The organism is Nocardia arthritidis NBRC 100137 (assembly GCF_001612765.1).
GTDB lineage: Bacteria > Actinomycetota > Actinomycetes > Mycobacteriales > Mycobacteriaceae > Nocardia > Nocardia arthritidis.
In genome coordinates, this window is sequence record NZ_BDBB01000006.1 from 111,839 (window position 1) to 166,697 (window position 54,859).

The window sequence follows — 54,859 nt, forward strand, 5'->3', positions numbered from 1 at the left end:
AACGACAAGATGCTCTCCTTCTACATGAAGACGCCGGGCGGCTTCGACGTCGAATTCGGCTGCGAGGGCCTGGAAGTGGACGACCACGACTGGATCGCGCGGGAATCCACCGCGGTGAGCCTGTGGGGCCACGACTTCACCGTCGGACAGCGGCAGCAGTGACCGAGAGGGCGAGCGAAACGATGACCGCGGACGGATCCGGGATCGATCCACGGCAGTTCCGGAATGTGCTGGGGCAGTTCTGCACCGGGATCACCGTGATCACCACCTTCGACGATGACGGGGTGCCGGTCGGCTTCGCCTGCCAATCGTTCGCCGCCCTTTCCCTCGAACCGCCCCTGGTGCTGTTCTGCCCCACCAAAGCGTCCCGGTCCTGGGCGGCGATCGAGAAGACCGGGCGTTTCTGCGTGAACGTCCTCGCCGAACAGCAGCGCGAGCTGTGCGCGCGCTTCGGCTCCCGCGAACCCGACAAGTTCGCCGGCGCGGCGTGGCACAGCTCCGAGCTGGAAGTTCCAGTTCTGGACGAGGCGCTGGCCGCCATCCAGTGCACAGTCGACAGCGTGGTCGATGGCGGCGACCACTACATCGTGATCGGCCGGGTCCAGGCCCTCACCGAAACGACCACCACCGGCCGCCCCTTGCTGTTCTACCGGGGGCAGTACACGGCTATCGAACCCGAGAAAACCACCCCGGCCCCATGGCGCGCGGACCTGGAGCACTTCCTCACGACGACCACCCTGGACACCTGGTTGTAGTGCCCTGACGAGGGGGGGCTGTAGCCCCCAATGCTACAGCGGGCTACACTCGGATCATGAAGGTGATCACGCAGCGGGAGTTCCGCAACAACTCAGCGGCGGTCATGAACGCGGTCGAGGCCGGGGAAACGTTCCGCGTAACCCGCAACGGAGTCGAGGTCGCCGAGGTCCGACCTGTTGGCCGCAAGCGCCGCCGTACCGCCGAAGAACTCGTTGAACGGCATCGCAAGCTTCCACATGTCGACTACGCCCGCATGCGGCAAGAGGCGGACGAGTTCTTCGGAACGGAGGATCGAGTCGGCGACGACGACGCTTGGGGATCCCGCGCATGACCGAGCGACACGCGTCGGGCGTATTGGACACCTGCACTTACATCGACCTGTACGTGCTCGATCCCGCGTCTTTGCCAGAAATACCCGAGATCACGGCGATCACAATGGCCGAATTGCACCAAGGGGTTGCCATGGCGAAAGACACCGCCACACGGGCCGCACGATCTGAGCAACTGGGCGCTGCCATCGTGGATTTCGATCCACTGCCGTTCGACGAGGACGCCGCGACACGCTATGGCACGCTGGTAGCGCTCACCTTGGCCGCGAAGCGCGACCCGCGGCCCCGCCGGATGGATTTGCTCATCGCGGCAATCGCGTCAGCGCGCGGGTTACCGCTGTATACCCGCAACAGCGCAGATTTCCGCGGGCTGGAAAGCATGCTCGAGATCGTCGCGGTCTAGCGCATAAGGCGGTGCATGTCGCCCTCGCCAGTCAGTACTTGTAGAAGCCCTCGCCGGTGGCGATGCCGAGCTTGCCCTTATCGATGTAGTTCTCCTTCAACCACTGGGCCAGCCGCTGAGAGTCCTCGTCCTCGTTGTTGACCAGGATGTTGTAAGGCGTGGTCAGACCGATGATGTCGAGGATGCGGAACGGCCCCGCCGGTGCGCCGGTGCCGATCTGCCAAGTCTTGTCCACCGCTTCGGGATCGGCATAGCCGCCCGCCGCCAGGCTCATGCCCGCGTTGAGCAGCGGCACCAGCAGCGAGTTGAGGACGTAACCGGCCTTCTCCTTGTGGATTTCGATCGGCACCATGCCGATCTTCGAGGCGAAGTCGACCACGGCTTGGTACACCTTCGGGTCGGTGTCGGTCGTGCCCATGATTTCGGCCGTGTTGAAGTGCCACACCTGATTCGCGAAGTGCAGCGCGAGGAACCGGTCCGGGCGTCCGGTGAAGTCTTTCATGGCGCTGGGCAGCAATGTGGAGGAGTTGGTGGCGAAGATGGTGCGCTCCGGCGCGACCCGGCCGAGCTCCTCATACGTCTGCTGCTTGATGCTCAGCACCTCGGGAATGGCCTCGATGACCAGGTCCGCATCCTGCACCGCCCGAGCCAGATCGGAACTCAGCGTGATGTCCCCCGCCGACTGCTCCGCCTTGCCGTCCCCGCCGCCGGGTACCTGCTCGCGGTAGAGCGCCGCGAGCTTGTCGAGTCGCTCCCTGGCCGCTGCCAGCGCCTTGTCGTCGATGTCGTATGCCGTCACCTCGAAACCGCGGAAGGCGGTCTGAAAGGCGATCTGGGAGCCCAGTACCCCGGTGCCGAGCACGGTCACCTTGCGAATATCGATGGTCATTCGTTTCTCCTCTCGACTGTCGCGAAGAAGCCCGCGACGATCTGGGCAACCTCACGATCACCGCCACCACAGGTTCAACGTACCGGCGGTGATCTCGGCGTGATCGGAGACTTGCTGCGGCGCGACGCCTTCGCAACCGTTCACCCCGGCCTGGTTATGGGAGAAGTGCTCAATTGATGAGCACTTTGGGTTGGAGGATGAGGTACGAAGACAGCACCGCATCTCGGGAGATAGCCATGGGTCGGATCGATGGAACAGAAATCCTCACTTGTGCCGACGTCGCACAGTGGGAGGGGTGGCTCGCAGCCAATCACGACGAGGCCGCCGACGTCTGGCTGAAGATCGCCAAGAAAGGGGCGGCCGGGAGGACGATCAGCAACGGCGAGGCGCTCGACGGCGCGCTGTGCTTCGGCTGGATCGATAGTCACCGCCGCGGCTTCGACGCCGACCACTACCTTCAGCGATACTCGCCGCGGCGTTCCAAGAGTCCTTGGTCGCAAGTCAACGTCGCCAAAGCCGAAGCGCTGATCACCGCCGGACGCATGCGGTCACCCGGGTTGGCCGCCATCGCCGCCGCCCGGTCCGATGGCCGCTGGCAGGCCGCCTACGCGCCCCAGCGCACCGCCACCTGCCCCGGCGATCTGACCGCAGCTCTCATCGAAAACACCCGCGCGCGCGCCTGTTTCGACCAGCTCGACCGCACTGCTCGGTACGCGGTGTTCCTGCGGCTGATGAAGGCGCGGACGTCCGCCGAGCGCGCCGCCCGGCTGCGCCGGATCCTCACGGAGTTGAGCGGATAACCGCACTCGCCGCGACGCGCGGGCCACACTGCGTTCCGCGCTCCCGCCGTTGCCGTACGCGCGGGGTTGTGCACAGCCGTCCACAACCGCGGATGTGAGCAACGTCGGCTCCTGCGCATCGGCGAACTCGAGAAAGTGGGGCGGCATCGAGCGCGCCCGCTTTCTCGAGTACGTCACCGAGGGCCCGACGGGAGCACCGACGACGGCGACCGGGGTGCTCGCGACACCGGACGGGCCCGCACCGGTGGACGGCTGGCCCATTGTCGCCTGGGAACACGGGACCAGCGGCCTCGGCCCGGCTTGCGGGATCAGCACGAATCCGCGATACGACGCGCCCAGCGCACCAGACACCACGGGCCGCGAACGGTAATTCCGTTCGCGGCCCGGGTCGTCCGACAGGTCAGGCGGTGACGGTCGCCTTCTCTCGCTGCAATTCCAGCGCGATGTCGATGAGCTGATCCTCCTGGCCGCCGACGAGCTTGCGCTTGCCCGCGCGCACGAGCATTTCGGCGGCCGAGACGCCGTAGCGCTCGGCTTGGCGCTCGGCGTGCTTGAGGAAGCTGGAGTAGACGCCCGCGTAGCCCATCATCAGGGCCTGGCGGTCGAGCAGGCACTCCTGGGGCATCGCCGGGCGGACGACGTCTTCGGCGGCGTCGGCTATGGCGAAGAAATCGATGCCGGTCTTGACGCCCAGCTTGTCGCACACCCCGACCAGCGCCTCGACCGGCGTGTTGCCCGCACCCGCGCCGAAACGCCGGGCGCTGCCGTCGATCTGGGTGGCGCCCGCGCGAATGGCGTAGACCGAGTTGGCGACGGCGAGATCGAGGTTCTCGTGGCCGTGGAAGCCGACCTGGGCGTCATCACCGAGTTCGGCGACCACCGCCGCGACCCGGTCCGAAACCTGTTCCAGCACAAGAGCCCCGGCGGAATCGACGATATAGACGCACTGGCATCCGGCGTCGGCCATGATGCGTGCCTGCTTGGCCAGCACCTCCGGCGGCTGGGTGTGCGACATCATCAGGAACCCGACGGTCTCCAGCCCGAGTTCGCGCGCCAGGCCGAAGTGCTGGATCGACACATCGGCCTCGGTGCAGTGGGTGGCGATGCGGCAGATGGACGCGCCGTTGTCTTGGGAGATCTTGATGTCTTCCTTCACCCCGACGCCGGGCAGCATCAGCACGGCGATCTTCGCCCGCTTCGCCGTCTCGGCCGCGATGGTGACCAGTTCCTGCTCCGGCGTCTTGGAGAAGCCGTAGTTGAACGACGAGCCGCCGAGGCCGTCGCCGTGCGTCACCTCGATGACCGGGACGCCCGCGCCGTCGAGCGCGGCCACGATGTCGCGGACCTCGGTAGCGGTGAACTGGTGGCGCTTGTGGTGGGATCCGTCGCGCAGCGAGGTGTCGGTGACGCGGATGTCGAGTTCTGCTGAGTAGGCCATGTCGAAAGCTCCTTACACCCGGGCCGTGACGATCTGTTCGGCGATGACCTCGCCGACCTGCGTCGCGGCGGCGGTCATGATGTCGAGGTTGCCCGCGTACGGGGGCAGGAAGTCGCCCGCGCCCTCCACCTCGACGAACACCGACACCTTGGCCATCCCGCCGGAGACCACCGAGGGTTCGTCGAACTGCGGTTCGTTGAGCAGTCGGTAGCCGGGGACGTACTGCTGGATGTCGGCGACCATCCGGTGGATCGAGTCGGCGACCGCGTCGGTGTCGACGTCGTCGGGGATGGCGCAGAAGATGGTGTCGCGCATGATCATCGGCGGCTCGGCCGGATTCAGGATGATGATGGCCTTGCCGCGCTGCGCTCCGCCGATGGTCTCGACGCCGCGGCTGGTGGTCTTGGTGAACTCATCGATGTTCGCCCGCGTGCCGGGGCCCGCCGAGACCGACGACACCGACGCGACGATCTCCGCGTATGGCACCGGGACGACGCGCGACACCGCGGCGACGATCGGGATCGTCGCCTGGCCGCCGCAGGTGATCATGTTGACGTTCGGCGCGTCGAGATTCGCGCCCAGGTTCACCGGCGGCACGACGGCGGGGCCGACGGCCGCGGGGGTGAGGTCGACGGCGCGGATCCCGGCTTCGGCGTAGCGAGGCGCGGCGGCGCGATGCACATACGCCGAAGTCGCCTCGAAGATCAGATCCGGCATCTCGGATTGCCCGAGCAGCCAGTCCACGCCCTCGTGCGAGGTTTCCAGTCCGAGCCCGCGCGCCCGCTTCAGGCCCTCGCTGTCCGGGTCGATCCCGATCATCCAGCGCGGCTGGATCTTCTCCGAGCGCAGCAGTTTGTAGAGCAGATCGGTGCTGATATTGCCGGACCCGACGATCGCGGCGGTGACGGTCCCCTTGGACACGACAGCCTCCCTAGGTGAATTGCAGACGGACAGAGCCGAGTCCGGCGAACTCGGCGTGGAACGCATCGCCCGGACGGGCGTCGATCGCGCGGGTGCACGAGCCGGGCAGCACGATGTCACCGGCCTTCAACCGGACGCCGAAGCTCGCGACCTTGCGCGCCAGCCAGGCCACCGCGATCACCGGGTCGCCGAGCACGGCGTCGCTGCGGCCCTCGGCGACCACCTCACCGTTGCGGGTGAGCACCGCGTCGATGGCCTTGATGTCGATGTCCTCCGGCGCGACGCGCTCGGCGCCGAGCACGAATCCGGCGGAGGACGCGTTGTCGGAGATGGTGTCGGCCAAGCCGATATTCCAGTCCTTGATGCGCGAATCGATCAGTTCGATCGCGGGTGCGAAGGCGACCGTGGCCGCGAGCACGTCCGCTTCGGTGCATTCCGCGCCGGGCAGGTCGGCACCGAGCACGAACCCGACCTCCACCTCCACGCGGGGAAACAGGTAGCGACCCGCCTCGACCGGAACGTCTTCGTAGACTTCCATTTCCGCGAGCAGGTGCCCGTAATCGGGTTCGTCCACACCCATCATCTGCTGCATGGCCTTTGAGGACAGGCCCACTTTGTGCCCGACCACGCGCGCGCCCGCGTCGAGCCTGCGCCGGATGTTGATCAGCTGGATCTCGTAGGCGTCGACCACGTCGATGTCGGGGTGGCGGGCGATCAGCGGATCGATCGCCACCCGTTCGCGCTCGGCGCGCTCGAGTTCGTCGGCCAGTTCGGTTCGTACCGCGTCGGACAGCACGCTAGTTCCCTTCCGTTGCTTTTTCCAGCGCCGAGACCTGCTCGCCCGCGGCGGACCGGCCTGCCCTGCGGCCGGAGAAGATGCAGTCCGACAGCGACAGCCCGCTGACGTAGGACCGGGAGCAGACACCGATCGCGGTGCGTCCGGCCGCGAAGAGGCCGGGGATGTCGTCGCCCACGGCCGTCTTGACCGCTCCGGTGCGCTCATCCACGACGACACCGCCGAGGGTGAGCATGGGGCACGGGTTGGTCAGGCTCGGTTTGATGCCCACATCCAACAACCAGAAGGGGCCGGTGCGGACCGGATTGGTGAACTCCGAGGGCTTGCCGACCGGATCGGGGGCTCCGGTCTCGATCGCGGTGTTGTGCGCCTCGACCGTGGCGCGCAGCCCTGCGGGGTCGATGCCCGCCTTCGCGGCGGCCTCTTCCAAGGTGGCGCCGCGAATCGCGGTGCGCCGCATCGTTTCGAACTGCCCGCGCTGGAACCAGGCGCCCTGTTTGCCGATCTGCCCGATCGCGGTGCGCATCAGCGGGTCGTCGGCCAGCAGCCAGCCCTTGCCGTCGTGCTCGGTGATCAGCGCGTTACCCACCGCGGCGCCGTAGCGCGTCTCGTCGATCACCCGGCGGCCGGCGGCGTCCACCAGCAGCGCGCCGGTGAAGGCACTGGGTGGCAGCAGGAAGCGCCAGGCGGAGACGTTGTCCATGTGGTCCACCGCCGCGCCGGCCTGCTGGGCCATCAGGATGCCGCTGCCGTCGTCGGCGGTGGTGCCCAGGGCGAGACCACCGTGGAACGCGGGCGCGTGCTGCCGCACCATGTCGCGATTGGCGATGAACCCGCCCGCGCTGAGCACCACCCCGCGCCGCGCGAGGACGCGAATCGTGCTGCCGTATCGGCGTTCGAGCCGGTCCAGCCGCCGTTCCAGCGCCCGCCGCAGCGGCGGGTAGTAGATGCCCGGCTTGGCGGCGACCTTGGCCATGCGGGTATAGCGGTCGCGGACCCGGCCGGGCGCGTCACGCAGCGTGCTGCACTCGACGCCGACGACCGCGCCCGCCGCGTCGGTGATCAGCCGGGTAACCCGGGTGAGGGTTTCCACCCGGACGCCGGCGCGGGACGCCGCGGCGGCGAGCGGTCCGGTGAGCTTCTTGCCGGAAGTGCCCCTGCCCTTCACCCGATGGCCGCGCTGGGCGGCCGGGATGTCACGGAACGCGCCGGAGATCTCGCTGCCGGAGTAGTAGAGGTAGTAGCGGTCGTTGGGGTAGGAGGTCTTGTACGGGCACAGCGAGGCTTCGAACGGGACACCGTGCGCCTTCAGCCACTCGATCAGCTGCGGACTCTCGTCGACGAACTTGCGCAGCGTCTCCGGAGTGACCGCGTCGCCGACCTCGCGCTCGAGGTAGGCGTACATCGCCTCCGGGGTGTCTTCGACCCCGGCCTCCCGCTGCACCGAAGTGCCGCCGCCCGCGTAGATGATGCCGCCGGACAGCGCCGACGTCCCGCCTCCGGCGAACCGCTCGAGCACCAGTACCTGCGCGCCCGCCGCGGTCGCTTCCAGCGCGGCCGCCGCACCCGCGGCGCCGTATCCGACCACGACAACGTCGGTGGCCAGGTCCCATTCGAGGCCCATGTCTTTAACTCCGGTCTGAAACTGAAACAAGTTTCCTCGACAAACGGAACGTCGAGCAAGTCTTCTGCCACACAACATAGACCAATGGCGCGTCCATTCTATAACGTGTTCTACATGACTGATCGGGAATACGACGTGGTGGTGGTCGGCAGCGGCGCCGCCGGCATGACCGCCGCCCTCACCGCGGCCCAGCACGGGCTGAGCGTGGTGGTCATCGAAAAGGCCGCGCACTACGGCGGGTCGACCGCGCGCTCCGGCGGCGGCGTGTGGATCCCGGGCAACAAGGCGCTGCGCGCGTCCGGTCGGCCCGACGACCGCGAGGACGCACGCACCTACCTGCACAGCATCATCGGCGACGTCGTGCCCTCCGAGCGGATCGACACCTACATCGATCGCGGCGCCGAAGCGATGGACTTCGTGCTCGATCACTCGCCGCTGAAGATGACGTGGGTGCCGGGCTACTCCGACTACCATCCGGAGGCGCCGGGCGGGCGGCCGGAGGGGCGCTCGTGTGAGCCCAAGCCGTTCGACACGAAGATCCTCGGCGACGAGCGGTTCAACCTGGAGCCGCCGTACGCGAAGGCTCCGCTGAACGTGGTGGTCATGCAGGCCGACTTCGTCCGGCTCAATCTGATTCGGCGTCATCCGAAGGGCATGCTCCGGGCGATGCGCGTCGGCGCGCGTACCTACTGGGCCAAGTTCACCCGCAAACACATCGTCGGCATGGGGCAGGCCATCATCGCGGGCATGCGCAAGGGGCTCATGGACGCGAACGTGCCGTTGTTGCTGAACACTCCGATGACCGACCTCGTCGTGACGAACGGCGTCGTCACCGGCGTCCATGCGCTGCACGAGGGCGAACCGGTCACCTTCACCGCCCGCTACGGCGTCGTTCTCGGCAGCGGCGGTTTCGAGCACAACGCGGAAATGCGCACCAAATACCAGCGCCAGCCCATCACCACGGAGTGGACCACCGGCGCGGCCGCCAACACCGGCGACGGCATCCAAGCGGGCATGGGTGCGGGCGCGGCCATCGGTTTCATGGAGGACGCCTGGTGGGGGCCGACCATCTTCAAGGGCGGCAAACCGTGGTTCGCGCTGGCCGAACGGAACCTGCCCGGCAGCATCATGGTGAACGCCGACGGCAAGCGATTCGGAAATGAGTCCGCTCCTTATGTCGAGGCCGTGCACACCATGTACGGCGGCGAGTACGGGCAGGGTGAGGGACCGGGCGAGAACATCCCCGCGTGGCTGGTGTTCGACCAGCGCTACCGGAACCGCTACATCTTCGCCGGGCTACAGCCCGGGCAGCGTTTCCCGTCCCGGTGGATGGAAAACGACTTCATCGTCAAGGCCGAGAGCATCGAGGAATTGGCAGGCAAGATCGGTGTGCCCGCCGAGGAGCTGGCCGCGACCGTCACCCGGTTCAACGGCTTCGCCGAAACCGGCAAGGACGAGGACTTCGGCCGCGGCGACAGCCACTACGACCGGTACTACGGCGATCCGACCGTGCGGCCCAACCCGTGCCTGGCCGCGCTGGTGCAGGGCCCGTACTACGCCGCCAAGATCGTGCCGGGCGATCTGGGCACCAAGGGCGGGCTGGTGGCCGACACCGCCGGGCGGGTGCTGCGCGAGGACGGCAGCGTCATCGAGGGGTTGTACGCCTCCGGCAACTGCTCCACACCGGTGATGGGTCATACCTACGCCGGGCCCGGAGCCACCATCGGCCCCGCGATCACGTTCGGGTACCTCGCGGTGCTGGACATCGCCGAGCGCAAGAAGGAGCAGGCCACCGCCGCCATCGCGGAGGCGTGAGACGAGATAGCGGTGCGGGCCGCGAGTACCGGCCGGGCCGCGCCGACCCGCACCGCGGATTCGTCCCCAGGCCGATGAGCAGCCGCGGAACGATCTCGCGGAGCGAGACGAAACACTGGCGAGCCGGTGTCCGGACGCGCAGGATCGAACGCGGCGCTGTCGAATTGCGTCACGGTCTCGCACGCGGCGCGCCCGGCCCGGATCGATCCACAATCATGCACAAGGAGAACTGATGCCCATCGACCCGAAGATCGCGCTCGGCGCGCAACTGCCGAGCCGGGAGTTCGCCTGGACCCCCTCGGACGTGCAGCTCTACCAGCTGGGCCTGGGCGCGGGGGCGCGCTGGACCGACCCCGCCGAGCTGCGCTATCTCGACGATCGGGAACCGCAGGTGCTGCCGACCTTCGCCACCGTGGCGGCGACGCTGCACGAGACCGAGCCGCCGCGGGTGAGCTTCCCCGGCATCGAGATCGACCTGGCGAAGGTGGTGCACGGTCATCAGGAGGTCGAGGTGCACCGGCCGATCCCGGCCGCGGGCAAGGCGACCAAGGTCAGCCGGATCGCCGAGGTCTGGGACAAGGGCTCGGCAGCCGTCATCGTCCAGGAGCACACGGTCACCGGCTCCGACGGAGCGCCGCTGTGGACCGAGCGCTCCTCGATCTTCGCCAAGGGTGAAGGTGGTTTCGGCGGCGAGCGCGGCCCCAGCACCAAGTCGGAATTGCCCGACCGGGCACCGGATTTCGACGTCACCACGCCGACGCTGCCGCAGCAGGCGCTGCTCTACCGGATGTGCGGCGACCGCAACCCGCTGCACTCCGACCCTGAATTCGCCCGCGCGGCCGGGTTTCCCGCGCCCATCCTGCACGGTTTGTGCAGCTACGGGATCGTCTGCAAGACCGCGACCGACACCGTGCTCGACTCCGACGCCGGCCGCGTCATCGGGTTCCGCGCCCGCTTCGCGGGCGTGCTCTACCCGGGCGAGACGATCCGCACCCGGATCTGGCGGCAGGACGACGAATTGACGATCGCCGCGACCGTGGTCGAACGTGACGACGCCCCGGTGCTCGGTGACGTCGAGCTGCGGTTCCGGCCCGCCTGACGCGGGTTCCGCCGGAACCTCCGAACCCGATCACGCCGGGTTACGGCCTGGCGAGAGATCGCGGTCGGTTCGGTGCCCCCACGTCTGGGGACGCTCTGCCGCGTCTGCGCCTTCGAACTCGTGAAAGAGTCCGGAGAGCGGCGCGAGAGCCGCCGGTCACGAAAGGATGCCGTTTTGCTGATCGACTTTTTGATGGGTCTTCTGCACAATCTTCTGACTACCGGTAAGCCGTTCCTGGGATCCTGACTTCGCAATTCGCCGGCCTTTCGCGCCGGGAATCAGCACTTCAGCCATAGGCTCCTCGGTGCCCCATCCGGATAGCGGATCGGTTGGCATCCTCACCCGCGGGGCGTAACCGGCGGGGCCGCGGTGTGTCGGCGCCGCAAGGACAACCGCACGGCCGACGGCGAGTCGGGCCCAGCGCGGTCGGTGGGCGCGTCAGAGTTCGCCCGAGGCCGGAAGTTCCCGGTCGCCGCGCCCCCGCCGGGCCGCGACGCCCTGGATCACCAGGGCGTACAGCACCAGCACGAGCACCGGTGCGGCCAGCGGGGCCCAGGCCAGGCGCAAGGGGACGAGGGCGGCGAGAACGGCAGCCGCCGTGAAGCCGACCGCCCCGGCCACCGACGGGATCGTGGTGGGCACCACGCCGTGCGGCGCGGTCACCGTCGCGGCGTTGAGCAGGTAGGTCGTGGCAACCAATCCCGTTGCGGCGGAGGCGAGCACACCCGCGTCGGCGATGACCAGCACGCCGAGCGCGAGCAGCACCGCGCAGACCGCCAGCGGCCGCAGCCGCCAGCCGAGCCCGACGAGGACGAGGGCGGGAATGCCGACCCACGGCTCCAGCAGCGCCACCGACGTCGCCAGCAGCACGCCGGAGAGAACGGCGAGGAATTTGGTCATCGGCGCACCCGCACGGTCCTGCGGTGTTCGGGAAGCGCCCGCATGATCTGGTCCAGGCGCGCGTCTTCCGGCCACGCCACGATGTCGACGCCGACCGTGCCCATGTCCCGGTACATGGCCGCGCGCTCGAGCTGCCACATCTTGGCCAGGATCGGGTCGAGGTCGTCCCGGAACGGCGTGCCGCGCAGCACGTCCACCACGACCACCACGTGTCCGCGCTTGCGCAGGTCGATCAGCGCGAGCGCGAACTGGGTGTCCAGCAGCGTGGAGAAGGCCACCACGATCGCACCGAGCGGCACGGCCGCGTGCGGCGCGAGGGTGCCCGTGGTCGGAATGTGCTCGTCGCCGACGTCGAGCACGGTGTCGACGATGCGGTAGAACTGGCGGCGTCCGATGTCCGGCCGCAGCCAGCGCGGCGCCTGTCCGAGGCAGACCACCGCGGTCCGGTCGCCCGCCTGCAAGGTCGACTGCACCACCTGCGCCGCGCCGCGCACCGACAGCTCCAGCGAGTCGGTGGCCGGTCCCGGCGCCTGCTGTGAGGTGTCCACCAGCACCACGACCTCCGCGGAACGGTTGGTCAGCCGCTGGGTGACATACAGCCGCCCGCGCCGCGCGCTCACCGGCCAGTTCACGATGCGCAACTGGTCGCCGGGCGCGTAGGCGCGGATGTCGGCGTACTCGACGCCGGGCCCGTGCCTGCGGGTCAGGTGGGTGCCGAGACGCTCGGGAAGTTCGGTGCGCGGCAAACGCATCCGCTGCGGATCGGTGATCGGATACACGAACAGCTCGCCGGCGGGCAGTACCACGGTGGCCACCGCGAGCCCGGCCGGGCTCAGCGCCGAGACCCGCACCGACACCGGGTAGCGCCCCCATCTGCTCGCCGAGAGCGCGAGCCGCAACCCGGCGGGGGCGATTCCGGAATCGCTGGCCTCCTCGACCTGCATCGCCAGCCCGGTGCAGCTCTGCGGTTTCAGGCGCAGCAGCGCGTGCCCCTTCTCGACGAAGGCGGCGACGGTGAGCAGCACTTCCTCGGTCTCGAAACAGCGCAGCGTGCCGCCGCCGTCGACCTGGATCCTCGTCGAGGACTGCTGAAACCGCGCGGTGGCCAGCACGCCGAGCAGCGGCGCGGCGAACACGAGCAGCTGCCATCTGCCGAGGACCACCGCGAGCACCAGGGCCACCGCCGCGCACCCGGCGAGCATGAAGACCAGCGGCGCCGGCCGCCACCGCAATTCGGCGTCGACCGCGGAGCTGGCGTCGCGGTGCCTCATGTCACGGTGGCGCGCGGGACCGGCAGACGGCGCAGCAGTTCGGTGATCACGTCCTCGCCGCGGATGCGGCGCACCCACATCTCCGGCCGCAGCGTGATCCGGTGCGCCATGGCCGGTATCGCCAGCGCCTTCACGTCCTCGGGGATCACGTAGTCGCGGCCGAGCAGCAATGCCCGCGCCCGGGACATCTGCACCAGATCGAGTTCCGCGCGCGGGCTCGCGCCGACCTCGACCTGAGGGTGCCCCCTGGTGGCGGACGCGAGCGCGACGACATAGCTCACCACGTCGGGGTGCACGGTCACATATTCGACCGATTGCCGCATCTCCAGCAGTCCGTTCGCGTCCACGACCTGGTTGACCTGCGGTTGCTGCGAGCCGCGCTCCAGCCTGCGGCGGATCATCTGGGTCTCGTCGTGCTCGGACAGGTATCCCAGCCGCAGCTGGATGGCGAACCGGTCGAGCTGGGCTTCCGGCAGCGGATAGGTGCCCTCGTACTCGATCGGGTTGTCGGTGGCCAGCACGACGAACGGTTGCGGCAGCAGGAACGTCTCGCCGTCGATGCTGACCTGTCCCTCCGCCATCGCCTCCAGCAGCGCGGCCTGCGTCTTGGGCGGGGTGCGGTTCACCTCGTCGGCCAGCAGCAGGTTGGTGAACACCGGCCCGCGGCGGAAGGTGAACCGGCCGGTGGACATGTCGTAGATCGTCGACCCCAGCAGGTCGGCGGGCAGCAGGTCGGGGGTGAACTGCACGCGGTTGAACTGCAGCCCGAGCGCGGCCGCGAACGATCTCGCGATGAGCGTCTTACCGAGGCCGGGTAAGTCCTCGATCAGCACGTGCCCACCGGACAGCACGGCGATCATGATCAACTGCAACTCGTCCTGCTTGCCGACCACAACCCGGGACAGTTCCCGGAGCACGGCCTCGCTGCGCTGGATGGTCGCGTCCATCGGCATGGTCATTTGTGTACCCGCACTTGCCTCAACCCATTTCACATTCTCTGCAGGCGGCTCAGGATCTCGTCCAGCGCCGCACGTCCCGGTGCCCTGCTGGTCTGATCACGAAGGGCCGAATTGGCCGGATCCACCCAGCGCCACAATTCGGGCCCGAATTGGTGGATTCCCGCGGCTTCGACCGCTCGGCGGTTCTTCGCCACTCGCTGGCCGCTGGAGAGTTCGAACTCCTTGGCCAGCAGCGGACGCAGGTGCCGGTCCCAATCGGCACGGCTGCCGTCCGCGCGGTCCGCGAGCATCTGTGCCCTGGCGTGCCAGCGTTGCAGCATCTCCGCCGGACCGTTCTCCATGTCCTCGACCTCGTCGTCCCCGGCCTCGGAGCGCTCGAACAGCGACCAGACCAGCCAGCCCAGCGCCACCGCCACCGGGATCCCGGCGACGATCAGCAGCAGCCCGCGGGCGCGCTCGACGGCGACCAGCTCGATCACCGCGACGACGATCACGCCGGTGATCACCACCCCCATCCGATTCACAGGACGTCCTTCCTCGCCCGGCCGGTCACGCGGGCACCTCCCCTTGCAGGTCGGCGAGCACGATGCGCAGCAACTGCTCGGCCCGCATGCGCTGCCATTCGAGCATGGCGTGCGGGCTGAACCTGGCCTCCTCGAACAGGGCGACCAGCTCGCGGGCGGACGCGTCGTGCAGCGCGCCGCGTTCGAACGCGCGGGCGAGCACTTCCATCGGGGTATCCGAGGCGAGCGGAGCAGCCGAGCGGTCGGAGGCGAGGCCGCGCTCCATCGCGACGTAACAAGCGATGATCGCGGTGCGCGGGTCCTGGCCCGGGGCGTTCATCGCGGCCAAGCCCATCTCCGCCGCACGGGCCAGCGAGTCCGCCACGGTGGGCGCCGCCGGAGCCACGGTCGCGACCGTGGGCGCGGGCTTGCGCCGCGACGACACCGCGACCACGACCAAACCGCTCATGGCCACCGTCACCAAGCCCGCCGCCGCGATTCCGGCCAGCACCAGCGCCGTCCCGGTCAGCTCCGCCGATCTCGGGTCGTATTCGGTGGGCGGCGCCGATGTCCCCGGCTCCGGGGCGGCCCCCGTGGTGGTGGCGGGCGCCGCCGGGCGCGCGGGCTCACTCGGCCTGCTCGCGCCGATGAAGTAGATCGCCGACGCCGCCGCGAGCAGCACCCCGAGCAGAGCGAGCGCGCCGAGCACCGCCAGGCCGGCCCGCCCGAGACGCCACTGCCTGCGCTCGTCCTCCCGTTCCGGCTCGGGCATGGCCAGCGGCAACCGGTGCTGACTGGCGATCACCCCCGCCAGCAGGATCACGATCGACACGCTGAGCAGCACCGGCATGAGCGCGACCGACAAAGCGGACGGTACGTGCCTGCGTGGCTCGGTTTCGGCAATTCCTGGGATGTATCCGTGCAGAGCGATGGCAGCAAAAGCCAGCAGCGTGATCAGGACGATCACGCGCGATATCGGCGCTCGCGCCCGGGCCACTGGCTACCACCAAATCTGAGTACTGCACAAAACAGCCACATAGTTACATGCCGGGCGGTCCGCTCGGGATGGAATGGAATACTTCGGAGTCCCTCCTCTTAAACCGCACCTGCGCGGGGAGTCGGCAGGCCCTCCGGAGCGGCGGCGACTACCGGGCGATATCGGTCGAGGACTGGGACAATTCACAAAGTCGGCTCGCCAAACGTGAGATATCCGGCACTTCCCGGACGCCCCGCACCAGCTCATCGAGCACCGAAGACGCGACGACAACGAGTTCACAATCGGTGTCGTAGAGAACGTCGACCACGTTGACGAAACGCATCGACCAGGCGGGCGGAACTTCGCGCAGCGGTGGTAGGTCTCGTATTTCCCAGCGCGGAAATCGTTGGGCCAGCGCAACATAATCCGCCGCGGATGTTGGGACACCGCACAATTCGGCGAAGTCGATGACGAGAGCGCCGCCGTCTACGGCAATGGCGCGCAATCTCCGTGTGCCGATGGAAATCTCGACCGGTGATTCATCGACGCGTAGTGCCGCATCGCGTTTCCAGACGCCAGTGGTCGTCGTCGACAGCGTCTTCCGAGCCGCCGGATCCACGAGGTATCGACCGGCGGCGAATCCGGTGCGGGAGCCACGGGAGCCCGAGGAGCGATAGTCGATCGCGCCGTCGACGGCCACCACGTCCATGCTCGCGATAATCCGCTCGATCGTCGGCACGAACCGGTTGTGGAACAGCGGATTCGGCAACAGCTCACCCGGCGGATAGTTCGAGGTCACCACCAGTGCGATACGGCGGGCGAACAGCGCGTCGAGCAGTCGCGCGATCAGCATCGCGTCGCCGATGTCATGCACGTGGAATTCGTCGAAGCAGACCAGCAAGGCATCGCCGAGCAGCGCGTCCACCCCGGCGTCGATCGAGCCGGACGCGTGCGCCGCGGCGTGCAGACCGGCGAAGAACTGGTGAAAGTGGTAGCGCCGCTTGCGTGCTGAGGCGACCTCGGCGAAGAACCGATTCATGAGCATGGTCTTGCCGCGACCGGGTCTGCCGTGGAGATAGACGCCGCGGCGCCGCCGGACCGGCCTGCCGCGCCGATCCACCAGTTCGCGCAATCGCGCCGCCGCCCGCGCCTGATCGGAATCCCACTGGATGATCTCGGGTTCCATGACACCTCCTGGTCCTCTACATTTGTAGAGGACCAGGCTGCGCCGCGGCAGGAAGGGTGATCATGTCCACAGGCGACCGGCGCGCGCTCCTCCTCGACACGGCTATCGAACTGATCGCGGCAAGGGGCCTGCGCGCGCTCACGCACCGCGCACTGGACGCGGAGCTGGGCCTGCCCACCGGATCGGCTTCCTACTACTTCCGCAGCAAACGCGCGCTCATCGAGGCCATCGTGGACCGGATCACCACCCGATCCCGCGACGATTTCGCCGCCGCCGCGCTCGCGCCGACCGGCGCTATGGCGCCGGAATCGATCGCCGTGGCCATCGCCGCCTGGCTGGACCGGCTACTGGCCCAGCGGCGCGCACACCTGATCGCCCGTCACGCTCTGCTCATCGATCTGCTGGACGATCGCGACCTGCATCCCCGGCTCGTGCGCAGCCTGTTCTCCACCGACCGTGCCCGAGACCTCTTCCGCGCGATGGGTGCGCCGGACCCTGACACCCGGGCGGACGACTTCGTCGCCGCCGTCGAGGGAGCCGTCTTCGACCGCTTCGCGGGCAACCGCACCGCCCTGCGCCCGAACACACCGGAAAGCGTGCGGCAGCTCGCCCGCATCCTCGCCGCACACCTGAGCGCGTGACCGCCGCCGCTCAGCGCGGCCAGCCCCGCTGACTGTAGGTCTCGCCGGTGAGGTAGCCGCGGATACCGGCGGCCGGATACGGGATGAGATCTTCCGGCAGCTTCGCGAGCGGAAACCACCGCAGTTCGTAGGACTTGCCGGGCTCGCGGTTGACCGGCTCTCCCACCCAGCGACGAGTCTCGAAGAACAACCCGATCCGGGCTTCTCGCCCGATATCGACGACATGCGCGGAATGGACGTGCCGCAGATCCGCCGGGTCGATCAGCACGCCGACCTCCTCGCCCGCCTCGCGGACCGCCGCGGCGAGCGCCGACTCCCCCGACTCGAGCTTCCCGGCGGGTAGGTGCCACAACCCGTCGAACTCGTCCGCGCTGCGCCGCCTGCTCAGCAACAACTCCGCGCCGCGCAGCAACAGCACATGCACGTCCACTACATGCCGGACCACCACCGGCCCCAACCTACGCGCCACCGCGATTCACCCGAGCGGTACCGACACTCGGTCAGCACTTCGCACCCGCCGGAGCGGGCGCGAAGCAAGACCCGAGTACGCGAAGCCGAGGATCAGCCGGTGGTGAGGACCAGGCCGGAGGTGGGGACGCCGGTCCCCGCGGTAACCACGATGTTGGTCAGATCGCACACCTGGTTGACCGAGGCGCCGCGAATCTGGCGCACGGCCTCGGCGATGCCGTTCATACCGTGGATGTACGCCTCACCGAGCTGGCCACCGTGGGTGTTGAGCGGCAGGCGGCCGCCGGCCTCGATGGCGCCGCCCGCGATGAAGTCCTTCGCCTCGCCCCGTCCGCAGAACCCGAGCTCCTCCAGTTGCATGAGGACGAACGGGGTGAAGTGGTCGTAGAGGATCGCGGCCTGCATGTCCTCCGGGCGCAGTCCGCTCTGCGCCCACAGCTGGTCACCGACCAGGCCCATCTCCGGAAGACCGGTCATGGCGTCGCGGTAGTAGCTGGTCATCACGTATTGGTCGGCTCCCGAGCCCTGGGCGGCAGCGGCGATCACAGCCGGAGGCTGCGGCAGATCGCGGGCCCGCTCGGCGCTGGTGACCACGATCGCGACGCCGCCGTCGGACTCCTGACAGCAGTCCAGCAGATGCAGCGGCTCGGCGATCCAGCGGGAATTCTGGTGCTCCTCCAGCGTGATCGGCTTGCCGTAGAAGAAGGCGGCCGGGTTCACCGCGGCATGCTTGCGGTCGGCCACGGCCACTCGGCCGAAGTCCTCGCTGGTGGCCCCGTAGACATGCATGTAGCGCCGGGCGACCATCGCGACCTGCGCGGCCGGCGTGCCGAGCCCCTGCGGGTAGGACCACCCCGCGTCGATCCCCGACGAGGTGGGCGCGGTGGCCAGCGCCGTGGAGAATTGCCCGAACCGCGACACCGACCGCTCGTTGAACGCCCGATAGGCCACCACCACATCGGCGATTCCGGTGGCCACCGCCATGGCGGCCTGCTGGATGGTCGCGCAGGCCGCGCCGCCGCCGTAGCCGATGTGGCTGAAGAACTTCAGCTGCGGAATGCCGACCACCCTGGCGACGGCGGCCTGGGTGTTGGTGTCCATGGTGAACGTGGTCAGGCCGTCCACGTCGGCGGGCGTCAGGCCCGCGTCGGCCAGCGCGGCGGTGACCGCCTCGGCGGCCAGGCGCAGTTCACTGCGGCCGGAGTCCTTGGAGAAGTCGGTGGCCCCGATGCCGACGATGGCGGCGCGGCCGGAAATGGTCTGTTCAGGCATCGGCCCTCCGCAACGCGATGACGGCCGTGGCCGTGATGTGGTCGCCGAGGCTGTCCTTGCCGACCACGTCGATGTGGATGTCGTCGCCCTCCAGCGCGGTCACCGTGCCGGTCAGCGTCAACGTGTCCCCGGCGTACAACGGCACGCCCAGGCGCAGCGCGATCGACTTGACGACGGCGCACGGGCCCGCCCAGTCGGTGACGAAACGCTGTACCAAACCGGTATCGGTCAGGATGTTGACGAAGATGTCCTTCGAGCCGCGGGCGACAGCCTTGTCCCGATCATGGTGCACGTCCTGGAAGTCTCTGGTGGCCAGGGCGGTGCTGATCACGAACGTGGGGTCGGCGTGGATCACCAACTCGGGCAGCACCGTGCCGACTGCCACGGCGTCCGGCTCCACGGCGGCAGTCATGAGACCACCTGCCAGACCGGCAGGCTCGCCTCGTCGTCGAGCTTCTCGAAGCCCACCTCGACCGGCAGGCCGACCCGCACCTCGGCGGGCTCGATCCCGCGCAGTTCACCGAGCATGCGCACGCCCTCCTCCAATTCGACCAGCGCCACCACGAACGGCAGCTGCCGTCCCGGCACCTTCGGCGCGTGGTGCACGACGTAACTGAACACGGTGCCGCGCCCGGAGGCGACGACGTAATCGGTCGGTTTCGACTTGTCCTGCCAGATGGCCGGAATGGGCGGATGCCGCAAGGATCCGTCCGGCAGCCGCTGGATGCGCAGCTCGCCCGCTTTCGTTCCCTCCCAGAAGAATTCGGTGTCCCAGGAGACCAGCGGCTTGACCCGCTCACCCGCGGCGGGTTTCGCCGCCGCGGTGCCGGGGGCGAATTTCAGCAACCGGAACAGCATCTCGGCGACCACCTCGTCACCGACCCGCCAACTGGTCCGGAAGGTGACGAACCATCCCTCGCCCAGCGCGGTGCGCTTCGGGCCGCGGATATCCGACAGGGTGCTGGTGACCGAGACCTGCTCGCCGACTTCGAGGTAGCGATGGTAGGTCTGCTGACAATCCGTGGCGACCACGGAGGTGTAACCCGCCGCGTCGAGCAGCTCGGTGGCCGCGCCCATCGGGTCGTCGGCGGGACGGGAACCATTGAGCCCGAACATGGTCCACACCTGGGCCATGGCGGGCGGCGCGACGATGCCGGGATGACCCGCCGCGCGCGCCGCCTGTTCGTCGACATAGATCGGATTGGCGTCGCCGAGCGCCTCGACCCAATTGTTGATCATCGGCTGGTTCACCGGATCACGCCCGAAACGGGGCGCGCACTCACCCGCCGCCCGAATGGCCTCGGCTGCGGCGATGATCGCTTCCGGAGTAGTGGTTTCCGGCACGCGCGGCTCCTTCACTCGTTATCGGGGTACTCGCGGCAACCGCAGTCCGGACGAGGCGACCAGCTCGCGCATCACCTCGTTGACGCCACCGCCGAAGGTGACCACGAGGTTCTGCTTGGTCCTGCGGTCCAGCCAGGTCAGCAGTTCGCCGGTGGCCGGGTCGGCCGGGTCGCCGTAGCGGCCGACGATCTCCTCGGCGAGCCTGCCCGCCTCCTGAAGCGATTCGGTGGAGTAGACCTTGGTGGCGGACGCGTCGGCGATCACCTGGGCCTGATCGCCGTCGCCGCCGGCGGGCGCGCCGGGGCCGGAGGCGGTAGCGGAGCGTGACCACGCAGGCCCCCGCGAACGCCGCCCATCAGACGCAGCGGCCACCTGCCAATTCAAGAGTTCGTTCAGCCGCACCATGGCGTGGATACGGCCCAGCACGCGCCGCACGTCCGGTTCGGCGAGCACACCGCGCGGTTGCGCCCAGTCGCGCACCCGGTCGTAGAGCTGCTCGATCTTGCCGGACGGACCCAGGCTCACCCGCTCGTGGTTGAGCTGCGTCGTGATCAGCTTCCAGCCTCGGTTCTCCTCGCCGACCAGCATGTTCGCCGGAACGCGCACATTGTCGAAATAGGTCGCGTTGGTGTGGTGCGCGCCGTCGCAGGTGATGATCGGCGTCCACGAGTAGCCGGGATCGGTGGTGTCCACGATCAGGATCGTGATGCCGCGGTGGCGTGACTCGGTCGAACCGGTGCGGCAGGCCAGCCAGACGAAGTCGGCCTCGTGCGCGCCCGTGGTGAAGATCTTCTGCCCGTTGACTATCCAGTCCCCGGACTCGTCGCGTACCGCCGACGTGCGCAGCGAGGCCAGGTCGGTGCCCGCCTCCGGCTCGGAGTAGCCGATCGCGAAATGGATGTCGCCGGAGAGGATCCCCGGCAGGAACCGCTGCTTCTGCTCGTCCGTGCCGAACTGCTGCAAGGTGGGGCCGACGGTCAGCAGCGTCACCAGCGGCAGCGGGACGTCGGCCCGGACCGCCTCGTTGAAGAAGATCTGCTGCTCGACCGGCCCGAAACCCTGGCCGCCGTATTCCTTGGGCCAGCCGACGCCGAGCCAACCGTCGCGCCCCATCCGGCGCACCACGGCGCGGTAGGCGTCGCCGTGCCGGTTCACCGCCATCTCGGCCTCCTCCTCGGGAGTCACGAGATCGGCGAAGTAGGCGCGCAGTTCGTCGCGCAGCCGGCGTTGCTCACTGGTCAGGTCGATGAACATCCGGCCCCCAATCGATCGAGCCGCAGCGACGCGCCGCCGAGCCAGCGGGCGATGTCCTTGGCTTGTGAGTAGTAGCGGTGCATCGGGTGGGTCACGTCCACGCCGAGGCCGCCGTGCAGGTGATGGCACTTCTGCATGGCCGCGGGCAGTTGTTCGGCGACGGTGTAGGCCAGCACCTCCAGGTCGTCGTCGGTGCGCTCGCGGTGCTCCTGGCTCGGGTCGTCCTGTGCGAGCGCCCAGTTCGCCGAGACCGCGGCCACGTGCAGGGTCCGCGAGACGACGTACAGGTCGGCGATCTGCTGGGCGACGGCCTGGAACTCGGCCAGCGGCCTGCCGAACTGGTGACGGGTGCGCAGATGTTCCGCGGTGAGCGTGATCGCACCCTTGAGCAACCCATCGGCTACCGATCCGATGGAAGCCAGCGCCAAACGGTGCAGCTCCGCCAGACCGTTCGACCACAACTGTTCGGCGGGTATCTCCACCTGGTCCAGCTGCACGGTGCATTCGGGGATGCCGCCGGAGACGGGCGTGGGCGTCAGGGTGAGCCCTTCGGCCTGCGCGTCGACGAGGGCGATCCCGGAACCGGTCGGCACAAGCAGCCAGCTCGCCTGCTCGGCGTAGGGCACGGCCACCTTGCGCCCGCTGATGCGCACGGTGTTCCCGCTGGTGACCGCGATGGTCTTCGGTTCGACGGTGAAAGGCGCCGCGGCTTCGCTCAGCGCTGCCGTGACCACCGTTCCCTTGGCGATGTCGGGCAGCACCCGCGCACCGACGCTCTCCGGCGCACTCGCCACCAGCGGCAGCACACCGAAGCCCAGCGTAGGCAGGGCCGGTACCGCGACCGCGTCCGTCGCCAGCTCGGTCAGTAGCGCCGCCACCTCGAGTAGCCCCATGCCGTCACCGCCGTGCCGCTCCGGTACCGCGACGACAAGCAGTCCGGAGTCGACCAATTTCGGCCACAGCTCGATATCGCGAGCGGTTTCCCGCTCCAGCAAACTCACGACGACTTCGGCCACCGCGTCCTGGCCCTCGTCCCTGGTGAAATCCACGTTTTCTCCCGGTTGTCGGCGACTAGCTGTTCACGTCGCGAGGCAGCCCGAGAATCCGCTCACCAGCCACGGTGAGCAAGATCTGCTCAGTTCCACCAGCGATCGATAGACAGCGCGTGAGCAGGAATTCCTTCACCACTTCGGAATCCTGCGCGCCGGAAGACCCTGCCGTCTCGACAGCGAATTCCGCGACCGCTTGGCGGTGGCGCACCCCGACCAATTTGCGCACACTACTTTGCGCCTCGGGGTCGCCCCCCACCAGCAACTTCACTGCGGCGCGTTGCTCGAGCAGAAGGCCGGCGACGGCCTCGGCGACGAATCCGCCGAGCCGGTCGTTCACCATTTCGGCACCGGGGCCGGTGGCCGGCGATTTCGCGATCAGCTCCTCGAGCACCGGACCGATCCCATTTCCGCCCATGGCGACCCGCTCGGTCGCCAGAGTGGAACGGGCGATTTTCCACCCATTGTTCAATGCGCCGACCACGCAATCGTCGGGCACGAACACGTCGTCGAGGAACACCTCACTGAAACGCGCCTCCCCGGTGATCTGCACCAGCGGCCGAACCTCGAGTCCGGCGCTGTGCATGTCGACCAAGAAGTAGGTGATGCCACGGTGTTTGGGCGCATCCGGATCTGTACGCGCCAAGCAGATCGCCCAATTCGCCTTGTCGCCCAGCGAGGTCCACACCTTCTGACCGCGCAGCACCCAGCCGCCGTCCGCCTTCTTCGCGGTGGTGCGCAACGCCGCCAGGTCGGAGCCCGCTTCGGGTTCGCTGAACAGCTGGCACCAGACCACCTCGCCGCGCAAGGTCGGCCAGGCGAAGCGCTCGATCTGCTCCGGGGTCCCGTGTTGCAACAGCGTCGGAATCGCCCAGCCGCCGATGGCCAGGTCCGGCGCGGTGAGCCCGGCGCGGCGCAGCTCCTCGGAGATCACCAGACCGGTCATCGGGTCCGCTGCGCGTCCATACGGCCGCGGCCAATGCGGCATGACCAGACCCGCCTCGACCAATGCGTCGCGCTGCCGATCGGCGGGCAGCGCGGCGATCCGCGCGACTTCCGCGGCCAGCTCATGGGCGCTGTCGCCGTCCACGGCCACGCCCTCCTCGGCGAAGACCCGGTCGGCCCCGGTAGTGCGCCGCAGGCCCTGACGGGTCAACTCGGTGACCCGGGCCCGCCAGCGCGCCGAGCCGCCGAGCAGTTGCCGCAGCGCCGTCGCCCGGCGCAGGTACAGATGCGCGTCGTGCTCCCAGGTGAAGCCGATACCGCCGAGCACCTGGATGCAGTCCTTGGCGGTCTCGACCGCGGCGTCCAGGGCGATCGCGGCCGCGATGGCGGCGGCGATCGGCAGCTCGGCGCCGCCGTCGTCCACGGCGGCCGCGGTGTCGGCCGCTACGGCGCGGATGAGCTCGGTGCGGCACAGCATCCAGGCACAGATGTGCTTGACCGCCTGGAACGAACCGATCTTGCGACCGAACTGCTCGCGCACCTTGGCGTACTCGACCGCGGTCTCCAGGCACCAGCCCGCGAGGCCGGACAGTTCGGCGGCGACCAGCGCGACCAGCAGATCCCCGGCGGCGTACGGCGCGACGAACACGTGTTCGGCGGGCACGCGCAGATCGGCGCAGTGCACCCGGGCCAGCGGCGTGCTCGGATCCAGCGGCGCGAGCGACTCCACTCGCAGGCCGACGGCGTCGGGCTGGACCAGGCACCACCGCTGCCCCTGCGGCTGATCGATCGGCAGCAGGACGGCGGTGCCGGGTGCGGCGCCGAGCACGGAATCCCAGGTACCCGTGAGCAACACGCCGTCGCTTGCCGCGGGTACGCTCACCGTCGAACCGACGACGAAGTCGAGCGCGACCCCGCAGGGCAGGTCCTCGTCGAGCCGGCCCGCGGTGATCAGATTGGCCAAAGCCGTTGCGAGCACGGGGCCGCCGACCAGGTCGTGGGCCGCCTGCTCCACCAGCACGGCCAGATCGGCGACCGACCCGCCCGCACCGCCCGCGTCCTCGGCCACCGCGACCCGGAAGATCCCGATCTCGGCCAGCGCGGGCCAGTAGGCGCGCCAGAAGTCGGCCGCGCCGGTCCGCATTGTTGCAATTGGACGGACCGACGCCGCCCATCCGCGCATCGACTCCTGAACGGCTTTATGCTCGTCAGTGGTGGCGATGGTCACACTCCATACCGCCTTTCCGGCGTGACTCCCACACCTAGAACATGTTCTAATATCCTAGCCGGGCGGAAGTCAAGAGACCATCCCGCCGCGGCGACACCGCGCACGCAGCCGACGAAACGACGTTTCCGGAAAGGACTTTCATCAATGGCCAGTCCGTCCCGATCGCAGCCAGCCGACTCGAGCGCGGCCCGGCCCGCGGCCACGGTCACCACGCTCAGCGAGGACGAGCTGAGTTCGGCGGCGCAGCGTGAACGGCGCAAGCGGATCCTGGACGCGACCCTGGCACTCGCGTCCAAAGGCGGTTACGACGCGGTCCAGATGCGCGCGGTGGCCGAGCGCGCCGACGTCGCCGTGGGCACGCTGTACCGCTACTTCCCGTCCAAGGTGCACCTGCTGGTCTCGGCGCTGTCGCGCGAATTCGAGCAGATCGAGGGCAAACGCAAGCCGCTTGCCGGGCAGTCCCCGCAGGAGCGCATGCACCTGCTGCTCACCCAGATCACCCGGATGATGCAGCGCGACCCGCTGCTCACCGAGGCCATGACCCGGGCGTTCATGTTCGCGGACGCCTCCGCCGCCGCCGAGGTGGACCGCGTGGGCAAGGTGATGGACCGCGTCTTCGCGCGGGCCATGAACGACGGCGAGCCCACCGAACGGCAGCTGGCCATCGCGCGGGTGATCAGCGATGTGTGGTTGTCGAACCTGGTCGCTTGGCTGACTCGGCGCGCCTCGGCCACCGACGTCACCGAACGTCTCGAACTGACCGTCGACCTCCTGCTCGGCGAACGCAACCAGTAAGCTCTGTCGGGATCTCTCAGCGCACATCGAGCGAATTCGGCCCCGGCCACCCGCCGGGTCCGAACACCTCCCCTGTGCTGGGACGAAGCTCACCCGCTCCGATCCCGTCGCCGTTAGCTGGGCAGATCTACCGGACACCGGTTCAGCACCTGCGTTATCGTGCGCACGCGGACCGGCGCGCTTCTGTGCGGCAAATTCAACACAGTATTGTTTTGCCCGCCCCCTGAAAAAATCCTCCGATCACTAGGTTGGATGCGTGAGCGCACAGGATCTGCCACTGGAACTTCGCCGTGCACTGTCGACGGTCGCGCGCGTGCCACGGCTGCTGGTCGCATCGGACTACGACGGGACACTCGCGCCCATCGTGTCCGACCCGACCAAAGCCTTTCCCCATCGGGAATCGGTGAGCGCGTTACGAGCCCTCGCCGGCCTGACCGGGACCACGGCCGCCGTGATCTCCGGTCGCGCGCTGCGAGATCTCGCGGCGCTGTCCCGACTGCCCGTCGAGGTGCAACTGATCGGCAGCCACGGCTCGGAATTCGACGTGGGCTTCGTGCACGCGATCGACAGCGACGCCAAGCATCTGCTCCAAGAGGTGCAGACCGCGCTGAGCCAGGTCGCCTCGGACAATCCGGGCGTCACCGTGGAGGTCAAGCCGGCCAGCGTGGCGTTGCACGTGCGCAACGCCAGCCCGGAGATCGGCCATCGCGCGCTGTCGCAGGTCCGGCTCGGTCCGGCGTGCTGGTTCGGCGTGCAGGTCACGGAGGGCAAGCAGGTCATCGAGCTGGCTGTGGTGCAGACCGACAAGGGCACCGCACTGGACACCGTCCGGCATCAGGCGGGGGCCTCGGCCGCGGTGTTCTTCGGCGACGACGTCACCGACGAGAAGGCGTTCCGGGTGCTGTCGGGTCCCGACGTCGGCATCAAGGTCGGCGAGGGCGAGAGCCTCGCCAAGTTCCGCGTGGATAGCACCGAGGCCGTCGCCTGGGCGCTGGCCTACCTGCTGGAGGAGCGCCGCACCTGGCTGGCGGGCGCGAGCGCGCCGCGCATCGAGCGGCTGACCATGCTGGCCAGTCCGCGCTCGGTCGCGCTGCTCACCCCGGACGCCACGGTCACCTGGTTCTGCCACCCGGAACCGGATTCCGCCGCGGTGTTCGCCCACTTGCTCGGCGGCCCGCAGGGCGGTCACTTCACCATCGAGCCCGAGCGCCCGGGCCTGCCGCTCTCGCAGCGCTACGTCGACGGCACGATGACCGTCGAAACCCGTTGGGCGAAATTGCAAGTCACCGACTACCTGCCGCACGACGTGGCGTCCAACCGCACCGACCTCACCCGGGTGATCACCGGCGACGCGAAGGCGGTGGTCACCTTCGCCCCCCGGCCGGAGTTCGGCCAGGTGCCGGTGAACCTCGAGGCACAGGAGGGCGGGCTGCAGGTGCACGGCACCAACGATCCGATCGTGCTGCGCTCCCCCGGCGTGCGGTGGGAGATCGTCTCGGACGGGACCCACGAGTCGGCACGGGCCGTGGTCGACCCGTCGAAGGGCCCGATCGTGCTCGAACTACGTTGTGGCACATCCGATCTCGATCCCGCCGCCGTGGGTGAGACGGAGCGGCGACGGGAGGCGGAGCGGTACTGGTCGGAGTGGGCCTCGAAACTCACGCTGCCGCCGCTGAAGCCCGACCTGATGAAGCGTTCCGCGTTGACCCTGCGCGGCCTGGTGCACGCCCCGTCCGGTTCGATCCTCGCGGCCGCGACCACCTCGCTGCCGGAGGACATCGGCGGCGTGCGCAACTGGGACTACCGCTACTGCTGGCTGCGCGACGCGGCACTCACCGCGCAGGCACTGGTCTCGCTCGGCTCGATCGCCGAGGCCGAGGACTACCTCGGCTGGGTGCACCGGGTGCTGGAGACGTTGCCCGGCCCCGAGCGCCTGCACCCGCTGTACACGCTCTACGGCGAGACGCTGCCGCCGGAGGCCTCGATCGACCAGCTGCCCGGCTACGCGGGTTCGCGCCCGGTGCGCGTCGGCAACGCGGCCAACATGCAGGTGCAGCTGGACGTCTTCGGCCCGATCGTGGACCTCATCGCCGCCCTGGCGCACGCCAGGGAGCTGCGGGGCGTCACCGCTCCGGCGGATGTGCTGCCCGACGCCGACTGGGAACTGGTGTGCGCCATGGTCGAGGCGGTGCAGCGGCGCTGGCAGGAGCCCGACCACGGCATCTGGGAGATCCGCGGCAACCCGCGCCACCACGTGTACTCGAAGGTGATGGGCTGGCTGACCGTCGATCGGGCGCTGACCCTGGCGCAGAAATTCGACCGCGAGATCGACCCGGCCTGGCCGGTGCTGCGCGACACCATCGCCGACGAGGTGAAAGCGAAGGGCTGGAACGACGAGGTGCAGTCCTACACCGCGGCCTACGACGGCACCGACCTGGACGCGGCGACCCTGCACATCGGGTTGAGCGGCCTGATCGACCCGTCCGACCCGCGCTTCGCGGCGACCGTCGTGGCGACCGAGGCCGAGCTGCGCAGCGGATCGACCGTGTACCGGTACCACCACGACGACGGCCTGCCCGGCGGCGAGGGCGGCTTCCACCTGTGCGCGGCCTGGCTGGTCGAGGCGTACCTGTTGATCGGGAAGCGCTCCGACGCCGAGGCGCTGTTCGCCCAGCTGGTCGACGTCGCGGGCCCGACGGGGCTGCTCAGCGAGGAGTACGACCCGGTGGCCGAACGCTCGCTGGGTAACCACCCGCAGGCGTACAGCCATCTCGGCCTGTTGCGCTGTGCGCAGCTGCTCGGCCAGCCGGTGGAGGCCGCGCTGGTCTGACCCGCGCATCGCGCCGAGGGCCCGCGAACGAGGAATCGTTCACGGGCCCTTCGCATTTCGCCTTTTTCGCGGGCTTCGCATCCTAGCCTGCGACGATCCCTGCTAGAGTTAAACGGGAACGATTTCCATTATGATCTAGAGCACTGCCAGGAGTACCCCCACGTGAGAACCGGATTTGCCATCACCTGCGCGGGCATCGCCGTGGGGGTCGCCTCCGCCCTGACGCTGACCGCCTGCGGCGGCTCGACCGACGACGGACGGCCGTCCGTCGTAGCCTCCACCGATGTGTGGGGCGATATCGCCGCCGCCATCGCGGGTCCCGACGCCGCCGTCCGGTCGCTGATCACCGATCCGTCCGCCGACCCGCACTCGCACGAGACCTCCGCCGTCGAGTCGGCCGAACTCAGCGATGCCGACCTCGTGGTCTACAACGGCGGCGGCTACGACGAGTTCGCCGAGAAGGCGGTGGCGGGCACGAACAAGCGCACAGTGGACGCGTTCGCCTCGCGGGTGGACCAGAGCGACGAGAACGAGCACGTCTGGTACGACGTGCGTACCGTCGGCGTGGTCGCCCACCGGATCGCCGCCCAGCTCGGCGAACTGGATCCGGACAAGGCCGCGGCCTACGCCGAGCGCGCGACGGCGTTCGAGAACAGGCTCGCGGCGGTCACCGCCATCACCGGCAAACTCGCCGCCGAGCACCCGAGAACTCCGGTGTTGCAGACCGAGCCCCTCGCGCACTACCTCGTGGCCGCCGCCGGCGCGGACGACCTGACTCCGCACGAGTTCCAGGAAGCCGTCGAGCAGGAGACCGACCCGGCCCCCGCCGCCGTCGCGGCGACCCAGGACCTGCTCACCGGCAAGCGAGTACGCGCCCTGATCTACAACGTGCAGACCGAGGACAAGATCACCAAGGACCTGCGCGGCACCGCGCAGAACGCGGGCGTCGCCGTCGTCGAGGTGACCGAGACCCTGCCCGAGGACGTGGATTACATTCAGTGGCAGACGAAGAACGCGCAGGCGCTGGCCGCCGCGCTGGGCAGATGAACGAGGGAGCCGCGCTGACCGAGCACACCGCCGAGGTGCAGCGGCGGCGATCGAACATCGGCGACGACTCGGCCGCGGTGCGGCTGGAGGCCGCCCGCTTGTCGTTCGGGGACCGAACCCTTTGGGAGGGGCTGGATCTCACCGTCGCCCGGGGTGAATTCGTCGCGGTGCTCGGACCGAACGGCTCGGGCAAGACCTCGCTGCTGAAAGTATTGCTGGGGCAGGTCGGCCTGAGCTCCGGCACAGCCCGGATCGCGGGCTCTCCCGCGCGTACCGGCAACCCCGACATCGGCTATGTGCCGCAACAGAAGACGATCGATGCCGGGGTGCAGTTGCGCGGCGTCGACCTCGTCGGACTCGGCGTCGACGGGCATCGCTGGGGACTCGGTCTTCGCTCCCGCGCCGAGCGCAAACGCAAGGTGGCCGCGGCCGTCGCCGACGTCGGGGCGGAGCACTTCGCCCACGCGCCGCTGGAATCCATGTCCGGCGGCGAGCAGCAGCGCCTGCGGGTGGCGCAGGCGCTGGTCGGTGATCCGAAGGTGCTGCTGTGCGACGAGCCCTTGCTCAGCCTCGACCTGGCCAACCAGCGACTGGTCGCCGAACTGATCGATCGCCGTCGGCGCACCCACGACACCGCGGTGCTTTTCGTGACGCACGAGATCAATCCGATCCTGCCCTTGGTGGACCGGGTGCTGTATCTGGTCGACGGTCGGTTCCGGATCGGGACGCCGGAGGAAGTGATGACCTCGTCGGTGCTGTCGGAGCTGTACCGCACCCAGGTGGATGTACTGCGGGTCCGCGGGCGTCTGGTGGTCGTCGGCACCGGCGACACCATGGACGCGCTGGGCACCGCGGGCGGTCACTGTCACGGACCGGCGGGCGACGAGTTCGCGCCCGGCGGCGCCGCGCAGGATGGATCGGCGGCGGCGAGCGAAGCGAACGACTCGACGAAGACCGGCCACGCGGACTCGGCCGACTCGCAAGCCGGCGAACCGGCCGACCGATCGTCGACAGCCCACCCGGTGACGAACGGGGCCACACCGGCCGAGCGAATCCCGGCGGCTGCTTCGGCGAACGGCAACGCGACCGCCCGCGCCGCGGCACCGGAGGACGCGGCGCCAACCCCCGCGATCACCGACAACGGCAAGCAAACAGCCTCGGCAGCGCATGCGCCGGTGGAGCTCGCGGATGGCGGCCACCCCGCCACAGGCGACTCGGCGGCCGGCCGCACCATTCCCGGCAACGGCAAGAGTTCGGTCGCTGCGTCCTCGGCACCTCCCGTGCCACCGGACCTCGTGGACGGAAACGGCGACCGGTCGGCCGCCGACCCGGACGAGAGTGGAGTGCGCTCGTGACCGACAAACTGTCCAGCGTCCTCGGCAAGATGCTGGACTTCGGCACCACGGCGAACCTGCTGTCCTACGGATTCGTCCAGCAGGCGCTGCTCGCCGCGGCCCTGCTCGGGCTGCTGTCCGGAGTGATCGGCCCGTTGATCATCAGCAGACAGATGTCGTTCGCCGTGCACGGCACCAGCGAGCTGTCGTTGACCGGGGCCGCCGCCGCGCTGCTGGCCGGTGTCGGGGTCGGCCTGGGGGCCATCGCGGGGTCGGTGGTCGCGGCGGTGCTGTTCGGCCTGCTCGGCGCCCGTGCGCGCGAGCGCGATTCGGTGATCGCGGTGGTGCTTTCGTTCGGTCTGGGTCTCTCGGTGCTCTTCCTGTGGCTGGGGCCCGATCGCGCGGGATCGAAGTTCTCGCTGCTGACCGGCCAGGTGGTCAGCGTCGGCAACAACGGTCTCGGCCTGCTCGCCGTCTGCACCGCCGGGGTGATCGCGGTGCTCGCGTTCGTCTACCGGCCGCTGCTGTTCGCCAGTTCCGATCCGGAGGTAGCGGTGGCGCGCGGTGTTCCGGTGCGGGCGCTGTCCATCGTGTTCGCCGTGCTGCTCGGCATTACGGCGGCGTTCGGCGTACAGATCGTCGGGGCGCTGCTGGTCCTCGCCCTGCTGATCACTCCGGCCGCCGCGGCCGCCCAGCTCACCGCGGACCCGATCCGGGCGACGGTGCTCGCCGTGCTGTTCGCGGAGATCGCCGCCGTGGGCGGCATCCTGCTCTCGCTCGCGCCGGGCGTACCCGTCTCCACCTTCGTCACCACCATCTCGTTCCTGATCTACCTCGCTTGCCGCCTGCTCGGCACCCGCGACCGCAGGCTCGCCCGCGCCCGCTGAGCGGCCGAGGCCCCGCGCCTGTCGCTGCGCGGACCGGCCGCTGAACAGGCGCGGCGTCGAGCTGCCTCGGCGAGCCGCGCTTCCGCGAGGAGAACATCTTTGATGGCAGCCGCCTTCAGTCATTCCGGGGCGCTTTCGTATGCTCGAGGCACCGCGCCCCCGAACGAATGGTGACCAACGATGATCGACTTCGCGATTCCCGCCGACCTCGCCGCCGAACGCGACCGAGTACGCCGATTCGTCATCGACAAGATCGTCCCGTACGAGCGGGACCCGCGCCTGACCGCGCACGGCCCGACCGATGAGCTGCGGCAGGAACTCGTCGAACTGGCCCGTGCCGAGAAGTTGCTCACCGTGCAGGCGCCGGAGTCGCTCGGCGGGCGCGGACTGACCCACATCGAGCAGGCGGTGATCTACGAGGCGGCGGGCTGGTCCACGCTCGGCCCGGTCGCGATGAACTGCGCGGCGCCCGACGAGGGCAACATGTTCCTGCTGTCCAAGGTGGCCGACCCCGATCAAGTCCAGCGTTTCCTTGCCCCCGTGGTCGCGGGCCACCAGCGTTCGGTCTTCGCCATGACCGAGCCCGACGGGGCAGGCTCCGACCCGGCTCAGCTGTCCACCGCGGCCATTTTCGACGGGGAGAACTTCACCATCAACGGCCGCAAGTGGCTGATCACGGGTGCGAACGGCGCGAAGACATGGATCATCATGGCGCGGCTCGCCGCCAACCCGCACTTGCCCGAGGGCCCCACGCTGTTCCTGGCCGACGGCGACGAGCCCGGCATCGTCATCGAACGCACGATGAACACAATGGACCGTAATTACGTCGCCGGGCACGGGGTGGTTCGCTTCGACAACCTGGTCCTGCCCAGGGAGGCACTGCTCGGCGAGGCGGGCCAGGCGCTGCGCTACGCCCAGCTCCGGCTCGCCCCGGCCCGTCTGACCCATTGCATGCGGTGGCTCGGCGCCGCCGAACGCGCCCAGAGCATCGCGGTCGAGCACGCACGCACCCGCACCGCGTTCGGCAAGCCGATCGGCGAACACGAGGGCGTGTCGTTCATGCTGGCGGACAACGAGATCGCGCTGCACCAGTGCAGGCTGACCATCTGGCACGCGTGCTGGCTGATGGACAACGGCGAGAAGGCGCGGCACGAGAGCTCGATCGCGAAGTCGTTCGTGTCCGAGGAGCTGTTCAAGGTCGCCGACCGGTGCGTGCAGGTGCTCGGCGGCATCGGCATCAGCGACGAGACCGTGGTCGAGATGATCTTCCGGGACATGCGTGCCTTCCGGCTCTACGACGGCCCGACCGAGGTGCACAAGTACGCCATCGGGCGCAAGGTGCTGCGCGGATAGCCGAGGACATTCGGCCCCGGGTCAGCTCCGCGTCCGTCGGCTAACATCCTGTGGCATGAGTTCGGAACTGCACGTCGACGTCTCTCAGGGAGTCGCCGTGCTCACGCTCAACCGGCCCGCCCAGCAGAACGCCTTCACCCCCACGATGGCCGCCGAATTGGGCGCCGCGTTGCACCGCTGCGATTCGGAAGACGCCATCCGTGCCGTGATCGTCACCGGCACCCCGCCCGCGTTCTGCGCGGGCGCGGACCTATCCAACCGGGTGGGCGAGGTCAGCGCCACCATCGATCCGCCGCCGTGGCGAGTGCGCAAACCGGTGATCGCGGCCGTGAACGGTCACGCGGTCGGCATCGGCCTCGCCTTGGCCCTCCAGTGCGACCTGCGGTACATGGCGCGCGACGCGGTATACGGGCTGAACCAGGTGCGCCGCGGCGTCCTGGCCGACGGCTACGCGCACTGGACACTACCCAGGCTGGTCGGCATGGCCAACGCCGCCGACATCATGCTGACCGGTCGCACGTTCGACGGTGACGAGGCGAAGGCGATGGGCCTGGCCAACAGCTCACTGCCCGCGGGCGAGGTGCTACCCACCGCGCTCGCCGTCGCGCACGACATCGCGAACGGCTCGGCGCCGCTACCGGTGGCCCTGTCCAAGCGGCTGCTCTGGGAAGGGCTCGGAATGAGCCCGGCCGTGGTCGGTCAATTGGAAACCGACCTCAACCAGCACGCGACCAAGAGCATCGACGGCGGCGAGGCCATGGCCGCGTTCCGAGACCGCAGGCAGCCCAGCTGGTCGGGCAGCGTCAGCACGGAATGGCCCGCGTGGGACGCCGCGGGGCGCGAACGCCCCAGCTTGGATTAGGTTCCGCGCCGAGGACAGCGCTCTGGCGGTCTGCGCGCAGACCCGCGCCCGGCGCGATGGACAGGCTTCCGGCGGCACCGCTCAAGCGTTACCGCCGAGCAGGATGAACAGGAACAGCACCGCGAAGATGATCATGAAGACGGTGCCGACGACGCCGAGCACATAGCCGACCAGCACCTGGGTGCGGCCACCGTACGCGCCACCGGATTCCTCGATCTGGTCGAGCGCGCGCCGTCCCAGCGCCCACGCCACCGGCCCCAGCACCCCGCAGCAGAGGACGCTCGCCGCGCCGAGAAACAACACCGCCGTCGCGTTCGGATGCTCGACCGGCTGACCGATGGGTTGATTGGGTATCACCACCAGCCGAATTCTACTGTGCCGTGCCGCCTCTCCGTGTTCTTAAGCCGGACGCGTCGGGGCTCGCGAGATTTCGGGGCAACTTCTGCGTTCGGTGACGCTCACGCCGGGGCGGGCCCGGGAGGTGGCCGATGTGCTTTCGAGATCAGTTGGTGCGCTTGGCCTTTACAACGAGATCGTGGACCCGGGCGGAGGCTGGGGTTCGACGGCGGGTTATCCGCCGAATACGCACAGTCCCGGCGCACGGGCGCCACAGACGCCCGAGTGATCGAGCGACCGGCGCAAACGCCTCTCAGGCGCGGCGTTGCCGGGCGACTTCGGAGAGCACCACACCGGCGGCGACCGACGCGTTCAGCGATTCCACCGGGCCGGACATCGGAATCGACAAGATCGCGTCACAGGATTCCCGGACCAGGCGGGACAGGCCCTTGCCCTCCGAGCCGACCACGATCACGGTCGGTTCACCGCCGTCGAAGTCATCGAGCGTCGTGTCGCCCCCGGCATCCAAGCCGACGACCTGAACACCCTGCGAGGCCCAATCCTTCAGCGTGCGGGTGAGATTCGTCGCGCGCGCGACCGGGAGCCGAGCGGCGGCGCCCGCGCTGGTACGCCAGGCCACCGCGGTCACGCTCGCGCTGCGCCGTTGCGGGATCAGCACGCCGTGGCCACCGAAGGCCGCCACGGAACGGATGACCGCGCCCAGATTGCGCGGGTCGGAGATGTTGTCCAGCGCGACCAGCAGCGCGGGCTCCGCGGCGCCGCGTGCCCGGTCGAGCAGGTCGTCGGGATGGGCGTAGCGGTACGGCGGCACCTGGAGGGCGACACCCTGGTGCAATCCGTTGGCGCTCAACCGATCCAGGTCGGTGCGCGGTACCTCGAGGATGGAGATGCCCGTGTCGGCGGCCAGCCGCACGCTCTCGGTCAACCGGTCGTCGTTCTCGGTGCCGACCGCGACGTACAGCGCCGTCGCGGGCACACCCGCACGCAGGCACTCGACCACCGGATTGCGCCCGAGCACCAATTCCGGACCGTCGTCGCTCTTGCGCCCGGCCGGCCTGCCCGCCGAAGACGAACGCCCCTGCGCCGCCTTGGCTTTCGCCGCCGCCCGCTTGGCGGCGGGATGCTTGGTCCGCATCTCGGCGGGCGGGGTCGCGCCACGCCCCTCGAGCCCGCGCCTGCGCTTGCCGCCCGAACCGACGACGGCGCCCTTCTTGCTGCCGCTCTTGCGAACCGCACCCCGACGCTGCGAATTGCCTGCCATTACCTGGCCTTTCCGGATTGCGGTTCGCCGAGCGCCCATTCGGGACCATCGGCGGTATCGGTGACCTCGATGCCCGCGGACTGCAGACGGTCACGCACGCCGTCGGCGGTCGCCCAGTCCTTCGTGGCCCGCGCCTCCTGGCGGCGGTCGAGTTCGGCACGCACCAGCACGTCGAGAGCGCCGAGCGCGGCGGAGGAATCACTCGGGGCGTACCAGTGCGGGTCGAGCGGGTCGACGCCGAGGATGCCGAGCATGGCGCGCACCTGGCCGGCCAGATCGCGCGCGGAGTCGATCGCGCCGGCCTCCAGCGCCTTGTTGCCCTCGTGCACCGCCCGGTGGATCTCCGCCAGCGCCTTCGGCACCGCGAGATCGTCGTCGAGGGCGGCGGCGAACGCGTCGGTCCACTTGCCCACCGGAATCTCACCGGCCCGGTCCGCCACCCGGGTCACGAAGGCCTCGACGCGCTGGTAGGACTGCGCCGCGTCGTGCAGCGCCTTCTCCGAGTACTCCAGCATCGAGCGGTAGTGCGCGCTGCCCAGGTAGAACCGCAGTTCGACGGCACGCACCTGTTTGAGAACGTTCGGCACGGACAGCACGTTGCCCAGTGACTTGGACATCTTCTCCCCGCCCATGGTCACCCAGCCGTTGTGCAGCCAGTACCTGGCGAAGCCGTCACCGGCGGCCTTCGACTGGGCGATCTCGTTCTCGTGGTGCGGGAACACCAGATCCATACCGCCGCAATGGATATCGAATTCCGGGCCGAGGTAGAACTCGGCCATCGCCGAGCACTCCAGATGCCAACCGGGGCGGCCGGGCCCCCACGGCGACGGCCAGGTCGGCTCGCCCGGCTTGGCCGCCTTCCACAGGGTGAAGTCGCGCGGGTCGCGTTTGCCCTCGCCCGCGCTCTCACCCTGGTGCACGTCGTCGAGCTTGTGGCCGGACAGCTTGCCGTAGTCGGGATAGCTGACCACGTCGAAGTAGACGTTGCCCGCCGAGGCGTAGGCGTGACCGCGGTCGATCAGCCGCTGCATCATGTCGACCATTTGGGTGATGTGGCCGGTGGCGCGAGGCTCCGCGGACGGCGGCAGCACCCCGAGCCGTTCGTAGGCGCGATCGAAGGCGCGCTCGTGCGTGGCGGCCCACTCCCACCACGGCCTGCCCGCCTCGGCGGCCTTGGTCAGGATCTTGTCCTCGATATCGGTGACGTTGCGGATGAACCAGACGTCGAAGTCGTGCGCGAGCAACCAGCGTCGCAGTACATCGAACGCGACTCCGCTGCGCACATGGCCGATGTGCGGCTCGCCTTGCACGGTGGCGCCACAGAGGTACACCGAAGCACGGCCGGGGACCAGGGGCGCGAAATCGCGCATGGTCCGCGTGTCGGTGTCAAAGAGGCGCAGGGTCACGGCAGTCGATCCTAGCTGGTGTATAAGGTCGTTCACGGACCGGCTCGGGTCCGCCGGAGCAGGATCAACGACAAGCTTGCAGCAGGGCCGTCGCCACGGCGGCGACGCCCTCGCCGCGACCGGTCAGTCCGAGTCCGTCGGTGGTGGTGCCGGACACCGAGACGGGGGCGTCGAGCAACTCGCCCAGCACCTGCTGCGCCTCGGCGCGCCGCGGGCCGATCTTCGGGCGATTGCCGATGACCTGCACCGCGGCGTTGACCACTTCGAAGCCCGCTTCGTCAAGCAGCCTGCGCACTTCCTTCAGCATGGCCGCGCCGGAGACACCCGCCCATTCCGGGCGTCCGGTGCCGAAGACCGCGCCGACATCGCCGAGGCCCGCCGCGGACAGCAGCGCGTCGCACAGCGCGTGCGCGGCGACGTCGCCGTCGGAGTGACCCGCGCAGCCGTCGTCGCCGTCGAACAGCAGACCCGCCATCCAGCACGGCCTGCCCGCTTCGATCGGATGGACGTCGCTGCCGATGCCGACGCGCATGGTCACGGTGCCACCGCCCGTCCGATGCCCGCGCCGTCGAGTATCGCGTCGGCGAGCCGCAGGTCGAGCGGAGTGGTGATCTTGAACGCCAGCGGATCGCCGGGAATCGTGTGCACGCCGACGCCGAGCCGCTCGACCAGGCCCGCGTCGTCGGTCGCCTGGATGCCCTCGGTGGCGTAGGCGGAGCGCAGCAGCTCGGCCGAGAAACCCTGCGGCGTCTGGATGGCGCGCAACCCGGCGCGCTCGGGAGTGCCGGTCACCGCGCCCGCCGCGTCGACGGACTTGATGGTGTCGGTCACCGGAAGTCCGGGAATCACGGCGGGACGGCCCGCGCGCAGTTCGGCCGTGACCCGGGCGATGAGCTCGGGCGGCGTGAGCGCTCGGGCGGCGTCATGGACCAGGAAGTAGGAGGCGTCGGGCGCGGCGGCGATACCCGCCCGCACCGAGTCGATGCGTTCGGCGCCGCCGACGACCACCTGAACCGAACCCGTGGGCGGCAGCAGGGCAACGGCGCTGTCGACGAGTTCGGTGGGAACCATCACGATGATCCGGTCGACCGCGCCGGAGGCGATCAAGCCTTCGACGGCGAGCCGGACCATAGGTGTGCCGCCGACCGGGACGAACGCCTTGGGTGTCGATTCACCCAGACGCACGCCACGGCCGGCGGCAGGCACCAGAGCAACGACGGGTCCGTCGGTGGGACGGACACCGTTGTCAGGTGTGTTCACGGTCAGGAAGCCGCTGCGAGGACCTCATCGAGCAGGGTCTCGGCCTTGCCGTCATCGGTTCCTTCGGCCAGCGCGAGCTCACCGACAAGAATCTGCCGAGCCTTGGCGAGCATGCGCTTCTCACCCGCGGACAGCCCGCGGTCCTGTTCCCGGCGCCACAGATCGCGGACGACCTCGGCCACCTTGTTCACATCGCCGGAGGCGAGCTTCTCGAGGTTGGCCTTGTAGCGGCGGGACCAGTTGGTCGGCTCCTCCGTATGCGGCGCACGAAGCACCTGGAAGACCCGATCGAGACCCTCCTGACCCACGACGTCACGCACGCCGACGTATTCGGCGTTCTCCGCGGGAACCCGAACAGTGAGATCGCCTTGGGCGACCTTCAGGACCAGATACTCTTTTTGCTCACCCTTGATGGTGCGAGTCTCGATTGCTTCGATCAACGCCGCTCCGTGGTGGGGGTAAACGACGGTGTCTCCGACCTTAAAAATCATGTGTCCCGTGCCCCTTTCGATGTTCACAGTTTAACATGCGACTCGATAACGGCGCGATCAACTGTGCAGGTCAGGGCCACAACGAGGCAACCGTGGGGCTTGACAGATGCCAGGTGGTGTGCATTACGTTGTGCCAGAAGGGGTTATCTCCCGGCTCGTTCGGCGCCGCTCGCCTCCCGCGCGCCGGCGCCTTCGCGGCAATCATCAGAACCTCGATCGAACCGTTACCGAAGCGCCGAGTGTCGGCGAAGACGCTCGTGGCCCGCTTCACACCGCGCGTACGCGCGCGCCGCCGACTCCGCGTTTGTCCCAGCCCCCGCGCCCGGTCCGCCGAGTGAACTACTACGCTGCCTAGTTACTACGCTCCCGCGCGGAGCAGAGCCCGGTCGACATGGAGGGACAACCCGTGACTGCCCTGAAAGCTGTGACCGCCCCGAACGGGGCGCGACGTCGCATGGTGACGGTTGCCGCACTCGCCGCCGGAGCGGCGATCGCGCTGTCCGGCTGCGGCGCGGGCCAGATCTCGCAGACCGCGGACCAGGTCGCCGCCGTGAACGGCAACCACGCGGACGTCGGCCGCATCGCGCTGCGCAACGTGCACATCGTGTACCCGGGCGAAGGCACCGCCTACAACAACGCCAAGGGCGGCAAGGCGCTCATCGCCCTGTCCATCATCAACAACGGCGAGTCCGTCCCCGACGAGCTGACCAGCATCACCACCGACCTGGGCACCGTCAAGATCACCCCGGCCTCCGGCAAGTCCGTCGTCGAGCTCGCGCCGCAGCAGACCGTCGTCGCGGCGAACCAGCCGGTCAAGCACGAGGCCACGCCCAGCAGCAGCGCCGCGCCCACCACGAGCGCCGCGGCCCCCACCTCCGCGCCGCGTTCCGGCGCGCCGACCACCACGGCCGATTCGCACGGCGCGGGCCAGCACGGCTCCGAGCCCGCCGCCACCGACCCCGAGACCAACCCGATCCTGATCGAGATCACCGGCCTGACCAGGGACGTCACTCCCGGCCTCACGTACAACGTCTCGTTCAACTTCAAGCAGAACGGCACGGTCCAGGTCCAGGTCCCGGTCGACGCGGGCCTGCACACCGAGCGCCACGAGTCCGACAAGTCCGGCCCGGCCGAAGCCGAGCACACCGGCGGTCACTGAGTTGAACACGCAGCGACTTCGTCGCTGAGTTGAACACGCAGCGACTTCGTCGCTGAGTTGAACACGCAGCGACTTCGTCGCTGAGTGTTCGCGGCCCCTTGGTGGCTCGTGTCCGGACGGGCGAGACTCGCGACTGCGTCAAAACAAACCCTGTCAGAGGTGGTGCGTATGGTGCCCCTGTGGCAAAGACCAAGCCGATTTTCCGGTGCTCCGCCTGTTCGCACGAAGTCGCCAAATGGGTGGGCAAGTGCCCGGAGTGCGGGGCTTGGGGCACGGTCGACGAGGTAGTCGTCGGGGCGGGGGCGGTCGGTTCTCCCGGGCGGAAGGCGATGTTGCCCAGCACCGCGGCCGCGCCGATTTCACAGATCGATTCCAAGGTCACCCAGGCGCGGGCGACGGGCGTGAGCGAGCTGGACCGGGTGCTCGGCGGCGGGGTGGTACCCGGCTCGGTGGTGTTGCTGTCCGGCGAGCCGGGAGTGGGCAAGTCGACGCTGCTGCTCGAGGTGGCGCACCGCTGGGCGGCCCAGCGCGACGAGAGATCGCTGTACGTCACCGCAGAGGAGTCGGCGGGGCAGGTGCGGTTGCGGGCCGACCGCACCGGCGCGGTGCACGACCGGGTCTATCTGGCGTCGGAATCGGATCTGTCGATCGTGCTCGGGCACGTCGAGCAGGTGCGGCCGACGCTGCTGGTGGTCGACTCGGTGCAGACCATGCTCGCTCCGGACGTGGACGGCGTGACCGGCGGAGTCACCCAGGTGCGCGAGGTGACCGCCGCGCTGACCTCGCTGGCCAAGACGAGCGGGATCGCGGTGCTGTTGGTCGGGCACGTCACCAAGGACGGCAACGTCGCGGGCCCGCGCACGCTCGAGCATCTGGTCGACGTGGTCCTGCAATTCGAGGGCGACAAGAACTCCACACTGCGCATGGTGCGCGGCATCAAGAACCGCTTCGGCAGCGCCGACGAGGTGGGTTGCTTCGAACTGCACGAGGACGGCATCGCCTGCGTCGACGACCCGTCCGGCCTGTTCCTGCACCACCGCACCGATTCCGTGCCGGGCACGGCGGTGACCGTCGCGATGGACGGCAAGCGTCCGCTGGTCGGCGAGGTGCAGGGCCTGACCGTGAAGACCGAGATTCCGCAGCCGCGCCGCGCGGTGAGCGGCCTGGACTACAACCGGGTGGCCATGGTGCTGGCCGTCCTGCAGAGCCGCGGCCGGGTGTTCCTCGGCAAGAGCGACGTGTACGCCGCGACGGTCGGCGGCATGCGCCTGGTCGAGCCTTCCGCCGACCTGGCCATCGCGCTCGCCATCGCCAGCGCCGACTCCGACGTCCCGATCCCGCCGGGCTGGGTGATCCTCGGCGAGGTCGGTCTCGCGGGCGAGGTGCGCAAAGTGACCGGCCTCAACCGCAGGCTGGCCGAGGCCGAACGCCTCGGTTTCACCACCGCCCTGGTGCCGCCCGGCCTCGCGCCGGTGCGGAGCACTATGAAGATCCACGAGGTCACCGACCTCCGCTCCGCCATCCGCATAGCGGGCCTGCGCAAACTACGCGCCGCCGTCCCCGAAGAAGCCGCAGGCTGATCCGGACGGCCGCTGAGCCCGCGCAACGCGGTGACCGAATGGCGGTGGAACAAGCGGCGATCGCCAATACCGACGCTCCCAGCGCACCTCGACTCCCGGTTTCGAGCGAAGCGAGACCGAGCCAGCACCGCACGCTGGAAAAACCAACGCAGATCAGGCGATGTTGAACGGCTCGGCCATGCTGCGCACCGAGCCGAGTTGCGCGACAACGCTGTAGGCCCCCGGTGGAACGGGAACCCGTTCGCCCGCGCAGCTGGGCTGGGACGTGGTGCCCGACCAGGTCACCGTGAATGCCGCCTGCTCACCGCGACTCATCGTGCGAACGTCGGGCTGGCCGTCCGGATAGCAGTCGGTGCTCGACCACAGGCGCCGCTGGCCGTCGAGCGTGTGCACTGAAACCTGTTGCAGACCGGAGCCCATGTCGCGGGTGCACGGCACCGCCGAGATGTTGGTGATGACGATCCCGAACACGGGCTGCTCACCGGTCTTGTACGTGGGCTGCTCGACGGTGACCTTGATGGCCAGCGATTGGTCCGGGCACGGGCCCGCTGCGGCACTGGTGGCCGCCGCCGAGGTTTTCGGCGCGCCGGACTCACCCGACGGCTTGGCCGCCGCGTCGACGGGCTTGGCCGCGACCGAGCTGGACTCGGCGGCCCGGGTGTCACCGGGCGAGTCGCCCCCGCGCGCGACCGCGAGCACGACCCAGATCACCAGCGCCAGGGCGACCACCATGATTCCGATGGCGAACACGCGTCGACGCCAGTAGATCTCCGGTGGCAGCGGTCCATTCGGTTCCAGCACGTCTCAACGGTAAGGGCACCATCGGGCGCACCGTCTCAGGGGCACGGCGTGTCGGCCGTCCGCACCTGTCTGCGGCGAGTACATTCCGCCGGCACGCTGGGCCGACAGCGGGCACGCCGGAGCGTCAGACCACCTCGCCGATGTTGCCGACGACCCGGTGCAGTTGCACTTTGCCCTCGGCCAGTTTGTAGGTCACGCAGGCGATGGCGAGCTCACCGGTCGCCACCCGCTGCGAGATGATCATCGACCGCTGCATGAGCAGGCGGCTGGTCTCCACCACGTGCCTGGCCTCCATCTCGTCGACGGTGGACAGGCCTTCGCGCCGCCCGATCAGAATGGACGGCGTGACCCGCTCGACCACGCTGCGAATGAACCCGCCCGGGACCTCGCCGCCGTCCAGCGCGTCGATGGTGGCCTTCACGGCGCCGCAGCTGTCATGCCCGAGCACTACGATGAGCGGCACGTTGAGCACCTGCACCCCGTACTCGATCGAGCCGAGCACCGAGCTGTCGACCACATGGCCCGCGGTGCGTACCACGAACATGTCGCCGAGGCCCTGGTCGAAGATGAGTTCGGCGGCGACCCTGGAGTCGCCGCAACCGAACAAGATCGCGTGCGGGTGCTGGCCGCTGACGAGCTTGGCCCGGTCCGCTGCGCCCTGGCTAGGATGCAGCAGTTCACCACTGACGAAGCGCTCGTTGCCTTCGCGCAGGGACTTCCAGGCACTGATCGGGTTGGAATCCGGCATACCGACCATTGTGCAGGACGGTTCGGGTTACCAGCGAGTTCGGCCGGTTACAGGTGGGCAAATACCACCTGGCAGCAGTAGGACGGGGATAGTGAGGGCAGTGCGGAACGGCGCACCGAAGGGCATCGACGCGGACACGTTGCTGGACTGGTACGGGAAGACCGCGCGCGATCTACCGTGGCGCAGGCCGGGCGTCACCGCGTGGCAGATTCTGATGAGCGAGATCATGCTGCAGCAAACCCCGGTCGTGCGGGTCGAGCCGATCTGGCGGGAGTGGGTGGCGCGCTGGCCGGTCCCCTCGGCGATGGCCGCCTCCTCGCCGGCCGAAGTGCTGCGGGCCTGGGGGAAGCTCGGCTACCCGCGCCGCGCGCTGCGGCTGCACGAGTGCGCCAGGGTGCTGGCGACCGAGCACGGTGACGAGGTGCCCACGGACGTGGATGTGCTGCTGGGGCTGCCGGGCATCGGGGCCTACACCGCGCGCGCCGTCGCCTGTTTCGCCTATGGCCAACGAGTTCCGGTGGTGGACACCAATGTCCGGCGGGTGGTTGCCAGGGCGGTGCACGGTCGCGCGGAAGCGGGCAATCCTTCCTCGCGGGACCTCCCCGACACCGAGGCGCTGCTCCCGCTTCAGGTCGACCGCGCCGCGGTGTACTCCGCCGCCCTGATGGAACTCGGCGCGACCGTGTGCACCGCTCGCGCCCCCGATTGCACGCGCTGCCCACTGCCGAGTTGCGCGTGGGTCGCCGCGGGCCGGCCGGTGAGCGAGGTGGTCCGCCGCACTCAGAAGTACGAGGGCACCGACCGCCAAGCGCGCGGTCGCCTGCTGGAGGTCCTGCGGCATGCCAGCGGGCCGGTGGAACGAACGCGCCTGGATATCGCTTGGACCCGCGATCCGGGCCAGCGCGACCGAGCCCTGGACTCGCTGCTGCTGGACGGCCTGATCGAACAGACACCCGAGGGCCTGTTCGCCTTGGCGGGCGAGGGCGGGCACCCCGGCGCGACCGGCTGACCTGGAACCGGCCGCGGTCCTCAGGTCCGAAGCACGCGCCGCAGGAAGCGCTCGACCTCTGCTCGGTAGCGCTCCGGTTGGTCGTCGTGCACGAGATGGCCCGCGCCGGGGATCAGGGCGTAGTCGGCGCCCGGATGGGCGGCGGCCATCCGCCGCATCTGCCCCGGGGGAGTGATGCTGTGCTCACCCTCCAGCAGCAGGGCGGGCACCCGCACCGCATGCCACTGCCGCCAGAAGTCGCGCGTTCCCCACTCCTCGGAGATATCGCGGAAAGTGGTGACCGAGCCGTGCAGCCGGTATCCCTCCGGCCCGCGCTCGAAGGAGTTCAGGAAGTACCGTCCGGCGACCGGCCCGAAGAAGGACAGTACGGCCTCGTCGTCGGGGAACGGCTGCGGCCACGCCTCGATCATCGCCGCCCAGTGCGCGGCGGTGCGGCCGGTGAAGTCCGGCGCGATGTCCTCGATCACCAGCGCCCGGACCCGATCGGGGTGGGCCGCGGCGAACACCCAGCCGTGCAGCGCGCCCATCGAATGGCCGATCACCACCATCGGCTCGCCGATCGCGGCGGTGCCCGCGGCCAGGTCCGCGACGAAGGCCTCGGTGGTCAGTTCCTCGGGAGCGGGCCTGCCGTGGCCCGCGGCGTCGAAGCTGTAGACATGACCGTATCCGCGCAGCCAGGCCAGCTGATCGCGCCAGGTGCGCGCGCTGCCCATCAGTCCGTGCAGCAGCAGGATCGGCGCGCCTGCTCCGCCTTCGTCGTGCAACATCGACTCGACAATACGAGGTACCGAGCGTCTGCTCGGCCGCAGCCGCTAGCTTGGACGCATGGCTGTTGTGAAGATCAACGCGATCGAGGTTCCCGAGGGCGCGGGCCCCGAATTGGAGAAGCGGTTCGCCCACCGTGCGCACGCGGTCGAGGGCTCCCCCGGCTTCCTCGGCTTCCAGCTGCTCCGCCCCGTCGCCGGCGAGACGCGGTATTTCGTTGTCACCCAGTGGGATTCGGAAGAGTCCTTCGCGGCCTGGCGGGACGGGCCCGCGCGTGAGGCGCACGCGGGTGAGCGTCGGAAGCCGGTCTCGACGGGCGCGTCCCTGCTCGAGTTCGAGGTCGTGCTCGACGTCGAGGCCAAGCCCGCGAACTGAGCCGGAGACCCACCGCCGGGCAGGTCCGCCTGCCCGGCGACTCGCCCGACGCCGTGGTACGCCCGTGCCGGACCCGGTTGACGCGGGGGGTGTGCGGGTGTCACAGTTCGAAGGACAAACGCGAGGGTGACGCGGTAATTCCGGTGAGATTCCGGAGCGGTCGCGCCACTGTGTTCCACGCACCGAGTCCGGTGCCGGAAAGCCAGACACCGGCACCGTCGCGCCACCACCCGACGGGACGCGTATCCCAAGGAGGACTCGAATGGCCATCGCGCATTCACCCAGCCGGGCAACCGATTCCCTGGCCGCCGTGCTCGTCACGGTCGGTGTCGTTCTTCTCGCACTGCTCACGCTCTACCTGGTCGGCTTCGACCAGGGTGTCATCTCGCGCAGCGGGATGTATCTGCATGAGCTGATGCACGACGGACGCCACCTGCTGGGGCTCCCGTGCCATTGATCGGTTCGCTCCGAACACTGCTGCTTCGCGGCCTGCTGGCCGGCCTCATCGCCGGTCTGCTGGCCGCGACAGTCGGTTACTTCGTCGGCGAACCGAAGGTGGAGGCCGCCATCGCGATCGAGGAAGCGGGCTCCGCCGCCGGGCACACCCATGGCGAGCACGCCGAATCGACAGCCGGGCATTCCCACGGTGACGAGGAAGAACCGCTGGTGAGCCGCGGCGGCCAGAAGTTCGGGCAGTTCCTCGCCCTCGGGTTGGCCGGGCTCGCACTCGGCGCCATCTACGCCTCGGTCGCGCATTTCGCGCGGCGCTACACCGCACTGTCCGGCCCGCGGCTCGCCCTGGCGCTCGGCGTCGCGGGCTGGGCCGCGATCGTCGCGGTGCCGTTCTTCAAATACCCAGCGAACCCACCGGCGGTGGGCGATCCGGACACCATCAACGAGCGCACCCTGCTGTGGCTGGCGGCGGTGGTGCTGGGCCTGGTGGCCGTCGGCGCGGCGGTCGCGGTGTTCACGGCGCTGCGCGCGCAACTTCCCACGTTCCGGCTGATCGGCGGCGTCGCAGCGTTCGTCCTGGTGACGGCGCTCGGTTACATCCTGCTGCCCGGCGTGAACGAGGTGAGCGCGGAGTTCCCGGCCACCCTGCTGTGGCAGTTCCGGGTGGCGTCGCTGGCCGAGACCGCGACGCTGTGGGCCTGTCTCGGCCTCGGCTTCGCCGCGCTCACCGAGTTCGCGACCCGCACCGATACTCAGGTACCGGTGGCCGCCGCTACCGCGGGGTGATTCGCGTCCGGAAGCACTGAGGCAGTGTCGGTCCCATGACCGGCACTGCCTTTTCCGTCTGGCCCGTATCGCCGCGCGTCCATTCCGCTGGACCGCCGCGCGCCGTCCGCGTCGCGTTCGTCGCTCTGGCCGTCGCTGTGCTCGCGGGCGCCGCCGAGGCTATCGCGCGGGCCGCCCGGGATTTCCCCGGAACCGACACGGCGAGCCTGGCTACCGGATTGGGTGTGCGCACGGCGATCTACCTTCTGGTGCTGGCCGTCGCGGTGCGCATGACCTACGGCGACCGATGGGCCCGCCTGCTGATCACCGTCGGCATCGGCGGGTTCGGCCTGTTGTCACTGATCATCGAGCCGCTCGCCGCGGCCATGTCCGCGAACGAACTGCGCGACCTCTATCGGGACGCAGGGCCCGAATCCCTGCTACTGGCCGCCCTCCGCGCCGTTCACGTCTTCGCCGTGCTGGTCGCCGTCCCCGCGCTCTACACCCGCCCTGCCCGCCACTACTTCCACAAGCGCTGACACGCGCGCTTCGCGCCCCGCCTCCGTCGAGGGTGCGGGGCACGAAGCGGTGGCGCTAGGCGAGAGCCGCGTCCAGGGTGATGTGGTCGACGCCGGCGAGGGCCTTGCTGACCGGGCAGCCCGCCTTGGCGGCCTCGGCGGCGGCCTGGAAGGCGTCGGCGTCGATGCCCGAGACGCGACCGCGGACGGTCAGTTCGATCCCGGTGATCCGGAAGCCGCCCGCCGGGTCGGGGCCGAGGGTCACCTCGGCGGTGACGTCCAGGTTCTCCGGGGTACCGCCCGCGTTGCCGATCTGCGCCGACAGCGCCATCGCGTAGCAGGAGGAGTGCGCGGCCGCGATCAGCTCCTCCGGGCTGGTGGTGCCGTCGGCCTCCTCGGCGGAACGCTTGGGGAACGACACGTCGTACTTACCGACCCCTGAACTGGCCAGTTCGACCTGTCCCGAACCCTCCTGGAGGGTGCCGGTCCAGGCGGTACGCGCGGTACGTGTGGGCATCACGGTCCTTTCGCCGATGATCGTTTGACGATTCACCACGAAACCTACCCCGGCGGACACGCCCCGGCCCACCGGTTCGCCGATCGCGTTCGCCCCCGGCGCGCTGCTCGCACCCGCCGGGCGTCTCGGCGGAAACCATGGACGCTCAGGCGATTCCGCGCCGTCGATGCATGTCCTCACTCCGGATTCGTGATCCTGGCCAGCACGATGCCGCCGAGGATCAACGCGAGCGCCAGGAGTCGGCCCGCGCTGAGCGGGTCCTTGTGGACGACGATGCCGAGTGTGATCGCGCCGAGCGCGCCGATGCCGGTGAACACCGCGTAGGCGGTGCCGACCGGCAACGTCTGCATGGCGCGCGACAGCAGGTACACGGCCGTGACGCCGAGAACGACGCAGACCAGCGTCGGAACGAGTCTGGTGAAGTTCTCGGTCGGTTTGATGCTCTGCGACCACACGATCTCCACCAGTCCGGCGACGGCGAGAACTATCCAGTTCACCTCAGTACTCCCCGGCCAGAGCGCGCACGGCGGCCGCAGCGCGAGCGTAGGACGTGTCGTGCTCGGCGCGCCTGTGTGCCAAAGCCGGATCTTGGCGGGAATTGGCTAATTCCGCATGGACGAACACCGTGTCGGACACGGCGAAATGTCCCGCGAAGAAGTCGCGCAGGAAGCGCTCCTGATAATCGTAGGCCGCTTTCGGAGCGCCCGGAGAGTAAGCGCCGCCGCGAGCGCTCGCCACGACAAACCTTCTGTGCCCCAGCGACATTCGCGGAAAGGTCACCTGATCCAGCCATGCTTTGAGCGAAGCCGGGATCGAGTAGTTGTACATCGGGGTGCCGATCAGGATCACGTCCGCCGCGAGCAATTCGGCCAGCAGCGGCTCGATGATCTTCCACGCGGTGGCCTGCTCCGGGGTACGCACCAATTCACCGAGCCGTTCCGGGTCCGTACTCGGCAGGGCCAGCACGGCGTCGCACAACTCGGTCCACGCCGCCCCGATGAACGGCACGGGCTCGGCCGCGAGGTCGCGGTAGTGGTAGCCGCCGTCCGGATGGCGTGCGCGCCACGCGTCGGCGAAGGCCGCGCTCAGCTCCCGGCTGATCGACTGCCGCCGGGCGCTGGCGTCTAGGTGCAACAACGTGCTCATGATCCGACCTCCGATAACTGGACACAATGTCCGATTTCGTCGATCTCCACCATACGAGCGATCCGGACAGATTGTCCAGTTGTTGCCGGATCGGCTAGAGTCGCGGCATGGAACCCCGATCCGACCTGCTCGCCGGTGCCGCGCCGGGCCGGTCGGCGGCGCCGGAGCGAGCGGACGCGGCCCGCAACCGGGCGAAAGTGCTCGCCGCCGCCGCGGAGTTGTTCGCCACCCGCGACCCCCGCACGGTCACGATGGACGACATCGCGAAGGCCGCCGGTGTCGGCCGAGGCACCCTGTATCGGCGTTATCCGGACACCAACTCGGTCGCGGTGGCCCTGCTGGACGAACATGAGCGGGCGCTACAAGCGAAACTGCTCTCCGGTCCGCCGCCGCTCGGCCCCGGGGCTCCCGCGGCGCAGCGGCTGGCCGCGTTCTACGCCGCGATGGTCGAATTGCTGGACGCGCACGCGCATCTCGTGCTCGGCGCCGAGATCGGCGGGGCTCGCTTCGCCACCGGGGCATACGGATTCTGGTACGCACACGTGCGAGCCCTGTTGTCGGCGGCGGGGATTCGCGAGCCGGACGCGATGGTCGACCCGCTCCTCGCGCCGTTGGCCGCCGAGGTCTATCGGCAGCAGCGCGAGCGCGGCTTGACTTCCGAACAGATCATCGCTGCCCTTCGGGTGATCGCGGAAACCGTTCTGGGGGAAGGGTAAGCATGCCGCCCGCGGAAACCGCCGGTGGACAGCGCCCATCAGCGGCTTCGCCCCTCCTCTAACTCACATCAGATCGCGTTTGCGCATCAGCCAGATCGTGCAGGCCGCGAACAGCACCACGTACACGACCAGCACAACCATGGATTCGGTGCGCGAGAGCACCTGCGACACACCTGGCGTCGCGGGCCCGTCCACGGTGCGCATCGCCGCCGCCAGCGACCCTGCGGCGGTGCCGGGCAGATGATCGGTGATCACCTCGATCGGCGCGAAGATCGCGGCCACCCCGCGCAGCAGATTCTCCACCACCAGCACCCAGACCAAGCCGAGCCCCACCGCGAGCGCGGGCCCACGGGCGATCGCACCGATCAGCGCGCCCGCGAGGGTCCACATACCGAGAATCACGACGCCGGTGAGCATTCCGAGCAGCGACCGGCCCAGTTCCGGCAGCTCGAGCGACTGCGACTGGAAAGCCGCGATCAGCGCCGCGACGGAGAGGTCGACCAGGAACGCCGTGCACACCAGCGCCACCACCACACCGGCGAGACTCACCGCCACCGCGGCGACCGCCTGCACTCGCGCGGGCCCCTGGGTGAATACGGTCTTCCAGGTCCCCCAGCCGTATCCGCTGCCGACGGCCAGGGCGCCGAGGATGAGCATCAGCGCGCCGCCGAACATGGCCATTCCTTGGGTGAATACCTCGGGCACCGCGGCCGGCAACATCTGCCGCAGCAACGCCTCGCGGGGCAGTCCGTTGGACATCCGGCTCGATTCCCCCGAGGTGTAGGCCAGATAGTTGAACAGATAGGCGAACGTGAGATTCAGCAGTAGCCACGTGCCGAGAACTATCCAGAACGCGGGCCACTTCCGCAGTCGCAGTATTTCCGCCTTCGTACTCGCGACCAGGTCGCGGATCACCATGCCGTTCATCGCGCGGCCTCCCAGTGCGTCATCTCGAAGAACACTTCCTCCAGGGACTTCTCTTCGACCCGCAGCTCGAGCAGGTCCGCTCCCGACGCCACGACCGCACGCGCCACGGCGGGCGCGGTGACGGTGTCCGACTCGATCCGGATACCGCTCGCGGTCAGCAGCGCCGAACGTTCGCCCACCAGCCGTCGCACCGCGGGCAGGGCCACCTCCACCGGGTCGGCCCGCACGACCAGTGCCGAACCTCCGCGCAACTGCGCGACCGTCGCTTCGGTGAGCAGCCTGCCCTGCGAGATCACACCGACCCGGTGGCAAATCTCCTGGACTTCGCTGAGCATGTGGCTCGACAGCAGCACCGTGTGCCCCTCGGCGGCCAAAGCGGTGATCAGCTCACGCATCTCGACCATCCCGGCGGGGTCGAGGCCATTGGTCGGCTCGTCCAGAACGAGCAGGTCGGGGCTGCCGAGCAAGGCGGCGCCCACCCCGAGGCGCTGTTTCATGCCCAGCGAGTAGGTGCGGTACTTGTCCTCGGCGCGGCCCGCCAACCCGACTCGTGCGAGCGCGTCCTCGACTTCCGGCCGGCCGAGCCCGCGATACTCGGCGAGCACGCGCAGGTTGTCCCGGCCGGAGAGGTAGGGGTAGAAGCCGGGACCCTCGATGAGCACGCCGATCCGGCGGACCACCGCGGGATCGCCGGGACGATGCCCCGCGACGGTGGCCGTGCCCTCGCTGGGACGGATCAGCCCGGCCAGCATGCGCAGCGTGGTGGTCTTGCCCGCGCCGTTCGGGCCGAGAAAGCCGTAGATCTCGCCGGACACGACGGTCATGCTCACATCGTCGACAGCGGTGTGCTCCCCGTAGCGTTTGGTCAGCCCTCGGGTGACCACGATCGAATCTGTCATGCACCGAGAATCCGCCGCCGCCCCCGGCGCGGACATCCGTCGCCGGGCGATGTTCGGCATACGTAACCAGGACGACGCCACCCGAGCCACCGGCCACCGTTGCAGCTATGTCGGATCGCGTGCCAGGCCGGCGCGAGCAGCGGGCGCGGCGGGACTTTCGCCGGGGAGCGGACCTGCGGCGAATTGCCGAATCGGTGCAATTCTCGCGAAATACGTTGCCAGGCGGACGTCGAATCGCGACCGAGCCGCATAGGCTACGTGGGTGCGGGTGGCAGGGATTACGGATCGAAGCTCGGTCGGCTTGGACTGGGGAGTCGCGCTCGTCGTGGCCGCGGTTCAGGTTGTCGGGGGCACCTTCGCGAATATGCGGCAGACCGGGGTGCACTCACTCGACGTGCTCGGTTACCTGCTGCTGCTGGCCGGGCCCGCGGCGCTGATCCGGCGGCGGGCGCAGCCGGTGCCCGTGCTGATCGTCGTCCTCGCCGTGTGTCTCGCCTATTTCCTGCGCGGCTACGGGTACGGACCGATCTTCGTCTCGCTGGTCATCGCCTTCTTGACCGCCGCGAGCAGCGGATCACGATGGTGGACTTACCCCCTCGTCCCGCTCGGATATCTGGCGCTGGTCTGGCCGCTGCCCGCGCAGTTGGGCCACCCCGCCAACCTGTGGCAGGTCTTCGCGCTGATGGCGTGGCTGGCGGTACTGCTGCTGGCGGCCGAAGGAATCCGCCAGCGCAAGGCCGTCCTCGTCGCCCGCAGGCAGCGCGCCGAGTCCGCGCGCCGGGACGAGGAAGCGCAGCGCGAGCGGCGCGCCAGCGAGGAGCGCCTTGCCATCGCGCGCGAGTTGCACGACGTGCTGGCGCACAGTCTGTCGATGATCAACGTGCAATCCTCGGTGGCGCTGGAATTGCTCGACAAACGCCCGGAGCAGGCGGAAACAGCGCTCACCGCGATCAAGAACGCCAGTCGCGACGCACTCGCCGAGGTGCACGCGCTCCTGCACACGATCCGCTCCGGAACCGCCACCGCGGCGCCCGACGAGCAACCGTCCACGGCCGACGCGGAGCAGACCGGTCACCGACGGCCTCGCCGATCCGCCCGAAAGGATCGCAATTCGGCTGCGATCGAGCAGGATTCGAGTCGCGACGACGACCTCGAGCAGGCTTCGGCGACAGTGGTCGAGCCGCCTCCCGCACCTCGTGCGCCCGCTCCGAGCATCAGCGACCTGGACGATCTGCTGCTGCGTCCGCGCACCACCGGCCTGACGGTCGGCACCCGAGTGCTCGGCGCCCCGCAGCAGCTGCCCAGCGTGATCGACGTGGCGGCGGCGCGAATCATCCAGGAGTCCCTGACCAACGTGCTGCGGCACGCCCCGGGCGCCGACGCCACGGTGACCGTGCGCTACACCCCCGACTCGGTCGACATCACCGTCGACAACACCCGCCCCACCAGTGCCCCCGCGCGTTCCGGCACCGGCGGCGGCAACGGCATCATCGGCATGCGCGAGCGCACCCACGCGCTCGGCGGCGCTCTCACCGCCGGTCCACGCCCCAGCGGCGGTTTCCGGGTCGCGGCCCGGTTGCCCACGCGAGCGCCCGAACCCGGCGCGGAGGCCGGCTCGACGGCATCGGGAGCCCCGGCCGGGAGCACGACATCAGCAGCGCCGGAACGGGACCCGGCTACCCCGGACACATCGCCGCACCCCACTTCGACAGCGAGAAAACCGTCGCGGAGCGACATGGCCTCGGACGCGCCGGAGCAGAGTGCGGCGGGGCCGGGCACGTCGCCGACTAGTACCGGGGCAGTGGAATCAACGGTCGCGGGCACCGCGAGTACCGCGCGCTCGAGCGAGACCGAGTCACCCGCGAAGCCCAACCACCCCGCCGATGCCGCCGCCCGGCCGAGCACCTGGGCAGGTCGCGGGCAGCGCTGAGGGGACTACGCGGCCAGGGTAGAGGAGACCCGATGCACGAGCACCACGATCCAGCCCGCGCGGGCGCCCCGTCCGGCAGCATTCGGGTGCTGGTGGCCGACGACCAGGCACTGGTGCGCGGCGGTTTCGTCGCGTTGCTGGATGCCCAGGACGGCATCGAAGTGGTGGGTGAGGCGGACAACGGCGAGCAGGCCGTTCGCATGACCCGCGGCCTGCGCCCCGACGTGGTCCTGATGGACATCCGCATGCCCATTCTGGACGGCTTGGCCGCCACCCGCATGATCGCCGAGGATCCGCGACTGGCCGCAGTGCGCGTCGTCGTGCTGACCACCTTCGAGCTCGACGAGTACGTCTTCGAGGCTCTGCGCTCCGGCGCGACCGGCTTCCTGGTCAAGCACACCGAACCGGCCGATCTGGTTCGTGCCGTCCGTGTGGTCGCCGCGGGTGACGCACTGCTTTCCCCCGGCGTGACCCGCACACTGATCGCGGAATTCTCCGTGCGTGCCAAGACGCCGCCACCGACGACCCTCGCCGAACTCACCGACCGCGAACGCGAAGTGATGACCCTGGTCGCCGAGGGCCTCACCAATGCCGAAATCGGTGAACGCCTCTACATGAGCCCCGCCACTGCCCGCACGCATGTCAGCCGCATCCTCACCAAACTGCACGCCAGGGACCGCACCCAGCTGGTGGTCATGGCGTATGAATCCGGGCTCGTCCGCCCCGGCTGGCAATGAGCCGCTCTCGGTCGCCTGCCGAGTGACGGTCTCGCCCCTCATAAGGGGTTGCACCGCGGCAAGGGAGACCGACCGCGGCCGCCGGGCTGCTCGCAGTGCCTGGCTACCGCCAGGCGTCGCAGCACTGCGTCCGTCCGGCCCGCGCATTCTTCGTACCGCTGCCGGCGCAAGAACCGGGCCTTCTGTAGCCGTAGCGAATAATTCTCGATCGTGGCGTCGCACCACGACGCCCGGGTAAGACATCGCCCTCTGCCCGAAATCGGCCTTCGGCAATTTTTCAGCGAACCGACTTTCGCAGAGTGATGGACAGTCAGCAAATATCTAGTGAATTATCGCGCAACCCCGCCAGCCACTTCGAGCGTACGCACACAGGCGTATTCCGAGTGACGACGCGCGACCGATGCCCCCGCTATGCCCTTCGGCGCAGTCTTTCGGCATGAATATTTTCACTCGACCCGAGGCCGTGAGTTTCCTGGCCGACCACTACGACGGCGGATGGCACACCTGGCCGTTCTTCTGGATCTTCCCGCTGCTGTTCTGGCTGACCATCGTGGCGGTGCTGGTGTTCGCCCGGCGGCGGTTCATCGGCCGTGCGAGCGGCATCGGCGCGCTGCGCACCGCGTTCGCTCGCGGCGAGATCACCGAGGAGCAGTACCGCAGCAGGCTCGCCGTCCTGAGCGAACCGCGGCGCGCCAAGCGCTAGCGACCCAGACGTCCACCGCTGGCGCCGCGCGAGCGGCAACATCCACGATCGGGAGATCCCCACCCATGAGCATGACCTTCGGAATCGTTCTCACCCCGCGTTCGGGAGCCGACTGGGGGCGACGGGCAGCCGCCGCCGAACGGCAGGGTTACCGGACCCTTCTGCTGCCCGACACCCGGTTCACCCCCTCACCGTTCCCGGCCCTCGCCGCGGCGGCCGCCGTCACCACCACCATTCGGCTGCGCCCGAACGTGCTGGCGGCACCGCTGCGCTCCCCCGCCGCCACAGTGAGGGAGACCGCGGCCCTGCAACTGCTGTCGGACGGACGTTTCGAACTCGGGATCGGCTCAGGGCGCCCGGAC

Annotated in this window: 60 protein-coding genes and 1 pseudogene (2 of these 61 cut by a window edge); 28 read left to right on the forward strand and 33 right to left on the reverse strand. The window is 69.2% G+C overall.

What is annotated here, in order from left to right; translation table 11 throughout:
* The 4 genes in view from hsaC to NA8_RS06005 are tightly spaced (at most 56 nt apart) and all read left to right on the forward strand, a layout consistent with a single transcriptional unit that may run on beyond the window.
* On the forward strand, positions 1 to 162 hold the final stretch of the coding sequence (hsaC, locus tag NA8_RS05990; protein ID WP_063049348.1) for an iron-dependent extradiol dioxygenase HsaC. 744 nt of this gene lie to the left of the window's left edge; 162 of the gene's 906 nt are visible here — the last part of the coding sequence; its start codon lies beyond the left edge, outside the window; the stop codon is at positions 160 to 162.
* 20 nt (positions 163 to 182) lie between these two features.
* Positions 183 to 755, forward strand: a complete 573-nt coding sequence (gene hsaB, locus NA8_RS05995; protein ID WP_063049455.1) for a 3-hydroxy-9,10-secoandrosta-1,3,5(10)-triene-9,17-dione monooxygenase reductase subunit — start codon at positions 183 to 185, stop codon at positions 753 to 755.
* Positions 756 to 811: 56 nt separating this feature from the next.
* Positions 812 to 1,087, forward strand: coding sequence for a type II toxin-antitoxin system Phd/YefM family antitoxin (locus tag NA8_RS06000; RefSeq protein WP_063049349.1), 276 nt, complete (start codon positions 812 to 814; stop codon positions 1,085 to 1,087).
* Positions 1,084 to 1,488 carry a type II toxin-antitoxin system VapC family toxin gene (locus NA8_RS06005; RefSeq protein ID WP_063049350.1) on the forward strand — a complete coding sequence of 135 codons (405 nt, stop codon included), beginning with the start codon at positions 1,084 to 1,086 and terminating at the stop codon, positions 1,486 to 1,488. The genes NA8_RS06000 and NA8_RS06005 overlap by 4 nt, the downstream gene beginning before the upstream one ends.
* Before the next feature lie 31 nt (positions 1,489 to 1,519).
* Here NA8_RS06005 and NA8_RS06010 read toward each other — a convergent pair whose 3' ends face one another.
* Positions 1,520 to 2,377, reverse strand: coding sequence for a 3-hydroxyacyl-CoA dehydrogenase (locus NA8_RS06010; protein WP_063049351.1), 858 nt, complete (start codon positions 2,375 to 2,377; stop codon positions 1,520 to 1,522).
* 236 nt (positions 2,378 to 2,613) lie between these two features.
* On the opposite strand from NA8_RS06010, the gene NA8_RS06015 reads away from it, so the two are divergent.
* Both NA8_RS06015 and NA8_RS06020 read left to right on the forward strand, forming a co-directional pair.
* Positions 2,614 to 3,177, forward strand: coding sequence for a YdeI/OmpD-associated family protein (locus NA8_RS06015; RefSeq protein ID WP_063049352.1), 564 nt, complete (start codon positions 2,614 to 2,616; stop codon positions 3,175 to 3,177).
* 94 nt (positions 3,178 to 3,271) lie between these two features.
* Positions 3,272 to 3,547 (forward strand): hypothetical protein, encoded by a 276-nt coding sequence (locus NA8_RS06020; protein WP_063049353.1) that lies wholly within the window; start codon positions 3,272 to 3,274, stop codon positions 3,545 to 3,547.
* Positions 3,548 to 3,577: 30 nt separating this feature from the next.
* Here NA8_RS06020 and dmpG read toward each other — a convergent pair whose 3' ends face one another.
* From dmpG to NA8_RS06040, 4 genes are read right to left on the reverse strand one after another with little or no spacing between them, the layout of a single operon-like run.
* The gene (gene dmpG, locus NA8_RS06025; protein ID WP_063049354.1) at positions 3,578 to 4,615 is read right to left on the reverse strand and encodes a 4-hydroxy-2-oxovalerate aldolase; all 1,038 of its coding nucleotides are present in this window, start codon (positions 4,613 to 4,615) and stop codon (positions 3,578 to 3,580) included.
* A gap of 12 nt (positions 4,616 to 4,627) precedes the next feature.
* On the reverse strand, positions 4,628 to 5,536 hold the full coding sequence (locus tag NA8_RS06030; RefSeq protein ID WP_063049355.1) for an acetaldehyde dehydrogenase (acetylating): 909 nt from the start codon (positions 5,534 to 5,536) through the stop codon (positions 4,628 to 4,630).
* 10 nt (positions 5,537 to 5,546) lie between these two features.
* A complete protein-coding gene (locus NA8_RS06035) occupies positions 5,547 to 6,332 on the reverse strand; it encodes a 2-keto-4-pentenoate hydratase (RefSeq protein ID WP_063049356.1) in 786 nt (261 codons plus the stop codon).
* A 1-nt stretch (position 6,333) separates the two neighbouring features.
* Complete coding sequence (locus NA8_RS06040) at positions 6,334 to 7,956, reverse strand: FAD-binding protein (protein ID WP_063049357.1); 1,623 nt, start codon at positions 7,954 to 7,956, stop codon at positions 6,334 to 6,336.
* 105 nt (positions 7,957 to 8,061) lie between these two features.
* Here NA8_RS06040 and kstD point away from each other — a divergent pair, with 105 nt between their 5' ends.
* On the forward strand, positions 8,062 to 9,771 hold the full coding sequence (gene kstD / locus NA8_RS06045; RefSeq protein WP_063049456.1) for a 3-oxosteroid 1-dehydrogenase: 1,710 nt from the start codon (positions 8,062 to 8,064) through the stop codon (positions 9,769 to 9,771).
* A 232-nt stretch (positions 9,772 to 10,003) separates the two neighbouring features.
* Positions 10,004 to 10,870, forward strand: a complete 867-nt coding sequence (gene chsH3 / locus NA8_RS06050) for an enoyl-CoA hydratase ChsH3 (protein ID WP_063049358.1) — start codon at positions 10,004 to 10,006, stop codon at positions 10,868 to 10,870.
* A 156-nt stretch (positions 10,871 to 11,026) separates the two neighbouring features.
* Here chsH3 and NA8_RS33510 read toward each other — a convergent pair whose 3' ends face one another.
* The 7 genes from NA8_RS33510 to zapE form a co-directional block, all read right to left on the reverse strand.
* Positions 11,027 to 11,164, reverse strand: coding sequence for a hypothetical protein (locus NA8_RS33510; protein ID WP_157106556.1), 138 nt, complete (start codon positions 11,162 to 11,164; stop codon positions 11,027 to 11,029).
* A gap of 144 nt (positions 11,165 to 11,308) precedes the next feature.
* Positions 11,309 to 11,770 carry a hypothetical protein gene (locus NA8_RS06055; RefSeq protein WP_063049359.1) on the reverse strand — a complete coding sequence of 154 codons (462 nt, stop codon included), beginning with the start codon at positions 11,768 to 11,770 and terminating at the stop codon, positions 11,309 to 11,311.
* On the reverse strand, positions 11,767 to 13,041 hold the full coding sequence (locus NA8_RS06060) for a DUF58 domain-containing protein (protein ID WP_063049360.1): 1,275 nt from the start codon (positions 13,039 to 13,041) through the stop codon (positions 11,767 to 11,769). Before NA8_RS06060 ends, NA8_RS06055 begins: the two co-directional genes overlap by 4 nt.
* Positions 13,038 to 14,000: an AAA family ATPase gene (locus tag NA8_RS06065; RefSeq protein WP_063049361.1), complete on the reverse strand. Its 963-nt coding sequence runs from the start codon at positions 13,998 to 14,000 to the stop codon at positions 13,038 to 13,040. The genes NA8_RS06060 and NA8_RS06065 overlap by 4 nt, the downstream gene beginning before the upstream one ends.
* Positions 14,001 to 14,029: 29 nt before the next feature.
* Entirely contained in the window at positions 14,030 to 14,515 is a 486-nt protein-coding gene (locus NA8_RS06070) for a hypothetical protein (protein WP_063049362.1), read from the reverse strand.
* A gap of 34 nt (positions 14,516 to 14,549) precedes the next feature.
* Complete coding sequence (locus NA8_RS06075; RefSeq protein WP_063049363.1) at positions 14,550 to 15,470, reverse strand: DUF4129 domain-containing protein; 921 nt, start codon at positions 15,468 to 15,470, stop codon at positions 14,550 to 14,552.
* Between the two features lie 178 nt (positions 15,471 to 15,648).
* Entirely contained in the window at positions 15,649 to 16,665 is a 1,017-nt protein-coding gene (gene zapE / locus NA8_RS06080) for a cell division protein ZapE (RefSeq protein ID WP_063049364.1), read from the reverse strand.
* A 62-nt stretch (positions 16,666 to 16,727) separates the two neighbouring features.
* Between zapE and NA8_RS06085 the strand changes: the two genes are divergently transcribed.
* Entirely contained in the window at positions 16,728 to 17,306 is a 579-nt protein-coding gene (locus NA8_RS06085; RefSeq protein WP_063049457.1) for a TetR/AcrR family transcriptional regulator, read from the forward strand.
* Positions 17,307 to 17,316: 10 nt separating this feature from the next.
* Here the strand turns inward: NA8_RS06085 and NA8_RS06090 are convergent, their stop codons facing one another.
* The 7 genes from NA8_RS06090 to NA8_RS06120 form a co-directional block, all read right to left on the reverse strand.
* Positions 17,317 to 17,754, reverse strand: coding sequence for an NUDIX hydrolase (locus NA8_RS06090; RefSeq protein WP_063049458.1), 438 nt, complete (start codon positions 17,752 to 17,754; stop codon positions 17,317 to 17,319).
* 113 nt (positions 17,755 to 17,867) lie between these two features.
* On the reverse strand, positions 17,868 to 19,046 hold the full coding sequence (locus NA8_RS06095) for a lipid-transfer protein (RefSeq protein WP_063049365.1): 1,179 nt from the start codon (positions 19,044 to 19,046) through the stop codon (positions 17,868 to 17,870).
* Complete coding sequence (locus tag NA8_RS06100; protein ID WP_063049366.1) at positions 19,039 to 19,458, reverse strand: MaoC family dehydratase; 420 nt, start codon at positions 19,456 to 19,458, stop codon at positions 19,039 to 19,041. Before NA8_RS06100 ends, NA8_RS06095 begins: the two co-directional genes overlap by 8 nt.
* Positions 19,455 to 20,390, reverse strand: coding sequence for a bifunctional MaoC family dehydratase N-terminal/OB-fold nucleic acid binding domain-containing protein (locus NA8_RS06105; RefSeq protein WP_063049459.1), 936 nt, complete (start codon positions 20,388 to 20,390; stop codon positions 19,455 to 19,457). Before NA8_RS06105 ends, NA8_RS06100 begins: the two co-directional genes overlap by 4 nt.
* Before the next feature lie 18 nt (positions 20,391 to 20,408).
* Entirely contained in the window at positions 20,409 to 21,644 is a 1,236-nt protein-coding gene (locus tag NA8_RS06110; protein WP_063049367.1) for an acyl-CoA dehydrogenase family protein, read from the reverse strand.
* A complete protein-coding gene (locus NA8_RS06115) occupies positions 21,629 to 22,693 on the reverse strand; it encodes an acyl-CoA dehydrogenase family protein (protein WP_063049368.1) in 1,065 nt (354 codons plus the stop codon). The genes NA8_RS06110 and NA8_RS06115 overlap by 16 nt, the downstream gene beginning before the upstream one ends.
* A gap of 22 nt (positions 22,694 to 22,715) precedes the next feature.
* Positions 22,716 to 24,821 carry an acyl-CoA dehydrogenase family protein gene (locus NA8_RS06120; protein WP_439957366.1) on the reverse strand — a complete coding sequence of 702 codons (2,106 nt, stop codon included), beginning with the start codon at positions 24,819 to 24,821 and terminating at the stop codon, positions 22,716 to 22,718.
* A gap of 189 nt (positions 24,822 to 25,010) precedes the next feature.
* Between NA8_RS06120 and kstR the strand changes: the two genes are divergently transcribed.
* The 7 genes and pseudogenes from kstR (at position 25,011) to NA8_RS06155 (ending at position 33,974) form a co-directional block, all read left to right on the forward strand.
* On the forward strand, positions 25,011 to 25,661 hold the full coding sequence (kstR, locus tag NA8_RS06125; protein ID WP_040864563.1) for a cholesterol catabolism transcriptional regulator KstR: 651 nt from the start codon (positions 25,011 to 25,013) through the stop codon (positions 25,659 to 25,661).
* 256 nt (positions 25,662 to 25,917) lie between these two features.
* Positions 25,918 to 28,491 carry a trehalose-phosphatase gene (gene otsB / locus NA8_RS06130; RefSeq protein WP_063049370.1) on the forward strand — a complete coding sequence of 858 codons (2,574 nt, stop codon included), beginning with the start codon at positions 25,918 to 25,920 and terminating at the stop codon, positions 28,489 to 28,491.
* Between the two features lie 162 nt (positions 28,492 to 28,653).
* The gene (locus NA8_RS06135; RefSeq protein ID WP_063049371.1) at positions 28,654 to 29,538 is read left to right on the forward strand and encodes a metal ABC transporter solute-binding protein, Zn/Mn family; all 885 of its coding nucleotides are present in this window, start codon (positions 28,654 to 28,656) and stop codon (positions 29,536 to 29,538) included.
* Positions 29,535 to 30,398: pseudogene (locus NA8_RS06140) on the forward strand (metal ABC transporter ATP-binding protein); the annotation flags it as partial. The gene NA8_RS06135 and the pseudogene NA8_RS06140, both read left to right, overlap by 4 nt.
* 524 nt (positions 30,399 to 30,922) lie before the next feature.
* Positions 30,923 to 31,759 carry a metal ABC transporter permease gene (locus tag NA8_RS06145; RefSeq protein ID WP_439957370.1) on the forward strand — a complete coding sequence of 279 codons (837 nt, stop codon included), beginning with the start codon at positions 30,923 to 30,925 and terminating at the stop codon, positions 31,757 to 31,759.
* Between the two features lie 180 nt (positions 31,760 to 31,939).
* The gene (locus NA8_RS06150; protein ID WP_063049373.1) at positions 31,940 to 33,112 is read left to right on the forward strand and encodes an acyl-CoA dehydrogenase family protein; all 1,173 of its coding nucleotides are present in this window, start codon (positions 31,940 to 31,942) and stop codon (positions 33,110 to 33,112) included.
* Positions 33,113 to 33,167: 55 nt separating this feature from the next.
* Positions 33,168 to 33,974, forward strand: coding sequence for an enoyl-CoA hydratase/isomerase family protein (locus tag NA8_RS06155; RefSeq protein WP_063049374.1), 807 nt, complete (start codon positions 33,168 to 33,170; stop codon positions 33,972 to 33,974).
* An 81-nt stretch (positions 33,975 to 34,055) separates the two neighbouring features.
* On the opposite strand, the gene NA8_RS06160 is transcribed toward NA8_RS06155, so the two are convergent.
* The 6 genes from NA8_RS06160 to carD form a co-directional block, all read right to left on the reverse strand.
* Positions 34,056 to 34,334 (reverse strand): hypothetical protein, encoded by a 279-nt coding sequence (locus NA8_RS06160; protein WP_062968859.1) that lies wholly within the window; start codon positions 34,332 to 34,334, stop codon positions 34,056 to 34,058.
* A gap of 289 nt (positions 34,335 to 34,623) precedes the next feature.
* A complete protein-coding gene (gene rlmB, locus NA8_RS06165; protein ID WP_063049375.1) occupies positions 34,624 to 35,592 on the reverse strand; it encodes a 23S rRNA (guanosine(2251)-2'-O)-methyltransferase RlmB in 969 nt (322 codons plus the stop codon).
* Entirely contained in the window at positions 35,592 to 36,998 is a 1,407-nt protein-coding gene (gene cysS, locus NA8_RS06170; protein ID WP_063049376.1) for a cysteine--tRNA ligase, read from the reverse strand. Before cysS ends, rlmB begins: the two co-directional genes overlap by 1 nt.
* 64 nt (positions 36,999 to 37,062) lie before the next feature.
* Entirely contained in the window at positions 37,063 to 37,530 is a 468-nt protein-coding gene (ispF, locus tag NA8_RS06175; RefSeq protein ID WP_062968866.1) for a 2-C-methyl-D-erythritol 2,4-cyclodiphosphate synthase, read from the reverse strand.
* A gap of 2 nt (positions 37,531 to 37,532) precedes the next feature.
* Positions 37,533 to 38,258 (reverse strand): 2-C-methyl-D-erythritol 4-phosphate cytidylyltransferase, encoded by a 726-nt coding sequence (gene ispD, locus NA8_RS06180; protein ID WP_063049377.1) that lies wholly within the window; start codon positions 38,256 to 38,258, stop codon positions 37,533 to 37,535.
* Between the two features lie 2 nt (positions 38,259 to 38,260).
* The gene (carD, locus tag NA8_RS06185; RefSeq protein ID WP_011206964.1) at positions 38,261 to 38,749 is read right to left on the reverse strand and encodes an RNA polymerase-binding transcription factor CarD; all 489 of its coding nucleotides are present in this window, start codon (positions 38,747 to 38,749) and stop codon (positions 38,261 to 38,263) included.
* A 406-nt stretch (positions 38,750 to 39,155) separates the two neighbouring features.
* Here carD and NA8_RS06190 point away from each other — a divergent pair, with 406 nt between their 5' ends.
* On the forward strand, positions 39,156 to 39,908 hold the full coding sequence (locus NA8_RS06190) for a copper chaperone PCu(A)C domain-containing protein (RefSeq protein WP_369690246.1): 753 nt from the start codon (positions 39,156 to 39,158) through the stop codon (positions 39,906 to 39,908).
* Between the two features lie 179 nt (positions 39,909 to 40,087).
* The gene (gene radA, locus NA8_RS06195) at positions 40,088 to 41,488 is read left to right on the forward strand and encodes a DNA repair protein RadA (protein ID WP_063049379.1); all 1,401 of its coding nucleotides are present in this window, start codon (positions 40,088 to 40,090) and stop codon (positions 41,486 to 41,488) included.
* 153 nt (positions 41,489 to 41,641) lie between these two features.
* Here the strand turns inward: radA and NA8_RS06200 are convergent, their stop codons facing one another.
* Together NA8_RS06200 and NA8_RS06205 are read right to left on the reverse strand one after the other, a co-directional pair.
* Positions 41,642 to 42,289: a DUF7974 family protein gene (locus NA8_RS06200; RefSeq protein WP_063049380.1), complete on the reverse strand. Its 648-nt coding sequence runs from the start codon at positions 42,287 to 42,289 to the stop codon at positions 41,642 to 41,644.
* A gap of 124 nt (positions 42,290 to 42,413) precedes the next feature.
* A complete protein-coding gene (locus tag NA8_RS06205) occupies positions 42,414 to 43,037 on the reverse strand; it encodes a carbonic anhydrase (protein WP_040864678.1) in 624 nt (207 codons plus the stop codon).
* Between the two features lie 100 nt (positions 43,038 to 43,137).
* On the opposite strand from NA8_RS06205, the gene NA8_RS06210 reads away from it, so the two are divergent.
* On the forward strand, positions 43,138 to 44,046 hold the full coding sequence (locus NA8_RS06210; RefSeq protein WP_281198962.1) for an HhH-GPD family protein: 909 nt from the start codon (positions 43,138 to 43,140) through the stop codon (positions 44,044 to 44,046).
* A gap of 20 nt (positions 44,047 to 44,066) precedes the next feature.
* On the opposite strand, the gene NA8_RS06215 is transcribed toward NA8_RS06210, so the two are convergent.
* The gene (locus NA8_RS06215) at positions 44,067 to 44,813 is read right to left on the reverse strand and encodes an alpha/beta fold hydrolase (protein ID WP_063049381.1); all 747 of its coding nucleotides are present in this window, start codon (positions 44,811 to 44,813) and stop codon (positions 44,067 to 44,069) included.
* Positions 44,814 to 44,871: 58 nt separating this feature from the next.
* On the opposite strand from NA8_RS06215, the gene mhuD reads away from it, so the two are divergent.
* The 4 genes from mhuD to NA8_RS06235 all read left to right on the forward strand — a co-directional run bounded on the left by mhuD (position 44,872) and on the right by NA8_RS06235 (position 46,943).
* Complete coding sequence (gene mhuD, locus NA8_RS06220; RefSeq protein ID WP_063049382.1) at positions 44,872 to 45,186, forward strand: mycobilin-forming heme oxygenase MhuD; 315 nt, start codon at positions 44,872 to 44,874, stop codon at positions 45,184 to 45,186.
* A gap of 262 nt (positions 45,187 to 45,448) precedes the next feature.
* Positions 45,449 to 45,643, forward strand: coding sequence for a CbtB domain-containing protein (locus tag NA8_RS06225; protein ID WP_063049383.1), 195 nt, complete (start codon positions 45,449 to 45,451; stop codon positions 45,641 to 45,643).
* Entirely contained in the window at positions 45,634 to 46,425 is a 792-nt protein-coding gene (locus NA8_RS06230; protein WP_063049384.1) for a CbtA family protein, read from the forward strand. The genes NA8_RS06225 and NA8_RS06230 overlap by 10 nt, the downstream gene beginning before the upstream one ends.
* Positions 46,426 to 46,460: 35 nt before the next feature.
* Entirely contained in the window at positions 46,461 to 46,943 is a 483-nt protein-coding gene (locus NA8_RS06235) for a hypothetical protein (protein WP_063049385.1), read from the forward strand.
* 55 nt (positions 46,944 to 46,998) lie between these two features.
* Here NA8_RS06235 and NA8_RS06240 read toward each other — a convergent pair whose 3' ends face one another.
* From NA8_RS06240 to NA8_RS06250, 3 genes are all read right to left on the reverse strand, one after another.
* Positions 46,999 to 47,439 (reverse strand): OsmC family peroxiredoxin, encoded by a 441-nt coding sequence (locus NA8_RS06240; protein WP_063049461.1) that lies wholly within the window; start codon positions 47,437 to 47,439, stop codon positions 46,999 to 47,001.
* Positions 47,440 to 47,615: 176 nt separating this feature from the next.
* On the reverse strand, positions 47,616 to 47,936 hold the full coding sequence (locus NA8_RS06245; protein WP_063049386.1) for a DMT family transporter: 321 nt from the start codon (positions 47,934 to 47,936) through the stop codon (positions 47,616 to 47,618).
* Between the two features lies 1 nt (position 47,937).
* On the reverse strand, positions 47,938 to 48,585 hold the full coding sequence (locus tag NA8_RS06250) for an FMN-dependent NADH-azoreductase (RefSeq protein WP_063049387.1): 648 nt from the start codon (positions 48,583 to 48,585) through the stop codon (positions 47,938 to 47,940).
* Positions 48,586 to 48,692: 107 nt separating this feature from the next.
* Between NA8_RS06250 and NA8_RS06255 the strand changes: the two genes are divergently transcribed.
* Entirely contained in the window at positions 48,693 to 49,301 is a 609-nt protein-coding gene (locus NA8_RS06255) for a TetR/AcrR family transcriptional regulator (RefSeq protein ID WP_063049388.1), read from the forward strand.
* 63 nt (positions 49,302 to 49,364) lie between these two features.
* On the opposite strand, the gene NA8_RS06260 is transcribed toward NA8_RS06255, so the two are convergent.
* A complete protein-coding gene (locus NA8_RS06260) occupies positions 49,365 to 50,228 on the reverse strand; it encodes an ABC transporter permease subunit (protein ID WP_369690247.1) in 864 nt (287 codons plus the stop codon).
* Positions 50,225 to 51,127 carry an ABC transporter ATP-binding protein gene (locus NA8_RS06265; RefSeq protein ID WP_063049389.1) on the reverse strand — a complete coding sequence of 301 codons (903 nt, stop codon included), beginning with the start codon at positions 51,125 to 51,127 and terminating at the stop codon, positions 50,225 to 50,227. The genes NA8_RS06260 and NA8_RS06265 overlap by 4 nt, the downstream gene beginning before the upstream one ends.
* 364 nt (positions 51,128 to 51,491) lie before the next feature.
* Here NA8_RS06265 and NA8_RS06270 point away from each other — a divergent pair, with 364 nt between their 5' ends.
* The 4 genes from NA8_RS06270 to NA8_RS06285 all read left to right on the forward strand — a co-directional run.
* Complete coding sequence (locus tag NA8_RS06270) at positions 51,492 to 53,057, forward strand: sensor histidine kinase (RefSeq protein WP_084466573.1); 1,566 nt, start codon at positions 51,492 to 51,494, stop codon at positions 53,055 to 53,057.
* Between the two features lie 32 nt (positions 53,058 to 53,089).
* Positions 53,090 to 53,794, forward strand: a complete 705-nt coding sequence (locus NA8_RS06275) for a response regulator (protein WP_063049390.1) — start codon at positions 53,090 to 53,092, stop codon at positions 53,792 to 53,794.
* Positions 53,795 to 54,230: 436 nt separating this feature from the next.
* Entirely contained in the window at positions 54,231 to 54,497 is a 267-nt protein-coding gene (locus NA8_RS06280) for an SHOCT domain-containing protein (protein WP_063049391.1), read from the forward strand.
* A gap of 65 nt (positions 54,498 to 54,562) precedes the next feature.
* Positions 54,563 to 54,859: the beginning of an LLM class flavin-dependent oxidoreductase gene (locus NA8_RS06285; protein ID WP_245663686.1), read on the forward strand. 510 nt of this gene lie beyond the right edge of the window; the window shows 297 of its 807 coding nt (coding positions 1-297); its start codon is at positions 54,563 to 54,565; its stop codon lies beyond the right edge, outside the window.

Bases quoted from the DNA above. Each gene is read 5' to 3' on its own strand.
- hsaB (WP_063049455.1), top strand. From the start codon at position 183: ATGACCGCGGACGGATCCGGGATCGATCCACGGCAGTTCCGGAATGTG.
- NA8_RS06000 (WP_063049349.1), top strand. From the start codon at position 812: ATGAAGGTGATCACGCAGCGGGAGTTCCGCAACAACTCAGCGGCGGTC.
- NA8_RS06005 (WP_063049350.1), top strand. From the start codon at position 1,084: ATGACCGAGCGACACGCGTCGGGCGTATTGGACACCTGCACTTACATC.
- NA8_RS06010 (WP_063049351.1), bottom strand. From the start codon at position 2,377: ATGACCATCGATATTCGCAAGGTGACCGTGCTCGGCACCGGGGTACTG.
- NA8_RS06015 (WP_063049352.1), top strand. From the start codon at position 2,614: ATGGGTCGGATCGATGGAACAGAAATCCTCACTTGTGCCGACGTCGCA.
- dmpG (WP_063049354.1), bottom strand. From the start codon at position 4,615: ATGGCCTACTCAGCAGAACTCGACATCCGCGTCACCGACACCTCGCTG.
- NA8_RS06040 (WP_063049357.1), bottom strand. From the start codon at position 7,956: ATGGGCCTCGAATGGGACCTGGCCACCGACGTTGTCGTGGTCGGATAC.
- chsH3 (WP_063049358.1), top strand. From the start codon at position 10,004: ATGCCCATCGACCCGAAGATCGCGCTCGGCGCGCAACTGCCGAGCCGG.
- NA8_RS33510 (WP_157106556.1), bottom strand. From the start codon at position 11,164: ATGGCTGAAGTGCTGATTCCCGGCGCGAAAGGCCGGCGAATTGCGAAG.
- NA8_RS06055 (WP_063049359.1), bottom strand. From the start codon at position 11,770: ATGACCAAATTCCTCGCCGTTCTCTCCGGCGTGCTGCTGGCGACGTCG.
- NA8_RS06060 (WP_063049360.1), bottom strand. From the start codon at position 13,041: ATGAGGCACCGCGACGCCAGCTCCGCGGTCGACGCCGAATTGCGGTGG.
- NA8_RS06065 (WP_063049361.1), bottom strand. From the start codon at position 14,000: ATGACCATGCCGATGGACGCGACCATCCAGCGCAGCGAGGCCGTGCTC.
- NA8_RS06070 (WP_063049362.1), bottom strand. From the start codon at position 14,515: ATGGGGGTGGTGATCACCGGCGTGATCGTCGTCGCGGTGATCGAGCTG.
- zapE (WP_063049364.1), bottom strand. From the start codon at position 16,665: ATGGAACCCGAGATCATCCAGTGGGATTCCGATCAGGCGCGGGCGGCG.
- NA8_RS06085 (WP_063049457.1), top strand. From the start codon at position 16,728: ATGTCCACAGGCGACCGGCGCGCGCTCCTCCTCGACACGGCTATCGAA.
- NA8_RS06095 (WP_063049365.1), bottom strand. From the start codon at position 19,046: ATGCCTGAACAGACCATTTCCGGCCGCGCCGCCATCGTCGGCATCGGG.
- NA8_RS06100 (WP_063049366.1), bottom strand. From the start codon at position 19,458: ATGACTGCCGCCGTGGAGCCGGACGCCGTGGCAGTCGGCACGGTGCTG.
- NA8_RS06110 (WP_063049367.1), bottom strand. From the start codon at position 21,644: ATGTTCATCGACCTGACCAGTGAGCAACGCCGGCTGCGCGACGAACTG.
- NA8_RS06120 (WP_439957366.1), bottom strand. From the start codon at position 24,821: ATGCGCGGATGGGCGGCGTCGGTCCGTCCAATTGCAACAATGCGGACC.
- kstR (WP_040864563.1), top strand. From the start codon at position 25,011: ATGGCCAGTCCGTCCCGATCGCAGCCAGCCGACTCGAGCGCGGCCCGG.
- NA8_RS06145 (WP_439957370.1), top strand. From the start codon at position 30,923: ATGCTGGACTTCGGCACCACGGCGAACCTGCTGTCCTACGGATTCGTC.
- NA8_RS06150 (WP_063049373.1), top strand. From the start codon at position 31,940: ATGATCGACTTCGCGATTCCCGCCGACCTCGCCGCCGAACGCGACCGA.
- NA8_RS06155 (WP_063049374.1), top strand. From the start codon at position 33,168: ATGAGTTCGGAACTGCACGTCGACGTCTCTCAGGGAGTCGCCGTGCTC.
- rlmB (WP_063049375.1), bottom strand. From the start codon at position 35,592: ATGGCAGGCAATTCGCAGCGTCGGGGTGCGGTTCGCAAGAGCGGCAGC.
- ispF (WP_062968866.1), bottom strand. From the start codon at position 37,530: ATGCGCGTCGGCATCGGCAGCGACGTCCATCCGATCGAAGCGGGCAGG.
- carD (WP_011206964.1), bottom strand. From the start codon at position 38,749: ATGATTTTTAAGGTCGGAGACACCGTCGTTTACCCCCACCACGGAGCG.
- NA8_RS06205 (WP_040864678.1), bottom strand. From the start codon at position 43,037: ATGCCGGATTCCAACCCGATCAGTGCCTGGAAGTCCCTGCGCGAAGGC.
- NA8_RS06215 (WP_063049381.1), bottom strand. From the start codon at position 44,813: ATGTTGCACGACGAAGGCGGAGCAGGCGCGCCGATCCTGCTGCTGCAC.
- mhuD (WP_063049382.1), top strand. From the start codon at position 44,872: ATGGCTGTTGTGAAGATCAACGCGATCGAGGTTCCCGAGGGCGCGGGC.
- NA8_RS06225 (WP_063049383.1), top strand. From the start codon at position 45,449: ATGGCCATCGCGCATTCACCCAGCCGGGCAACCGATTCCCTGGCCGCC.
- NA8_RS06235 (WP_063049385.1), top strand. From the start codon at position 46,461: ATGACCGGCACTGCCTTTTCCGTCTGGCCCGTATCGCCGCGCGTCCAT.
- NA8_RS06240 (WP_063049461.1), bottom strand. From the start codon at position 47,439: ATGCCCACACGTACCGCGCGTACCGCCTGGACCGGCACCCTCCAGGAG.
- NA8_RS06250 (WP_063049387.1), bottom strand. From the start codon at position 48,585: ATGAGCACGTTGTTGCACCTAGACGCCAGCGCCCGGCGGCAGTCGATC.
- NA8_RS06255 (WP_063049388.1), top strand. From the start codon at position 48,693: ATGGAACCCCGATCCGACCTGCTCGCCGGTGCCGCGCCGGGCCGGTCG.
- NA8_RS06260 (WP_369690247.1), bottom strand. From the start codon at position 50,228: ATGAACGGCATGGTGATCCGCGACCTGGTCGCGAGTACGAAGGCGGAA.
- NA8_RS06265 (WP_063049389.1), bottom strand. From the start codon at position 51,127: ATGACAGATTCGATCGTGGTCACCCGAGGGCTGACCAAACGCTACGGG.
- NA8_RS06270 (WP_084466573.1), top strand. From the start codon at position 51,492: ATGCGGCAGACCGGGGTGCACTCACTCGACGTGCTCGGTTACCTGCTG.
- NA8_RS06275 (WP_063049390.1), top strand. From the start codon at position 53,090: ATGCACGAGCACCACGATCCAGCCCGCGCGGGCGCCCCGTCCGGCAGC.
- NA8_RS06280 (WP_063049391.1), top strand. From the start codon at position 54,231: ATGAATATTTTCACTCGACCCGAGGCCGTGAGTTTCCTGGCCGACCAC.